Annotated in this window: 48 protein-coding genes and 1 pseudogene (2 of these 49 running past the window's edge); 23 read left to right on the top strand and 26 right to left on the bottom strand. The window is 71.7% G+C overall.

Translation table 11 applies throughout. From position 1 onward, the window contains the following. The 3 genes and pseudogenes from EJC51_RS37095 to lpdA all read left to right on the top strand — a co-directional run. Positions 1–1,194, top strand: partial view of an NACHT domain-containing protein gene (locus EJC51_RS37095; RefSeq protein ID WP_126275058.1) — the 3' end only. It extends 1,581 nt beyond the left edge of the window; 1,194 of the gene's 2,775 nt are visible here — the last part of the coding sequence; the start codon falls outside the window, past its left edge; its stop codon occupies positions 1,192–1,194. A gap of 235 nt (positions 1,195–1,429) precedes the next feature. Continuing rightward, a pseudogene (locus tag EJC51_RS37090) lies at positions 1,430–1,621 on the top strand (CorA family divalent cation transporter); the annotation flags it as partial. 44 nt (positions 1,622–1,665) lie between these two features. Beyond that, positions 1,666–3,078 (top strand): dihydrolipoyl dehydrogenase, encoded by a 1,413-nt coding sequence (lpdA, locus tag EJC51_RS37085; protein ID WP_126275056.1) that lies wholly within the window; start codon positions 1,666–1,668, stop codon positions 3,076–3,078. 42 nt (positions 3,079–3,120) lie between these two features. Here the strand turns inward: lpdA and EJC51_RS37080 are convergent, their stop codons facing one another. Next, positions 3,121–4,143: a hemolysin family protein gene (locus EJC51_RS37080; protein WP_126275055.1), complete on the bottom strand. Its 1,023-nt coding sequence runs from the start codon at positions 4,141–4,143 to the stop codon at positions 3,121–3,123. After that, complete coding sequence (locus EJC51_RS37075) at positions 4,140–5,465, bottom strand: hemolysin family protein (protein WP_126275054.1); 1,326 nt, start codon at positions 5,463–5,465, stop codon at positions 4,140–4,142. Before EJC51_RS37075 ends, EJC51_RS37080 begins: the two co-directional genes overlap by 4 nt. Before the next feature lie 229 nt (positions 5,466–5,694). Here EJC51_RS37075 and EJC51_RS37070 point away from each other — a divergent pair, with 229 nt between their 5' ends. From EJC51_RS37070 to meaB, 5 genes are all read left to right on the top strand, one after another. Next, positions 5,695–6,780, top strand: a complete 1,086-nt coding sequence (locus EJC51_RS37070) for an acyltransferase family protein (RefSeq protein WP_126275053.1) — start codon at positions 5,695–5,697, stop codon at positions 6,778–6,780. A gap of 57 nt (positions 6,781–6,837) precedes the next feature. Then, on the top strand, positions 6,838–7,101 hold the full coding sequence (locus EJC51_RS37065; RefSeq protein ID WP_126275052.1) for a GlsB/YeaQ/YmgE family stress response membrane protein: 264 nt from the start codon (positions 6,838–6,840) through the stop codon (positions 7,099–7,101). A gap of 102 nt (positions 7,102–7,203) precedes the next feature. Further along, positions 7,204–9,006 (top strand): methylmalonyl-CoA mutase family protein, encoded by a 1,803-nt coding sequence (locus tag EJC51_RS37060; protein WP_126275051.1) that lies wholly within the window; start codon positions 7,204–7,206, stop codon positions 9,004–9,006. Beyond that, positions 9,003–11,177: a methylmalonyl-CoA mutase gene (scpA, locus tag EJC51_RS37055; RefSeq protein WP_126275050.1), complete on the top strand. Its 2,175-nt coding sequence runs from the start codon at positions 9,003–9,005 to the stop codon at positions 11,175–11,177. The genes EJC51_RS37060 and scpA overlap by 4 nt, the downstream gene beginning before the upstream one ends. Then, positions 11,174–12,166, top strand: a complete 993-nt coding sequence (meaB, locus tag EJC51_RS37050) for a methylmalonyl Co-A mutase-associated GTPase MeaB (RefSeq protein ID WP_126275049.1) — start codon at positions 11,174–11,176, stop codon at positions 12,164–12,166. Before scpA ends, meaB begins: the two co-directional genes overlap by 4 nt. 12 nt (positions 12,167–12,178) lie before the next feature. Here meaB and EJC51_RS37045 read toward each other — a convergent pair whose 3' ends face one another. Continuing rightward, a complete protein-coding gene (locus EJC51_RS37045) occupies positions 12,179–12,949 on the bottom strand; it encodes an IclR family transcriptional regulator (RefSeq protein WP_126275048.1) in 771 nt (256 codons plus the stop codon). A 54-nt stretch (positions 12,950–13,003) separates the two neighbouring features. Between EJC51_RS37045 and EJC51_RS37040 the strand changes: the two genes are divergently transcribed. From EJC51_RS37040 to EJC51_RS37030, 3 genes are read left to right on the top strand one after another with little or no spacing between them, the layout of a single operon-like run. Then, the gene (locus EJC51_RS37040) at positions 13,004–13,774 is read left to right on the top strand and encodes an SDR family oxidoreductase (RefSeq protein ID WP_126275047.1); all 771 of its coding nucleotides are present in this window, start codon (positions 13,004–13,006) and stop codon (positions 13,772–13,774) included. A 17-nt stretch (positions 13,775–13,791) separates the two neighbouring features. Then, positions 13,792–14,820, top strand: a complete 1,029-nt coding sequence (locus tag EJC51_RS37035; RefSeq protein WP_126275046.1) for an L-idonate 5-dehydrogenase — start codon at positions 13,792–13,794, stop codon at positions 14,818–14,820. Between the two features lie 54 nt (positions 14,821–14,874). Beyond that, on the top strand, positions 14,875–15,990 hold the full coding sequence (locus EJC51_RS37030) for an FAD-dependent oxidoreductase (RefSeq protein WP_126275045.1): 1,116 nt from the start codon (positions 14,875–14,877) through the stop codon (positions 15,988–15,990). Positions 15,991–16,002: 12 nt separating this feature from the next. Here the strand turns inward: EJC51_RS37030 and EJC51_RS37025 are convergent, their stop codons facing one another. The 3 genes from EJC51_RS37025 to EJC51_RS37015 all read right to left on the bottom strand — a co-directional run bounded on the left by EJC51_RS37025 (position 16,003) and on the right by EJC51_RS37015 (position 17,954). Beyond that, positions 16,003–16,698, bottom strand: coding sequence for an alpha/beta fold hydrolase (locus EJC51_RS37025; RefSeq protein ID WP_126275044.1), 696 nt, complete (start codon positions 16,696–16,698; stop codon positions 16,003–16,005). A 33-nt stretch (positions 16,699–16,731) separates the two neighbouring features. After that, the gene (locus EJC51_RS37020; protein WP_126275043.1) at positions 16,732–17,472 is read right to left on the bottom strand and encodes a class I SAM-dependent DNA methyltransferase; all 741 of its coding nucleotides are present in this window, start codon (positions 17,470–17,472) and stop codon (positions 16,732–16,734) included. Between the two features lie 62 nt (positions 17,473–17,534). Further along, complete coding sequence (locus tag EJC51_RS37015) at positions 17,535–17,954, bottom strand: (2Fe-2S) ferredoxin domain-containing protein (RefSeq protein ID WP_126275042.1); 420 nt, start codon at positions 17,952–17,954, stop codon at positions 17,535–17,537. A 191-nt stretch (positions 17,955–18,145) separates the two neighbouring features. On the opposite strand from EJC51_RS37015, the gene EJC51_RS37010 reads away from it, so the two are divergent. Further along, positions 18,146–19,588 (top strand): family 43 glycosylhydrolase, encoded by a 1,443-nt coding sequence (locus tag EJC51_RS37010; protein WP_244363015.1) that lies wholly within the window; start codon positions 18,146–18,148, stop codon positions 19,586–19,588. An 86-nt stretch (positions 19,589–19,674) separates the two neighbouring features. Further along, a complete protein-coding gene (locus EJC51_RS37005) occupies positions 19,675–20,442 on the top strand; it encodes a polysaccharide deacetylase family protein (RefSeq protein ID WP_207924836.1) in 768 nt (255 codons plus the stop codon). 28 nt (positions 20,443–20,470) lie between these two features. Here the strand turns inward: EJC51_RS37005 and EJC51_RS37000 are convergent, their stop codons facing one another. Next, on the bottom strand, positions 20,471–21,484 hold the full coding sequence (locus tag EJC51_RS37000; RefSeq protein WP_126275040.1) for a DUF2278 family protein: 1,014 nt from the start codon (positions 21,482–21,484) through the stop codon (positions 20,471–20,473). Between the two features lie 185 nt (positions 21,485–21,669). On the opposite strand from EJC51_RS37000, the gene EJC51_RS36995 reads away from it, so the two are divergent. Then, on the top strand, positions 21,670–22,110 hold the full coding sequence (locus tag EJC51_RS36995; RefSeq protein WP_126275039.1) for an SRPBCC family protein: 441 nt from the start codon (positions 21,670–21,672) through the stop codon (positions 22,108–22,110). A 62-nt stretch (positions 22,111–22,172) separates the two neighbouring features. Here EJC51_RS36995 and EJC51_RS36990 read toward each other — a convergent pair whose 3' ends face one another. From EJC51_RS36990 to EJC51_RS36970, 5 genes are all read right to left on the bottom strand, one after another. After that, positions 22,173–23,327: an XdhC family protein gene (locus EJC51_RS36990; protein WP_126275038.1), complete on the bottom strand. Its 1,155-nt coding sequence runs from the start codon at positions 23,325–23,327 to the stop codon at positions 22,173–22,175. 39 nt (positions 23,328–23,366) lie between these two features. Then, positions 23,367–24,824: an NCS2 family permease gene (locus EJC51_RS36985; protein ID WP_126275037.1), complete on the bottom strand. Its 1,458-nt coding sequence runs from the start codon at positions 24,822–24,824 to the stop codon at positions 23,367–23,369. Between the two features lie 239 nt (positions 24,825–25,063). Further along, on the bottom strand, positions 25,064–27,448 hold the full coding sequence (locus tag EJC51_RS36980) for a xanthine dehydrogenase family protein molybdopterin-binding subunit (protein ID WP_126275036.1): 2,385 nt from the start codon (positions 27,446–27,448) through the stop codon (positions 25,064–25,066). 2 nt (positions 27,449–27,450) lie between these two features. Continuing rightward, on the bottom strand, positions 27,451–28,020 hold the full coding sequence (locus EJC51_RS36975) for a (2Fe-2S)-binding protein (RefSeq protein ID WP_126275035.1): 570 nt from the start codon (positions 28,018–28,020) through the stop codon (positions 27,451–27,453). Then, positions 28,020–28,910, bottom strand: coding sequence for an FAD binding domain-containing protein (locus EJC51_RS36970; RefSeq protein ID WP_126275034.1), 891 nt, complete (start codon positions 28,908–28,910; stop codon positions 28,020–28,022). Before EJC51_RS36970 ends, EJC51_RS36975 begins: the two co-directional genes overlap by 1 nt. 366 nt (positions 28,911–29,276) lie before the next feature. On the opposite strand from EJC51_RS36970, the gene EJC51_RS36965 reads away from it, so the two are divergent. Both EJC51_RS36965 and EJC51_RS49270 read left to right on the top strand, forming a co-directional pair. Then, the gene (locus EJC51_RS36965) at positions 29,277–30,950 is read left to right on the top strand and encodes a PucR family transcriptional regulator (protein WP_126275033.1); all 1,674 of its coding nucleotides are present in this window, start codon (positions 29,277–29,279) and stop codon (positions 30,948–30,950) included. A 127-nt stretch (positions 30,951–31,077) separates the two neighbouring features. Further along, positions 31,078–31,851, top strand: a complete 774-nt coding sequence (locus tag EJC51_RS49270; RefSeq protein WP_126275032.1) for a hypothetical protein — start codon at positions 31,078–31,080, stop codon at positions 31,849–31,851. 4 nt (positions 31,852–31,855) lie between these two features. Here the strand turns inward: EJC51_RS49270 and EJC51_RS36955 are convergent, their stop codons facing one another. Then, complete coding sequence (locus EJC51_RS36955; protein WP_126275031.1) at positions 31,856–32,149, bottom strand: hypothetical protein; 294 nt, start codon at positions 32,147–32,149, stop codon at positions 31,856–31,858. Positions 32,150–32,274: 125 nt separating this feature from the next. Continuing rightward, positions 32,275–33,186, bottom strand: a complete 912-nt coding sequence (locus EJC51_RS36950) for a GntR family transcriptional regulator (RefSeq protein WP_244363007.1) — start codon at positions 33,184–33,186, stop codon at positions 32,275–32,277. 182 nt (positions 33,187–33,368) lie between these two features. Here EJC51_RS36950 and EJC51_RS36945 point away from each other — a divergent pair, with 182 nt between their 5' ends. Both EJC51_RS36945 and EJC51_RS36940 read left to right on the top strand, forming a co-directional pair. Continuing rightward, complete coding sequence (locus EJC51_RS36945; RefSeq protein WP_126275029.1) at positions 33,369–34,214, top strand: (2Fe-2S)-binding protein; 846 nt, start codon at positions 33,369–33,371, stop codon at positions 34,212–34,214. A 303-nt stretch (positions 34,215–34,517) separates the two neighbouring features. After that, positions 34,518–35,561: a DUF2637 domain-containing protein gene (locus EJC51_RS36940; protein WP_126275028.1), complete on the top strand. Its 1,044-nt coding sequence runs from the start codon at positions 34,518–34,520 to the stop codon at positions 35,559–35,561. Between the two features lie 65 nt (positions 35,562–35,626). Here EJC51_RS36940 and EJC51_RS36935 read toward each other — a convergent pair whose 3' ends face one another. After that, positions 35,627–36,034 (bottom strand): ATP-binding protein, encoded by a 408-nt coding sequence (locus EJC51_RS36935; protein ID WP_244363004.1) that lies wholly within the window; start codon positions 36,032–36,034, stop codon positions 35,627–35,629. Between the two features lie 862 nt (positions 36,035–36,896). Then, the gene (locus EJC51_RS36930; RefSeq protein WP_341870695.1) at positions 36,897–37,505 is read right to left on the bottom strand and encodes a hypothetical protein; all 609 of its coding nucleotides are present in this window, start codon (positions 37,503–37,505) and stop codon (positions 36,897–36,899) included. A 234-nt stretch (positions 37,506–37,739) separates the two neighbouring features. On the opposite strand from EJC51_RS36930, the gene EJC51_RS36925 reads away from it, so the two are divergent. Next, complete coding sequence (locus EJC51_RS36925) at positions 37,740–39,158, top strand: helix-turn-helix domain-containing protein (RefSeq protein ID WP_126275026.1); 1,419 nt, start codon at positions 37,740–37,742, stop codon at positions 39,156–39,158. On the opposite strand, the gene EJC51_RS36920 is transcribed toward EJC51_RS36925, so the two are convergent. From EJC51_RS36920 to EJC51_RS36910, 3 genes are all read right to left on the bottom strand, one after another. Then, positions 39,155–40,897 (bottom strand): pyruvate dehydrogenase, encoded by a 1,743-nt coding sequence (locus tag EJC51_RS36920; protein WP_126275025.1) that lies wholly within the window; start codon positions 40,895–40,897, stop codon positions 39,155–39,157. The two genes, EJC51_RS36925 and EJC51_RS36920, sit on opposite strands and share 4 nt — an antisense overlap. A gap of 27 nt (positions 40,898–40,924) precedes the next feature. Further along, the gene (locus EJC51_RS36915) at positions 40,925–42,343 is read right to left on the bottom strand and encodes a protein phosphatase 2C domain-containing protein (protein WP_126275024.1); all 1,419 of its coding nucleotides are present in this window, start codon (positions 42,341–42,343) and stop codon (positions 40,925–40,927) included. A 150-nt stretch (positions 42,344–42,493) separates the two neighbouring features. Beyond that, positions 42,494–46,171, bottom strand: coding sequence for a S8 family peptidase (locus EJC51_RS36910; protein WP_244363512.1), 3,678 nt, complete (start codon positions 46,169–46,171; stop codon positions 42,494–42,496). A 229-nt stretch (positions 46,172–46,400) separates the two neighbouring features. Between EJC51_RS36910 and EJC51_RS36905 the strand changes: the two genes are divergently transcribed. The 3 genes from EJC51_RS36905 to EJC51_RS36895 all read left to right on the top strand — a co-directional run bounded on the left by EJC51_RS36905 (position 46,401) and on the right by EJC51_RS36895 (position 48,369). Continuing rightward, positions 46,401–47,381 (top strand): helix-turn-helix transcriptional regulator, encoded by a 981-nt coding sequence (locus tag EJC51_RS36905; RefSeq protein ID WP_126275022.1) that lies wholly within the window; start codon positions 46,401–46,403, stop codon positions 47,379–47,381. 55 nt (positions 47,382–47,436) lie between these two features. Beyond that, on the top strand, positions 47,437–47,919 hold the full coding sequence (locus EJC51_RS36900; protein ID WP_126275021.1) for a DUF456 domain-containing protein: 483 nt from the start codon (positions 47,437–47,439) through the stop codon (positions 47,917–47,919). A 66-nt stretch (positions 47,920–47,985) separates the two neighbouring features. Beyond that, a complete protein-coding gene (locus tag EJC51_RS36895) occupies positions 47,986–48,369 on the top strand; it encodes a PPOX class F420-dependent oxidoreductase (RefSeq protein WP_126275020.1) in 384 nt (127 codons plus the stop codon). Here the strand turns inward: EJC51_RS36895 and EJC51_RS36890 are convergent. The 7 genes from EJC51_RS36890 to EJC51_RS36860 all read right to left on the bottom strand — a co-directional run bounded on the left by EJC51_RS36890 (position 48,343) and on the right by EJC51_RS36860 (position 56,560). After that, the gene (locus EJC51_RS36890; protein WP_126275019.1) at positions 48,343–48,825 is read right to left on the bottom strand and encodes a methylated-DNA--[protein]-cysteine S-methyltransferase; all 483 of its coding nucleotides are present in this window, start codon (positions 48,823–48,825) and stop codon (positions 48,343–48,345) included. The two genes, EJC51_RS36895 and EJC51_RS36890, sit on opposite strands and share 27 nt — an antisense overlap. After that, a complete protein-coding gene (locus EJC51_RS36885; RefSeq protein WP_126275018.1) occupies positions 48,822–50,174 on the bottom strand; it encodes a DNA-3-methyladenine glycosylase 2 family protein in 1,353 nt (450 codons plus the stop codon). Before EJC51_RS36885 ends, EJC51_RS36890 begins: the two co-directional genes overlap by 4 nt. Before the next feature lie 175 nt (positions 50,175–50,349). Then, positions 50,350–51,456 carry a ribosome small subunit-dependent GTPase A gene (rsgA, locus tag EJC51_RS36880; protein ID WP_126275017.1) on the bottom strand — a complete coding sequence of 369 codons (1,107 nt, stop codon included), beginning with the start codon at positions 51,454–51,456 and terminating at the stop codon, positions 50,350–50,352. A 211-nt stretch (positions 51,457–51,667) separates the two neighbouring features. Further along, positions 51,668–53,155, bottom strand: a complete 1,488-nt coding sequence (locus tag EJC51_RS36875) for a cellulose-binding domain-containing protein (RefSeq protein ID WP_126275016.1) — start codon at positions 53,153–53,155, stop codon at positions 51,668–51,670. Between the two features lie 263 nt (positions 53,156–53,418). Continuing rightward, on the bottom strand, positions 53,419–54,738 hold the full coding sequence (locus EJC51_RS36870; protein ID WP_079311253.1) for a radical SAM protein: 1,320 nt from the start codon (positions 54,736–54,738) through the stop codon (positions 53,419–53,421). Positions 54,739–54,796: 58 nt separating this feature from the next. Next, positions 54,797–55,459: a pyridoxamine 5'-phosphate oxidase family protein gene (locus EJC51_RS36865; protein ID WP_126275015.1), complete on the bottom strand. Its 663-nt coding sequence runs from the start codon at positions 55,457–55,459 to the stop codon at positions 54,797–54,799. A gap of 93 nt (positions 55,460–55,552) precedes the next feature. Continuing rightward, positions 55,553–56,560, bottom strand: a complete 1,008-nt coding sequence (locus EJC51_RS36860) for a hydroxyacid dehydrogenase (RefSeq protein WP_126275014.1) — start codon at positions 56,558–56,560, stop codon at positions 55,553–55,555. 107 nt (positions 56,561–56,667) lie between these two features. Between EJC51_RS36860 and EJC51_RS36855 the strand changes: the two genes are divergently transcribed. Continuing rightward, positions 56,668–57,052: the 5' portion of an FAD-binding protein gene (locus EJC51_RS36855; RefSeq protein WP_126275013.1), read on the top strand. Its footprint extends 860 nt past the window's final position; the window shows 385 of its 1,245 coding nt (coding positions 1–385); it begins with the start codon at positions 56,668–56,670; the stop codon falls past the right edge of the window.

Genomic DNA, 57,052 nt, shown 5'->3' with positions numbered 1-57,052 from the left:
AGCGTGCACCGGTCGCCGCCGACGCGCCGGGCCGCCGCCAGGGTCAACCTGACCAGCGGGGACGACCAGGATCCTGGGCTGATCTTGGGGTACCGGCTTCGGGAGGCGATGCTCGCCTGGCTCCAGGGCCTCGACACCTTGTCGCCGCACCTCGTGCCGCACCATTGCGGACAGCTCGCACCTTGGGGCGTGAGGCAGGTGGCAGAGGAGGTGCTGATCGTCGGGCACGCCCGTGACGGTGTACTGGATGAAGACGTGGCCCTGCGAAGCGACCTCGAATTCGGGACCAAGCATTGGCTTCGGCACTTTCACGACATCAGCCTGTTCGACGGGCCCGGTGAGCACCTCGCGCGGTGGAAGTGGACCCGCAATCGACTCCGCGAACCCCTCGCCCGCCACCTACGCCAACGCACACTGCCCGTCCCGCCCAAGTCCCCCCTCGCGACCGAGCGCTTGTGGTTCCTCGCGCGGCTCATCATGGAGAACCAGCACGGCAGAAAACCCGCCCGACAGATCCCTCTGGGCGACCTGCGCACCGAAGTGGACCGTCTGGTGGCACAGGCTGCAACAACAGTCCGATCGACGTGGCGGCACGGTGGAAGCAAGTCCTTCGACTCGGATGACGTCCGCTGGCTCGACGCCGAACTGGAGCATGTCCGTGGCGACGTGTTGGAGGACCCTTACCCCGCACCGGATCGAACCGGTGGCAATCCTCGCTACTACTGGCACACCTACTCGCCCGAACTGACCCGGTCCATCACGACCGACGTGCTGCGGGACGCCCTCATCGGGTACCGCGAACTGGTGGAGACCAACTTCCCACAGTTCGGAGCGGCACTCGGTCTGTACGGCGTGCTTCCTGCCCGGGCCAAAGGCGTCGTCATCATGCCGAGCCCAGATGACCCTCAGGCGTGGTCCGCCTCGGTCGCCTTCGCCATCCATCACGACGCGTCCGCCAGCGATCACGACACCCCGGTCGTTGACATGGGGCTTGCCCAAGAGCCGGACGTGCCGAACGACATCTGGCAGCAGATCCGCGCCATCCACTCATCTGTTTTCCGCCTTCCGGCTGTGCAGGAGCAACAGCTCTCGATGGGCCATGAACGGCAGGCGACGAACCTGGCCTACAGCTGGCTGGCCCGCGATTTGAAGGCTGTTGGCTGGCTCGACCAAGTGATCGACTTCTACGATTGAACCGTCACTCGACGTAGCCCCTGCAACTAGCTGAAACGCACCGACTCCCCGCGTCGCCCCCAGCCCCAGGGCGCCCCCCGGCTGGGGAGAATCTGGGGAGTTCGGGCGGGGCTGGGGAGCGCGTGGGGAGAATCGGCTGTGTAAGACAGCGCAACAATGAAAGGCCGCGAAAGAGTCATCCGCGCAGGCCAGAAGGCATGGCAACCCGATCGCCGCAGGTCAGCGCCGCCCGTTAGACAACTTCAAGAAGATCTCCAGCTGGGCCGCGATCCTCTTCGCCCCGACCCTCGTCGGGACGATCTACGGCATGAACTTCGTCCATATGCCCGAGCTGGACTGGAGCTTCGGGTACCCCTTCGCGATCGGGCTGATGGGTGTGGTCTGTGTCAGCCTGTACGTGATCTTCAAACGGCGGGACTGGCTCTGAGACGAGGCCGGACCCCTGGATTTCCGAAGGAAGAGGAACGACCCATGGTCGAGCAGGACGAGCGATTCGATGTTGTCGTACTCGGCGCCGGGCCCGGCGGCTACGTCGCCGCCGTCCGCGCCGCCCAGCTGGGCAAGCGCGTCGCGGTCGTCGAGGAGAAGTACTGGGGCGGCGTCTGCCTGAACGTCGGCTGCATCCCCACCAAGGCCCTGCTGCGCAACGCCGAGCTGGCGCACCTGTTCACCCACGAGGCGAAGACCTTCGGCATCAAGGTGGACGGCCAGGTCTCCTTCGACTACGGCGAGGCCTACCGCCGCAGCCGCAAGGTCGCCGACGGCCGGGTCAAGGGCGTCCACTACCTGATGAAGAAGAACAAGATCACCGAGGTGAACGGCCGCGGCACCTTCGTCGACCCGCACACCCTCCAGGTCACCGACTACGACGGCAACACCCGCACCATCGGCTTCGACCACTGCATCATCGCCACCGGCGCCACCCCCAAGCTGCTGCCCGGCACCAAGCGCAGCGCACGCGTGGTGACCTTCGAGGAGCAGATCCTCGCCGAGGACCTCCCGCAGTCGATCGTCATCGCGGGCGCCGGCGCCATCGGCATCGAGTTCGCCTACGTCCTGCACAACTACGGCGTGAAGGTCACCATCGTCGAGTTCCTCGACCGCATGGCGCCCCTGGAGGACGCGGAGGTCTCCGCCGAACTCGCCCGGCAGTACCGCAAGCTGGGCATCGACGTCCTCACCTCCACCCGTGTCGACGCCATCGACGAGTCCGGCCCCCAGGTCCGCGTCACCGTCACCGCCAAGGACGGCTCGCAGAAGGTCCTGGAGGCCGACAAGGTCCTCCAGGCCATCGGCTTCGCGCCGAACGTCACCGGGTACGGCCTGGAGAACACCGGTGTGAAGGTCACCGACCGCGGCGCCATCGACGTCGACGGCCGCTGCCGCACCTCCGTGCCGCACCTGTACGCCATCGGCGACGTGACCGCCAAGCTGATGCTCGCGCACACCGCCGAGGCCATGGGCATCATCGCCGCCGAGACGATCGCGGACGCCGAGACCATGGAGCTCGACTACGCGATGATCCCGCGGGCCACCTTCTGCCAGCCCCAGGTCGCGAGCTTCGGCTACACCGAGGCGCAGGCCCGCGAGCTGGGCTACGACGTGAAGGTCGCCAAGTTCCCGTTCACCGCGAACGGCAAGTCGCACGGCCTCGGTGACACCACCGGGTTCGTGAAGCTGATCAGCGACGCCAAGTACGGCGAGCTCATCGGCGGCCACCTCATCGGGCCGGACGTCACCGAGCTGCTGCCGGAGCTGACGCTGGCGCAGCAGTGGGATCTGACCGTGCACGAGGTCGCCCGCAACGTGCACGCCCACCCGACGCTCAGCGAGGCCGTCAAGGAGGCCGTGCACGGCCTGGCCGGCCACATGATCAACATGTGACCGGCCGCGCCGGCCGCGTCACACGACGGCCGGTGCCGGACGTCACACGGCGGCCGGCGCCGGCCCCACCAGCTCGGACAGCACGTCCTCCATCGTCACGAAGCCGAGGACGGCACCCGCCTCCCCCGTCACGGCCGCCAGATGGCTGCCGTCGGCGCGCAGGGCGGTCAGGGTGTCGTCCAGCGGGGTGTCGATGCGGACCCGGGTGACCGGGTGTAGCGCGGTGCGCGGGAACGGCCGGTCGCGGTCGGCGACGCCGAGGGTGTCCTTGATGTGCAGATAGCCGAGGAGCGTGCCCTGCGGGCCGGTGACCGGGAAGCGGGAGTAGCCCGCCTCGGCGGCCACCCGCTCAAGGCGTGCCGGGGTGACCGAGGCGTCGACGGTGCGCATCCGCCGGGCCGGGACGAGGATCTCGCCGACCGGGCGGGTGCCCAGCTCCAGGGCGTCGCGCAGCCGTTCGCCGTCGGCGGGCGAGAGCAGCCCCGCCTCGCGCGCGTCGACGACCATCCGGGCCAGCTGGTCGTCGGTGAAGACCGATTCCACCTCGTCCTTCGGCTCGACGCGCAGCAGCTTCAGCAGGGTGTTGGCGAACGCGTTGATGCCGAACACGACGGGCCGCAGCAGCCGGGTGAGCGCCACCAGCGGCGGGCCGAGCACCAGCGCGGTCGCCACGGGGGCGGCGAGCGCGATGTTCTTGGGCACCATCTCGCCGATCAGCATGTGCAGATACGTCGCCACGGCGAGCGCGATGACGAAGGCGATCGGGTGCACCAGGCCGTGCGGGATGTGCGCCGCCTCGAAGCCGGGCTCCAGCAGATGCGCGATGGCCGGTTCGGCGACCGCGCCGAGCACCAGCGAGGAGACGGTGATGCCCAGCTGGGCGGTCGCCATCATCGCCGAGAGGTGCTCCAGGCCCCACAGGGTCATCCGGGCCCGCTTGTCACCCTCCTTGGCCCGCGGCTCGATCTGGCTGCGGCGCACGGAGATCAGGGCGAACTCGCCGCCCACGAAGAACGCGTTGGTCAGCAGCGTCAGGGCGCCGATGACGAGTTGCAGGACGGTCATCGGGACTCCTCCCCCGCCTGGACCGGCACCTGGACGGGCGCCGGAGCGGTGATGCGGACACGGTCGGCGCGGTGGTGCTCCACGTCGAGGACGTCGAGCACCCAGCCGTCGAGCGCGACGACGTCCCCCTTGACGGGGATGCGGGCGAGCCGGGTGGCGACGAGGCCGGCGAGGGTCTCGTACGGACCCTCCGGAGCCGTGAGTCCGGTCTCCTCCAGCTCGTCGATGCGGACGGAGCCGTCCGCCTCCCACGCCCCCGGTCCGACAGGTGCCAGATCGGGCGCCTCGACCGGGTCGTGCTCGTCGCGGACCTCGCCGACGACCTCCTCGACGATGTCCTCCATCGTCGCGAGGCCCGCGGTGCCGCCGTACTCGTCGATGACCACGGCCATCGTGCGCGTCGTGCGCAGCCGCTCCAGCAGCCGGTCCGCGGGGAGGCTGTCCGGCACCAGCAGCGGCTCGGTGGCCAGTTCGGTGACCGGGGTGACGGCGCGCCTCTCGGGCGCCAGGGCCAGCACGTCACGGATGTGGACGGTGCCGATGACCTCGTCCAGGCTGTCGCGGTAGACCGGGAAGCGGGACAGGCCGGTGGCGTACGTCAGGTTCGCCGCGTCGGCCGCCGTCGCGTGCGCCTCCAGGGCCTGGACGTCGACGCGCGGGGTCATCACGTTCTCGGCGGTCAGCTCGCCCAGGTGCAGGGTGCGCACGAACAGTGCGGCGGAGTCCGCCTCCAGGGCGCCCTCGGCCGCCGAGTGCTCGGCCAGCGCGGCCAGTTCCTCGGGGCTGCGGGCGGAGGCCAGCTCCTCGGCGGGCTCCAGGCCGATCCGGCGTACGGCACGGTTCGCGGTGTCGTTGAGATGGCGGATGAACGGGCCGAACGCGGCCGTGAAGCCGCGCTGCGGTCCGGCCACCACCTTCGCGACCGCGAGCGGCCGGGAGATCGCCCAGTTCTTCGGGACGAGCTCGCCGATCACCATCAGCACCACCGTGGACAGCGCCACGCCCAGAACGGTCGCCACCGTCGGGGCGGCCCCGCCGAGGCCCGCGGCCTGCAACGGGCCCCGCAGCAGCGCGGCCAGCGACGGCTCGGCGAGCATGCCGATCACCAGTGAGGTGACGGTGATGCCGAGCTGGGCGCCGGAGAGCTGGACGGTCAGCCGGCGTACGGCCTTCAGGGCGCCCTCGGCGCCGCGCTCGCCGGCCTCGACGGCCCGTTCGAGCTCACCGCGCTCGACGGTGGTCAGGGAGAACTCGGCCGCGACGAACACCGCGCAGGCCAGAGTCAGCAGGAGGGCTGCCAGGAGCAGCAGGACCTCGGTCACCGCGCCACCCCCGTTCCCTCTGACGGGCGGGAGTCGGCACGGCTGGTACTGGGAGGCTCACCCATCGCGGGCTCGTTTCTCCTTCTCGGGTCGGTGGATCGGGGTGTGTCGTCGCACCCCATGGTAAAGGGTGCGCAAAGCACGCTGGTCAAGAGCACAACGCTCGGGACTTTCCGGTTGTTCCGCCGCTCGGTGGTTTACGTCGCCCGGAGTCGGCAAGGCGAGCAGGATGCCGCGCTCTGCCACCACACCCGCAACCTCCGTAAGACGAGCAACTCACCCCGCGGGTTTCACGGCCGCGCCGGCGAAGCAGCCCCCACGGCGGGACGCGTTCTTCGACAACGCCAAGTACCTGGCGATCGTGCTGGTGGCGATGGGGCACGCGTGGGAGCCGCTGCGTTCCGACAGCCGGGCCGTCACCGCGCTCTACACGCTCGTCTACGCCTTCCACATGCCGGCGTTCATCATCATCTCCGGCTACTTCTCCCGGAGTTTCGACGCCAGTCCCGCGAAGATCAGGCGGCTCGTCACGGGTGTCGTGGTGCCGTACGTCGTCTTCGAGACGGCGTACACCCTCTTCACCCGCTGGTCCGACGGCGAACCGGACCGGCCGATCAGTCTGCTGGACCCGCTGTATCTGACCTGGTTCCTGACCGCGCTGTTCGTCTGGCGGCTGACCACGCCGATCTGGCGGTTGGTGCGATGGCCGCTGCCGGTCGCGCTCACCGTCGCGGCGCTGGCCACCCTCACCCCGTCCATCGGCAAGGACCTGGACCTCCAGCGCACGCTCCAGTTCCTGCCGTACTTCGTGCTCGGACTGTGCCTGCGCCCGGAGCACTTCAGTCTGGTCCGGCAGTGGCGGGTGCGGCTGTCGGCGGTGCCGGTCTTCCTGGCGGCGCTCGTGTTCGCCTACTGGTCCGTGCCGCGCATGGACTACGCCTGGTTCTTCCACAAGGACGCGGCCGAGGACTTCGCGGTGCCCGACTGGTACGGGCCGCTGATGACCCTGGCCCTGTTCGGCTGCTCCCTGGTCCTGGTCGGCTGCTTCCTGTCCTGGGTGCCGGGACGCCGGACGTGGTTCACCGCACTCGGCGCGGGCACGCTCTACGGCTATCTGCTGCACGGGTTCTTCATCCAGGCCGCCAACCACTGGCACTGGTCCCACGTCGGCTTCTTCCACGAGCCGATCGGCAAGATCACCGCCTCCCTGATCGCCGGGGCGATCGTCACCGCGCTGTGCACGGCGCCGGTGCGCGGGGTCTTCCGGTGCGTGATGGAACCGAGGATGGACTGGGCCTTCCGCGGCAAGGCCTAGTGGGGCTTCGAACGGGCACTCGTATCTCACCAACGAGTGAGGGGTGGCGGACCGGCCATGGAGATTTCAGGCGTCATCAGCGCGATCGTCATCGGCATCGTGATCGGTGTGCTCGGCCGGCTCGTCGTCCCGGGCCGCCAGCGCATCGGCATTCTGTGGACGATCCTCATCGGCATCGTCGCCGCGTTCATCGGAACCGGCATAGCCTCCGGCCTGGACGTCGCCGACACCAAGGGTGTCGACTGGGTCGAGTGGCTCATCCAGATCGCCCTCGCAGCGCTCGGCGTGGTCGCGGTCAGCAGGGTCAAACTGCGTCGGTGACCGGTCGCGGCAGGCCAGTGCGCCAGGTCACATTCCGAGCGAGAACAAGGTCACAGCCTTGCACTCTGCTGGAACTTCAGTGATCTGCCCTAGCATCCGAGCATGACGGTCCTGCCTGACGACGGGCTCGCGCTGGCCGCCGAGTTCCCTGACGCGACACACGAAGAATGGCAACACCTGGTGGCCGGGGTGCTGCGCAAGTCGGGCAAGGAGGTCTCGGGCGCGGCGGCGGAGGACGCCCTGGCCACCGCGCTCGAGGACGGACTCGGCGCCCGCCCCCTGTACACCGCGCGCGACGCCGCCCCCGACCCCGGCCTGCCCGGCTTCGCCCCGTTCGTCCGCGGCGGCCGGGCACAGGGCAACACCGTCGGCGGGTGGGACGTACGCCAGCGGCACGCGGCGGCGGACGGCCAGGCCGTCCTGACCGACCTGGAGAACGGCGTCACCTCCGTGTGGCTGCCGCTCGGCGAGGGCAGCGGCATCCGGGTGTCCGAACTCGGCCGGGTGCTCGACGGCGTCTACCTCGACCTCGCGCCGGTCGTCCTCGACGCGGGCGCCGAGACCGAGGCCGCCGCCCAGGAGCTGCTGAAGCTGTACGAGGAGCGCGGCATCGCCCCCGACGCGGCGCGCGGCAACCTCGGCGCCGACCCGCTGGGCTTCGAGGCCCGCACCGGGCGGACGTACGACCTCGCGCCCGTGCTGAAGCTCGCCGAGCGCTACCCCGGGGTGCGCGCCCTGACCGTGGACGCGCTTCCCTACCACGAGGCCGGCGGTTCGGCCGCGCAGGAGCTGGGCGCCTCGCTGGCGACCGGTGTCGCCTATCTGCGGGCGCTGACCGAGGCGGGGCTGAGCGCCGAACAGGCCTGCGCCCAGCTGGAGTTCCGGTACGCGGCGACCGCCGACCAGTTCCTGACCATCGCCAAGCTGCGCGCGGCGCGCCGGCTGTGGGCGCGGGTCGCCGAGGTGTGCGGGGTGCCGAAGGCGGGCGCCCAGGTGCAGCACGCGGTGACCTCGCCGGTGATGATGACGCGCCGCGACCCGTGGGTGAACATGCTGCGGGCGACGATCGCGACGCTGGCCGCCGGTGCCGGTGGCGCCGACGCCGTCACGGTGCTCCCCTTCGACCAGGAGCTGGGGCTGCCGGACGCGTTCGCCCGTCGTATCGCCCGCAACACCTCCACGATCCTCATCGAGGAGTCCCACCTCGCCCGGGTGATCGACCCGGCGGGCGGATCCTGGTACGTGGAGCGGCTGACCGACGAACTCGCCCACGCGGCCTGGGAGTTCTTCCGGACGATCGAGCGGGACGGCGGGCAGGCGGCCGTGCTGCGCTCGGGCCGGCTGCGCACCGACCTGGCGACGACCTGGGCGGAGCGCTCCAAGAAGCTCGCCAAGCGGCGCGAACCGGTCACCGGCGTCAGCGAGTTCCCGCACCTGGCCGAGAAGCCGGTCGTCCGCGCGCCCGCTCCCGAGCCGCTGTCCGGCGGACTGCCGCGGGTGCGCCGCGACGAGGCGTACGAGGAACTGCGCGCCCGCTCCGATGCCCATCTGGCCGCCACCGGCAGCCGCCCGCGCGTCTACCTGGCCGCGCTCGGTCCGGCCGCCGCGCACACCGCGCGGCTGACGTTCGCCGCGAACCTGTTCCAGGCGGGCGGCATCGAGGCCGTCACCGAGGGCACGTTCGCGCAGAGCGGCGCCACCGAGGTCTGCCTGTGCTCCAGCGACGCGCTGTACGCGGAGCAGGCCGAGGACACCGCCCGTGAACTGCGCGCGGCGGGGGCCACGCACGTCTCCCTCGCCGGCCGCCCGGCGGAGTACGCGGGCGTGGACTCCTACGTCTTCGCCGGCTGCGACGCCGTCTCCGTACTGACCGACGCTCTCGACCGCTTGGGGGTCTCCCGATGACCGTCCCCGACTTCTCCGGGATCGACCTCGGAACCCCGGCCGCCACCGGCACCGCCGACGACTGGCAGGCGGCCGTCAAGAAGGCCGGTGACGGCGACGACCTGCTCTGGGAGACCCCGGAGGGCATCCCGGTCAAGCCGCTCTACACCGGGCAGGACCTGGAGGGCCTGGACTTCCTGGACACGCGTCCGGGCATGGCGCCGTATCTGCGCGGCCCGTACCCGACGATGTACGTGAACCAGCCCTGGACGATCCGCCAGTACGCGGGTTTCTCCACGGCCGAGGAGTCCAACGCCTTCTACCGCCGCAATCTCGCGGCCGGCCAGAAGGGCCTGTCGGTCGCCTTCGACCTGCCCACGCACCGCGGTTACGACAGCGACCACCCGCGCGTGACCGGTGACGTCGGCATGGCGGGCGTGGCCATCGACTCCATCTACGACATGCGGCAGCTCTTCGACGGCATCCCGCTGGACAAGATGACCGTGTCGATGACGATGAACGGCGCGGTGCTGCCGGTGCTGGCGCTCTACATCGTCGCCGCCGAGGAACAGGGCGTACCGCCCGAGAAGTTGGCCGGGACCATCCAGAACGACATCCTCAAGGAGTTCATGGTCCGCAACACCTACATCTATCCGCCGAAGCCGTCGATGCGGATCATCTCCGACATCTTCGCCTTCACCTCGCAGCGGATGCCGCGGTACAACTCCATCTCGATCTCCGGCTATCACATCCAGGAGGCGGGTGCGACGGCCGACCTGGAGCTGGCGTACACGCTCGCGGACGGGGTCGAGTACATCCGCGCGGGGCGTGAAGCCGGCCTGGACGTCGACGCGTTCGCGCCCCGGCTGTCGTTCTTCTGGGCGATCGGCATGAACTTCTTCATGGAGGTCGCCAAGCTGCGCGCGGCGCGCCTGCTGTGGGCGAAGCTGGTGAAGCAGTTCGACCCGAAGAACGCCAAGTCGCTTTCCCTGCGCACCCATTCGCAGACCTCCGGCTGGTCGCTGACCGCGCAGGACGTCTTCAACAACGTCACGCGTACCTGCGTGGAGGCGATGGCGGCGACGCAGGGCCACACGCAGTCGCTGCACACCAACGCCCTCGACGAGGCGCTCGCGCTGCCCACCGACTTCTCCGCGCGCATCGCCCGCAACACCCAGCTGCTGCTCCAGCAGGAGTCAGGCACCACCCGGGTCATCGACCCGTGGGGCGGCAGCGCGTACGTGGAGAAGCTGACGTACGACCTCGCGCGCAAGGCCTGGCAGCACATCCAGGAGGTCGAGGCGGCGGGCGGCATGGCCAAGGCCATCGACGCCGGCATCCCGAAGCTGCGCATCGAGGAGGCCGCGGCCCGCACCCAGGCCCGCATCGACTCCGGCCGGCAGCCGGTGATCGGCGTCAACAAGTACCGGGTGGAGACCGACGAGGCGATCGAGGTCCTCAAGGTCGACAACTCCTCCGTGCGCGCCCAGCAGATCGAGAAGCTGCGCCGGCTGCGCGCCGAGCGCGACGAGCGGGCCTGCCAGGACGCGCTGGACGCGCTGACCCGCGCGGCGGGCGGTGAGGGCAACCTGCTGGAGCTGGCGGTGAACGCGGCCCGCGCCAAGGCGACCGTCGGCGAGATCTCCGACGCCCTGGAGAAGGTGTACGGCCGGCACGCGAGCCAGATCCGTACGATCTCCGGCGTGTACCGCAACGAAGCAGGGGAGTCCCCGTCCGTGGACCGCACCCGCGCCCTGGTCGACGCCTTCGAGGAGGCGGAGGGCCGGCGTCCGCGCATCCTGGTCGCCAAGATGGGCCAGGACGGCCACGACCGCGGCCAGAAGGTCATCGCGACCGCCTTCGCCGACCTCGGCTTCGACGTCGACGTCGGCCCGCTGTTCCAGACCCCGGCCGAGGTGGCCCGGCAGGCGGTCGAGGCGGACGTGCACATCGTCGGGGTGTCGTCGCTGGCGGCCGGTCACCTCACCCTCGTACCGGCGCTGAAGGAGGCGCTGGCCGAGGAGGGCCGCGACGACATCATGATCGTCGTCGGTGGGGTGATCCCGCCGCAGGACGTGCCCACGCTCCTGGAGATGGGCGCCGCGGCCGTGTTCCCGCCCGGGACGGTGATCCCGGACGCGGCCCACGACCTGGTGGAGCGGCTGGCGTCGGACCTCGGGCACGACCTGTGATCGATGTCGACGCGTATGTGAAGGGCGTGCTCGACGGGAAGCGGGCGATCATCGCGCGCGCCATCACGCTCGTCGAGTCGACCCGCCCCCAACACCGGGTGTTGGCGCAGGAGTTGCTCACCGCGCTGCTCCCGCACAGCGGCCGGTCGCGGCGGATCGGGATCAGCGGGGTGCCCGGCGTCGGCAAGTCCACCTTCATCGACGCCTTCGGCACCCTGCTGACGGGCCTCGGCCACCGGGTGGCGGTCCTCGCCGTGGACCCGTCCTCCACGCGGACCGGCGGTTCGATCCTCGGCGACAAGACCCGCATGGAGCGCCTGGCCGTCGACCCGGCGGCGTTCGTGCGCCCCTCCCCCACCGCCGGCACGCTGGGCGGTGTGGCGAAGGCGACCCGTGAGTCGATCGTGGTGATGGAGGCGGCGGGCTATGACGTGATCCTGGTGGAGACCGTCGGCGTCGGCCAGTCCGAGACCACGGTCGCCAACATGGTCGACACCTTCCTGCTGCTGACCCTGGCCCGCACCGGCGACCAGCTCCAGGGCATCAAGAAGGGCGTCCTGGAGCTGGCCGACGTGATCGCCGTGAACAAGGCGGACGGCCCGCACGAGCGCGACGCCAAGGCGGCCGCCCGCGAACTGGCGGGCGCGCTGCGGCTGATGCACGGCCCGGACCCGGCCTGGACCCCGCCGGTCCTGAGTTGCAGCGCCCGCGAGTCGACCGGTCTGGACACGGTCTGGGAGCGGATCGAGCAGCACCGCACCCTGCTGGACTCCACCGGCCGCCTCACCGCCAAGCGCCGCGACCAGCAGATCGACTGGACCTGGAGCATGGTCCGCGACGAACTCCTGGACCGGCTGCACGCCGATCCGGCGGTCCGCGCCCTCGCCCCCGGTCTCGAACAGCAGGTCAGGGACGGGGAGTTGACGGCGACGCTGGCGGCCGAGCGGATTCTGAAGGTGTTCGGGGCAGCGGGTACCGAGGGCCGCTAGATCTCGATCCGGTCACCGCGCCGGCAGCCGTACCCCCAGCTCCTCGGCCGCCGCCCGCAGTACCGGCACCATCGCGACCATGTCGTCCATGCTGCGGCGGAAGGCGGGCGCCGCGGTGGACAGCGCGGCGAAGACGGTGCCGTCGGGGCGCAGGACGGGCACGGCGACGGCGCGCAGACCCGCGTGGTGCTCCTCGTCGGCCGTGGCGTAGCCGCGTCCGGCGGCGCGGGCGACCTCCTCGCGCAGGACGTCCCGGTCGGTGATGCTCCGGGGGCCGTACGGGGTGAGCTCGACGCGGTCGAGGAGGTCCTCGCGGACGTCCTCGGGGGCGAAGGCCATGAGGACCTTGCCCATGGAGGTGCAGTGCAGCGGGCCGTGCCGGCCGGGGTCACTGCGGACGCCGACCGGCAGCGGGCCGTCGACGTAGTGCACGTAGAGATGGCGGGTGCCGTCGAGGACGGACATCAGGGTGGCCTCCTCGGTCTGCCGCGTCACGCGTTGCATCACGGGGAGGGCGGTGCCGGCGAATCCGTAGACCTGGCCCGCCTGTTGGCCGAGCTGGAACAGACGGAGGCCCGGCTTGTAGCGCTTGCCCGCGGTCTCGAACTCCACCAGGCCTTCCCGGCACAGGGAGTTGACCAGTCGGTGCGCGGTGCTGACGGCGACGCCGCTGGCCCGGGACAGCTCGGAGAGCGTGATGCCGTGCGGGTGCTCGCCGACCAGGACGAGCAGCCGGATCGCCCGGCCCACGACATCGGCCGGCACCTCACTGGTGGCACTCATGCTCGGCAGATTACCATTGAGTGGATAAGTTTTCCACTGAATGGAAAAACAGCCATGAGTCATCCTCTCTTCGACGTCACCGGCAAGGTGGCCCTGGTGACCGGTTCGAGCCGTGGCATCGGCCGGGCGCTGGCCGTCGGGCTGCTGGAGGCGGACTGCACGGTCGTCCTGAACGGCCGCGACGCCCTCGCCCTGGAGGCCGCTCGCGAGGAGCTCGCCGAGTCGTTCGGCGACCGGGTCCTGGCCGAGGCCTTCGACGTCACCGACTCCGCCGCGGTCACCGACGCCGTCGCCCGCGTCGAGGACCGGGCCGGGCCGATCGACATCCTGGTGAACAACACCGGCGCCCAGCGCCGCGCGCCGCTCCTGGACTTCACGGACGAGGACTGGCACGGCCTGCTGGACACCAACCTCACCAGCGCCTTCCTCGTCGGCCGAGAGGTCGCCCGGCGCATGGTGCCGCGCGGCCACGGCAAGATCGTCAACGTCTGCTCGCTCCAGAGCGAGGCGGTCCGCCCCGGCATCGCCCCCTACTCCGCCACCAAGGGCGGCCTGAAGATGCTCACCAAGGGCATGTGCGCCGACCTCGGCCCGCACGGCATCCAGGTCAACGGCATCGGCCCCGGCTACTTCGACACCGAACTGACCTCCGCGCTGGTCGCCGACGAGGAGTTCAGCGCCTGGGTGCGCGGGCGGACCCCGGCGGGCCGCTGGGGCAAGGTCGAGGACCTGGTCGGCGCCCTGCTCTTCCTCTCGTCCCCCGCCTCCGACTTCGTCAACGGACAGCTCGTGTACGTCGACGGCGGCATGCTCTCCGTCCTGTGAACCCCGAGGGAGTCCCCATGCACGCCTGTGTCGTCCACGGAGCCGGTGATCTCCGGGTCGAGGAACGGCCGTACGACGGTCCCGGCGCCGGTGAGGTCGCGGTCGCCGTCGCCCTCGGCGGGATCTGCGGCAGCGACCTGCACTACTACCACCAGGGCCGGGTCGGCGACTTCGCCCTGCGCGAGCCCATGGTGCTGGGCCACGAGGTGGTCGGCCACATCGCCGGCCTCGGCCCCGGCACCGACGGCCCGGCACCCGGCACCCCCGTCGCCGTCCACCCCGCCACGCCCTGCGGCACCTGCCCCGAGTGCGCCGGCGGGCGGCGCAACATCTGCGCCCGCACCCGCTATCTCGGCAGCGCCGCCCACACCCCGCACGTCCAGGGCGGGTTCGCGCAGACCATCACCGTGCCCGCCGAGCAGATCCGGGCGCTGCCGCCGGGCCTCGGCCTGCGGCGTGCCGTCCTCGCCGAGCCGCTGTCGGTGGCGCTGCACGCCGTCAACCGGGCGGGCGAGGTGCGCGGTCGGCGGGTCCTCGTCACCGGCGCGGGACCGATCGGCTGCCTGGTCGTGGCCGCGCTGCGGCGGCGGGGCGCCGCCGAGGTCGTCGTCAGCGACCTCTTCGACGAGCCGCTGCGCATCGCGACGGCGGTCGGCGCCACCTCGACGGCACGGGCCGACCGGCCCGAAGACCCGTCCTGGGCAGCGGACTTCGACCTCGCGATCGAGGCGTCGGGCGCCCCGGCGGGACTGCGCACCTGTGTGGAACGCGTCCACCGCGGCGGCACCGTCGTCCTCCTCGGCCTGCTTCCGCCGGGCGAGATCGGCCTGTTGGGCAACGTCGTGGTCACCCGGGAACTCGAACTGCGCGGCGCCTTCCGCTTCGACACCGAGTTCGACGAGGCGCTCGCCCTGCTGGCCGAGGGGCTGCCCGTGGACCCGGTCGTGACGCACACCTTCCCGCTGGACCAGTCCGTCGCCGCGTTCGCCGCGGCCCAGGACCGCACGGTGGCCTCCAAGGTGCTGCTGGACCTGTCGGGCGACTGACGCGTCCGAACCCCCGCTCCCAGCGGGGCAGTTGTCCCGGGTACGTTCGTTCACATGCGCATACGAGCGAGGGTCATCGGCGGCGGAATCGGCGGCACGGCAACGGCGTTGGCGCTGCACAAGGCGGGCGCCGACGTCGTCGTGCACGAGGCGCACCCCGACTCGGCGGAGGATCTGGGCGCGTTCCTCACGCTGGCGAGCAACGGCATGCGGGCGCTGGCCCAGTTCGACGCCGACGCCGCCGTCCGGGCGGTCGGGTTCCCGCTGCGGGAGATGCGGGTGCTCGACGCGGCGGGCGAGGAGATCGGGCGGGGGCCGCTGGGCGAGGCCGACGACCCGCGCCTGCGGTTCCGGTGCGTGCGCCGCGGCGACCTCAACGCCGCGCTCCAGGCGGAGGCGGTGCGCCGGGGCGTCGACGTCCGGCACGGGGTGCGGCTGACCGCCGTCGAGGAGGGCCCGGACGGCGTCACCGCCCGCTTCTCGGACGGCGGCAGCGCGACGGCCGACCTGCTCGTCGGCGCCGACGGCCTCCACTCCACCGTCCGGGAGACGATCGCCCCGGGCGTGCGCCCACAGTACGCCGGGCAGCGCGTGTTCTACGGCTACACCGGCGCCGCCCGCCCGCCGGGCGCCGCCGAGCAGATCACCATGGTGCGCGGCAGCCGGGCGGCTTTCGGGTACGCGGTGTCACCCGACGGGGAGACGTACTGGTTCGCCCGCGTGGCCGACGTACCCCCGAAGGCGCCCGGCGGGTGGCGGGAGCCGCTGGTGGAGCTGCTGCGCGCGGACGCCGGGCCCGCCGCGGACATCGTCGCGGCCACCCACGACGCCATCTTCGCCACCGACGCCACCGAGGTACCCGTCGGCACCCCTTGGCGCTCCGCGCGCACCCTGCTCGTCGGCGACGCGGCCCACGCGGCCTCCCCGGCGACCGGACAGGGCGCGTCGATGGCGCTGGAGGACGCGGTCGTCCTCGCCAAGTCGCTGCGGGACGCCCCGGATCTCGACGCCGCGCTCACCCGCTACGAGGCGCTGCGCCGCCCGCGCGTGGAACACAACATCACCGTCAGCGGCGCCCTCTCCCGGGGCGGCCGGCCCACCGGCGCGCCCCGCCCCGGCGAGGACGACCTCGTCCACCTGCTGGACTGGGACAGCACGTTGGCGGCCTGAGAGGGCGGCCGGTCAGATCCAGCCGTCCAGGGACTTCAGGAACCCGTCGAAGTCGTCACGGTGGATGGTGTGCCCCGCCCCGATGACCGTACGGACCTCGAAGCCGCTCGCCCGCAGCCGCGTCACGTCCTCGGCGCCCACCAGGAAGCTGGGGTCGGCGAGTTGGACGAGGGAGGGCACGACCGGGCGGTCGGGGACGAAGCCGGTGAGGGGGCGGCCGTCGAGGAAGTACGAGGTGTCCGCGTCCCAGTCGGCCAGCGTGGCCACCTCGACGTCGACGTCCTCGGCGTCCCAGCGCGGGTTGAACTGGGCTATGTGTTCCCGGGTGACGTTCTTGCCGGACGCGAACACCTCGGGGTCCAGCGGCTGTTCTGGGTCGGGGGACGCCCAGGCCGGGTCGGAGTAGACCGCCCGGGAGGGGCGCAGCCGCTCCACCGCCAGGGACAGGGCGAGCCCGCCGAGGGAGTGGCCGATGACCACGTCGGCACCGGTCGGCAGGGTGTCGACGAGGTCGTCCGCGAAGAGCCGCGGGGTGTACTCGCCGCGCGGGGAGCGGCCGTGGCCGCGCAGGTCGACCGCGGTCACCCGGTAACCGCGCTCCGCGAGGGCCGGGCCGACGCGGCGCCAGGTGCGGGAGTCGGACATGATGCCGTGGACGAGCAGGGCCGTCCGGTCGCCGGTGCCCCATTCACGGGTGTGGAGTCGCACGGAATTCCTTTCGCTCCGGTGGGTGTGCCGCAGTCAGTGTGCGGGTTTCTCCCAGACGGAGACATGCCGGCCGCTGTCGTGGCCGAAGGGCTCCCGCGTCCACCCCTCCCATCGCTCCCGCAGCCGGAGCCCGGCGAGCCGCGCCATCAGGTCCAGTTCGGCGGGCCAGGCGTAGCGGAAGGGGATCTCGGTGTACGTGGCGTGCCCGTCGGCGATCCTGACGTGGTGCGAACTCATCGCCTGGGTCGCGGTGTCGTAGGTGTCGAACCCCAGCCGCCGCGCACCGACATGGAACGGTACGGCGTGCTGCCCGGGCGGTAGTTTGCGCAGCTCGGGGACCATGACCTCGACGACGAAGCAGCCGCCGGGCGCCAGGTGGCCGGCGACGTTGCGGAAGCAGGCCACCTGGGCGTCCTGCGTCGTGAGGTTCATGATCGTGTTGAAGACGAGGTAGGCGACCGAGAAGGGGCCGTCGACCTTCGTCGTCGCGAAGTCGCCGATCGTGACGCCGATCGCGTCACCGCCCGGCTTGGCGCGCAGTCGGTCGACCATGGCCCGGGAGAGATCGATGCCGTGGACCGGGACACCGCGGGCCGCCAGCGGCAGCGCGATGCGTCCGGTGCCGATGCCGAGCTCAAGTGCTCTGCCGTCACCGGCGCGTTCGGCCAGGAAGTCGACGACCGGCCCTACGGCGTCCGGTCGGAACATGTCCGCCGACGCCTCGTCGTAGGTCGCCGCGATGGGTTCGGGGAAGTATCCGTCCTCGTCGTCCACGCCGTGACGGTATCCCTGGGACGGGCGGGGTCGCCCCTGGATTTCCGCCGGGGGCCGCGCGTTCAGCGGCGGGAGCGGCGCGGCTCCGGGCGGGGCGGGTTGATGAACTGGAGGGTGAGGGTGGCCGGGGGGTCGGCCAGGCCGGGGCCGCCGGCCGCCACCCAGTCGAGGACGTCGTCCGTGCAGGCGTCGTCGCCGGACCAGCCGATCCAGGTCGCCCGGCCGCCGCGCCGCCGGCCCTCCCCCGAGGGCTGCACGACCAGGACGTTGGCCTGGTCGCAGGGGCCGAGGCAGTCGGTCGTACGGACCGCGAGCCGGCCCCCGGACTGAGCGGCGGCGGCCCGCAACCGGTCCAGCTGCCACTGGTGGTCGACCCCCGGGTGCTTGCGCGCGTCACCGCAGCAGCAGCCGCGGCACAGCACGAGGGTGCACGGCCGGGCACCGGCGGCCCCGAACACGACCCGGCTTGTCGGCACGCTCACGCCATCCCCTCCCGGTGACACATCTCCTTCCAAGATCGTACGTACCTGTACGGCGCACCCAGACCGCGCCCGTCACAACCGTTGACGGGGGCATGCCCCCTATCTATCTTCTGACCGGAATCACGAACTACGTTCGATATTACGGACAGGGACGGTCTCGTATGCCTCGGACTCACCTCAGGAGAACCCCCTTGAGACGCAACGCCGTTCGCCTGCTGCTGGCTCTACTCGTGGCGCTCACCGCGGCCCTGGGCACCGCCCCCGCCCAGGCCGCCGTGCCGGACTCCCCCGCGGTCACCTACACCAACCCGATCGCCGAGAAGCGGGCCGACCCGCACATCTTCAAACACACCGACGGTTACTACTACTTCACCGCGACCGTCCCCGAGTACGACCGCATCGTGCTGCGCCGGGCCACCACCATCCAGGGCCTGTCCACGGCCAACGAGGTGACCATCTGGACCAAGCACAGCAGCGGCGTGATGGGCGCGCACATCTGGGCGCCGGAGATCCACTACATCGACGGCAAGTGGTACGTGTACTTCGCCGCCGGCTCCACCAGTGACGTGTGGGCGATCCGCATGTACGTCCTGGAAGGCACCGGCGCCAACCCCCTGACGGCGGCCTGGACCGAGAAGGGCCAGATCACCACCACGTGGGAGAGCTTCTCGCTGGACGCGACGACGTTCGTCGTCAACGGCGTGCGGTATCTGGCGTGGGCGCAGCGCAACCCGGCGGAGAACAACAACACCAGCCTGTTCCTCGCGAAGATGGCCAACCCCTGGACCATCAGCGGGACTCCGGCCGAGCTGTCGCAGCCGACGCTGTCGTGGGAGACGGTCGGTTACAAGGTCAACGAGGGCCCGGCGGTGATCCAGCACGGCGGCAAGGTCTTCATGACGTACTCCGCCTCGGCGACCGACGCCAACTACTGCCTGGGGATGCTGACCGCGTCGGCGACGGCCGACCTGACCAACCCGACGTCCTGGACGAAGAGTTCGGCACCGGTGTTCCAGAGCAACGCCTCGACCTCGCAGTACGGCCCGGGCCACAACTCCTTCACCACGTCCGAGGACGGCAGGTCGGACATCCTCGTCTACCACGACCGCGGCTACAAGGACATCAGCGGCGACCCGCTGAACGACCCCAACCGCCGCACCCGGGTGCAGAAGGTCTACTGGAGGGCGGACGGCACCCCGGACTTCGGCATCCCCGTCGCCGACGGCGTCACGCCGCAGCGCTTCTCCTCGTACAACTTCGCGGACCGGTTCATCCGCCACTGGGAGTACCGGGCGAAGATCGAGGCGAACGTCTCGCCGCTCGCCGACTCGCAGTTCCGGGTCGTCACCGGCCTCTCGGGCACCGGCACGGTCTCGCTGGAGTCGGCCAACTTCCCCGGCTACTACCTGCGGCACAAGAACTACGAGGTGTGGGTGGAGAAGAACGACGGCACGTCGGCCTTCGCCTCCGACGCGAGCTTCTACCAGCGGTCCGGGCTGGCGGACCCGGCGGGGATCTCGTACGAGGCGTACAACCGCGCGGGCCGGTACGTCCGGCACTACGACTACCTGCTCTACGTGCAGACACCGGCCACGGCGACGGACCGGGCGGATGCCACGTTCTACGCGCAGTAGCCGGTCCGCGGGCATGACCGCATCGACTATAAACCGCGAGTATAATCGCTGTGTATAGTCCCAGCATGCCACTTCTCACCAACCAGATGCACAAAACGGGGAACAGGTTCCGAGCGGCGCTGATGTCGGCGGCGGCAGCGTGTCTCGCGCTGTCGCTGACCGGCTGTGCGAAGGTCGACACGACCGCGCCCAGCGCCGCCCGGGCCGAAGGTGCGTCGGCCACCGCACAGGCCCGCTTCGGGACCGTCGACTGCCGTCACACCAAGTGCATCGCGCTCACCTTCGACGCCGGCCCCAGCGAGCACTCCGCCCGGCTCCTCGACATCCTCAAGGAGAAGCAGGTCCCGGCGACCTTCTTCCTCCTCGGCAAGCGGCACATCGAGAAGTACCCGGAGCTCGTCAAGCGCATGGCGGACGAGGGCCACGAGGTGGCCAGCCACACCTGGGACCACAAGATCCTGACGCGGTTGAAGCCGGACCAGATACGCGAGGAGCTTCAGCGCCCGAACGACGAGATCGAGCGCCTCACCGGCAGGAGACCCACGCTGATGCGCCCGCCGCAGGGCCGCACGGACACCGACGTCCACGACATCTGCAAGGAGCTGGGCCTCTCGGAGGTGCTGTGGACGGTCACCGCCAAGGACTACACGACGACCGACTCGGCCCTCATCCAGAAGCGTGTCCTCGCGCAGGCGTCCCGGGACGGGATCATCCTGCTGCACGACCTCTACGACGGGACGGTCCCGGCCGTGCCCGGGATCATCGACGCCCTCAAGGCACGGGGGTACGTGTTCGTGACGGTGCCGCAGCTGCTGGCGCCGGGGAAGGCGGAGCCGGGGAAGGTGTACCGCTGACGCCGGTCACCAGGTGAGGTGGAGGGGGTCAGAACACCACGGACCAGCCTTCCCGGGCGGCCTGTTCCTTGGTGTACGAGACGCCGTCGACCTTGAGCCCCTTGACGTCGAAGAGGGTGATCTCGCCGCCGTGGTTGCCGAGTTGGGCGCCGCCCTCGCCGAGCGGGACGAGGAGGCAGGCACCGGCGGCGAGCGTCCCGGCGGGCACCGGGGACTTCTGCCCCAGCCGGTCGCCGATGCGCCACCCGGTGAGGTCGACGGGGTCGGGCGAGGCGTTGAGCAGCGTGACCGTCTCGGACTCGGGGGACGGACCGGGCGGGTTGACGAGCGCGGCGACGATCCGCACGGGCAGGGTGCCGGGCTCCGGCCGGTTGCCGTCCACGTCGCCGAGGGCGTGCCCGGTGGCGTCGTCGGTGTGCCAGGACTGGCTCTGGAAGGCGAGGAAGATGCCGACCCAGCGGTCAAGGCCGGGGAAGTGGATCAGGACTCCCCCGTCCTGCCACACCCCGTCGTCAGTGCGGAAGCGGCCGCTGTTGCCCTGGTTCATGTGGATGTCGTGGATGCCGTTGCCCGGCAGGAAGCCGAACACCTTGTCCTTGACGCCGGGTTCGGGCCCGAAGCGCTCACCGAACAGATACACCCGGGCCTCGGGGTCGGCGACGGCCCGCCGTACGTAGTGGTCGAGGATGTCGGCGAGGTCGTTGCCGTCGCCGGGGAGGTCCGGGGGCAGGGTGCGCATCTTCGCCGGGTCGAAGAGGTTGCCGCGCACGAAGTCGAGGTTGGGCCCGCCGGGTCCGGGCGGCAGGGTGTTCCACCCACTGGCCAGCCCCGCGAGCCGGGCGGTGACGGGGTGCCGGAAGTCCTCGTCGACGAGGTAGAGCAGCTCGGAGGGACGCTCCTGGGACAGCACGTTGACGGCGGCGCGGTAGTGGACGCCTTGATCGTCGGTGAGATGGATCTGGTAGTGCGGGGTGTCGGTGGCGCCCTCGCGCCGGGTGTCGACAGCCCGGGTGATCAGTACGCCGTAGGCCTTCAGTGGCATGGCGATCAACTCCCCCTGTTGACGGGCGGAATGCCCGTCCGTGGGGGAAATCGTAGAGCGCGTGCGCGCCACCGGGTGGCGCGTTCCGGTCGGCGTACGCCGGTCGGCCGACCGGCGAGTGCACCAACCCTCTGAGCCGGATATGAATACGCCGCTGAACTGCCACGATTCCTTAAGATCGTTGCGTGGTCACCTTCCTCATCGAACGCACGGCACCGCTCCCGCGAGCCGAGACCTGGCGCCGCCTCACGGAGTGGTCCCGCCATGGGGACGTGGTGCCCCTGACCCGGGTCACCGTGGAGACGCCGGGGCCGACGGGCGTGGGCACGGTGTTCGTGGCGCGTACGGGAGTCGGGCCGCTGGCCTTCGACGACCGTATGGAGGTCACGGTGTGGCGTCCGCCGGCCGAAGAGGCCGCCGGGTTCTGCCGACTGGAGAAGCGGGGGCGGGTCGTCACCGGGTGGGCGGAGATCGAGGTGGCGGTGGGGCCGGGCGGGCGCAGCCGGGTGGTGTGGCGGGAGGAGTTGGGGTTCCGGTTTCTGCCGGGGGTGGTTGATCCGGTGACGCGGCGGGTGGCTCGGTATGTGTTCGGGCGGGCGGTGAATCGGCTGCTCAGGAAGGCCTGACGGCGCGCCCCTGCGGGCCATCGGCCGCGTCCGCATGATCCCCTGACGCGGGCCGTAGGCCCTCAGGCCACCGACCCGATCCGCCCGGCCGGCGGTGACGACGTCACGTCATGGTGGATCGGCGTATGCGCCCCCGTCAGTGAAACCCCGCTCCCCCCACGCCGGTTCGCCACGATCTCCGCCCCGATCGACAACGCCGTCTCCTCCGGCGTCCGCGCCCCGAGGTCCAGGCCGATCGGGGAGCGCAGCCGGGCCAGCTCCAGTTCCGTCACGCCGACTTCGCGCAGGCGTTCGTTGCGGTCCAGGTGGGTTCGGCGGGAGCCCATCGCGCCGACGTAGGCGACCGGCAGGCGCAGGGCCAGTTGGAGCAGGGGTATGTCGAACTTCGCGTCGTGGGTGAGGACGCACAGGACCGTGCGGGCGTCCACCGGCGTCCGCTCCAGGTACTTGTGCGGCCACTCCACCACGATCTCGTCCGCCTCCGGGAAGCGGGTCCTCGTCGCGAACACGGGGCGCGCGTCGCACACCGTGACGTGGTAGCCGAGGAACTTGCCGACCCGTACCAGCGCCGACGCGAAGTCGATCGCGCCGAAGACGATCATCCGGGGCGCCGGGACCGAGGACTCGATCAGGATCGTGAGCGGTGCTCCGCAACGCGAGCCCTGCTCCCCGATCTCCAGGGTGCCGGTGCGGCCGGCGTCCAGGAACGCGCCCGCCTCCGCCGCCACCGTGCGGTCCAGCTCGGGGTGGGCGCCGAAGCCGCCCTCGTACCCGCCCTCCGCACGGACCAGCAGCGCCCGTCCCAGCAGCTCCGCCGGGCCTGACACCACGCGAGCCAGTGCCGCCGCCTCGCCCCGCGCCGCGGCGGCCAGGCCTGCCGTGATCACCTCACGGACCGGGTCTCCCGCCCGTACCGGCGTCACCAGGATGTCGATGATGCCGCCGCAGGTCAGGCCGACCGCGAAGGCGTCGTCGTCGCTGTAGCCGAAGCGCTCCAGGACCGGCTCGCCGTCCTCCAGCGCCTGTTGGCACAGCTCGTACACCGCGCCCTCCACGCAACCGCCGGAGACCGAGCCGATCGCCGTGCCGTCGGCGTCGACCGCGAGGGCCGCGCCGGGCTGGCGAGGGGCGCTGCCGCCGACGGCCACCACGGTGGCCACGGCGAAGTCGCGTCCCTGCTCGACCCACCGGTGCAGCTCTTCGGCGATGTCCAGCATCTCTCGGTCTCCTAACGGAAGGTGGGGAAAAGGGCGGCGCTAGTGGACGCCCATCCAGCTCTCAATGGGATTGAGGGCGAAATAGACGAAGAAGATCACTGTCAGGGCCCACATGAACGCCCCGATCTCCCGCGCCTTGCCCTGGGCGACCTTGATGGCGACGTACGAGATGACGCCCGCGGCCACGCCGGCCGTGATCGAGTAGGTGAACGGCATGATGACGACCGTGAGGAACACCGGGATCGCCGTCGCGCGGTCCGCCCAGTCCACGTGCCGCGCGTTCATCATCATCATCGCGCCGATGACCACCAGGGCCGCCGCCGCCACCTCGCCGGGCACGATCGCCGTCAGCGGGGTGAAGAACAGGCACGCCGCGAAGAACAAGCCCGTGACGACGGAGGAGAGGCCGGTGCGGGCGCCTTCGCCCACCCCCGTCGCCGACTCCACGAACACCGTCTGGCCCGAGGCTCCCGCCACGCCGCCGATCGCGCCGCCGGCGCCGTCGATGAACAGCGCCTTCGACAGGCCCGGCATCCGGCCCTGCTCGTCGGCCAGCTTGGCCTCCGTGCCGACGCCGATGATCGTCGCCATCGCGTCGAAGAAGCCCGCCAGGACCAGGGTGAAGACGATCATGCCGACCGTCATCGCGCCCACCTCGCCCCAGCCGCCGAACTCGACGTCGCCGAAGATCGAGAAGTCCGGCATCGAGACCGCGCTGCCGTGGAGTTCGGGAGCGCCGCTCGCCCACTGCCCGGGGTCGATGACGTCGAGGGCGTTCAGGACGACGGCGAGGACCGTGCCGCCGACGATGCCGATCAGGATGGCGCCGGGGACGCCCCGGGCCTGGAGCATGAAGATCGCGAGCAGGGTCGCGGCGAAGAGCAGGACCGGCCAGCCGGCCAGTTCGCCCGTCGGGCCCAGGGTCACCGGGGTCGCCTTGCCCTGGTGGACGAAGCCGGCCTTGTAGAAGCCGATCAGGGCGACGAACAGGCCGATGCCCATGGTGATCGCGTGCTTGAGGGCCAGCGGGATGGCGTTCATGATCATCTCGCGCAGGCCGGTGACGACCAGCAGCATGATGACGACGCCGTACATCACGCACATGCCCATGGCCTGCGGCCAGGTCATCTGCGGGGCGACCTGCGAGGACAGGACGCCGGAGACGGAGAGGCCGGCGGCGAGGGCGAGCGGCACCTTGCCGAAGAAACCCATCAGCAGCGTGGTGAAGGCCGCCGCGAACGCGGTCGCGGTGATGAGGGCCTTCTGGCCGAGCGTGTCCCCCGCCGCGTCCTTGCCGGACAGGATCAGGGGGTTGAGCAGGAGGATGTACGCCATCGCCATGAAGGTGGTGACGCCGCCGCGCACCTCACGCGCGACCGTCGATCCTCGCCGGGATATGTGAAAGTACCGGTCGAGCCAGGACCGTCCGGCCGGGACGCGGGTGCCTTCTCCCGCGTCGTCGGCAACGGTCTGCGGCTCCAGTGACTGCTGGGTCATGTGGGCCTACTCCCAAGGTTCACAGGGGCCCCCGCCAACCGCCTCTGCGGCTGCGGGATTTGGGAAGGTGCTTCGGCCGCACGACCCGGGGGACGGCCCGAGACGAACGAACAGGGGTACTACGGGTCACGCTGGGGTCATGCTTCAAGTGCCGCGAGCGGTGCGGGACTTGGTGCTCCGGGCGGCGCGGTGGAGGTTGTGACGTTCCCTGCGCCGCCCGGAGAGCTTCAACTGGCCGCCTACGCCGTGCCGGTGAGGTGTTCCGGGCGGACCGGCGTGCGGTTGAGCTCCAGCCCGGTCGCGTTCCGGATCGCCGCGAGGACGGCCGGGGTCGACGACAGGGTGGGGGCCTCGCCGATGCCACGGAGCCCGTACGGGGCGTGGTCGTCGGCGAGTTCGAGCACGTCGACGGGGATGGTCGGCGTGTCGAGGATGGTGGGGATCAGATAGTCCGTGAAGGAGGGGTTCCTGACCTTGGCCGTATTGGGGTCGACGATGATCTCTTCCATCACCGCGACACCGAGGCCCTGGGTGGTGCCGCCCTGGATCTGGCCGACGACCGACAGCGGGTTGAGCGCCTTGCCGACGTCCTGGGCGCAGGCCAGCTCGATGACCTTGACCAGGCCGAGCTCGGTGTCCACCTCGACGACCGCGCGGTGCGCGGCGAAGGAGTACTGGACGTGGCCGAAGCCCTGGCCGGTGCGGAGGTCGAAGGCCTCGGTCGGGCGGTGCCGCCACTCGGCCTCCACCTCGACGGTCTCGCCCTCCAGCACCTCGGCCAGGTCCGCGAGGACCTCGCCGCCGTCGGTGACGACCTTGCCGCCCTCCAGGAGGAGTTCGGCGGTGGCCCACGCCGGGTGGTACGAGCCGAACTTGCGGCGGCCGATCTCCAGGACCTTCTCGCGCACCAGCTCGCAGGAGTTCTTGACGGCGCCGCCGGTGACGTACGTCTGCCGGGAGGCCGAGGTCGAACCCGCCGAGCCCACCTGCGTGTCGGCCGGGTGGATGGTCACCTGTGCGACGCCCAGCTCGGTACGGGCGATCTGCGCGTGGACGGTGACGCCGCCCTGGCCGACCTCCGCCATCGCGGTGTGCACGATGGCCACCGGCTCACCGCCGACGACCTCCATGCGGACCTTGGCGGTGGAGTAGTCGTCGAAGCCCTCGGAGAAGCCGACGTTCTTGATGCCGACCGCGTAGCCGATGCCGCGGACGACGCCCTCGCCGTGCGTGGTGTTGGACAGACCGCCGGGCAGCTGTCGTACGTCCGCGCCCTCGCTGGACTCCCACTGGCGCTCCGGAGGGAGCGGCATCGCCTTGACGCGGCGCAGGAGTTCGGCGACCGGGGCCGGCGAGTCGACGGGCTGGCCGGTCGGCATGATCGTGCCCTGTTCCATCGCGTTGAGCTGACGGAACGCGACCCGATCCATGCCCACCCGGTCGGCGAGCTTGTCCATCTGGGCCTCGTAGGCGAAGCACGCCTGGACCGCGCCGAAGCCGCGCATGGCGCCGCAGGGCGGGTTGTTGGTGTAGAGGGCGATGGCCTCGATGTCGACGTCGTCGACCACGTACGGGCCGATCGAGAGGGAGGAGGCATTGCCGACGACCGCCGGGGAGGCGGAGGCGTAGGCGCCGCCGTCCAGGACGATCCGGCACTTGACGTGCGTCAACTTGCCCTCGGCGGTGGCCCCGTGCTCGTAGTAGAGCTTCGCCGGGTGGCGGTGGACGTGGCCGAAGAAGGACTCGAAGCGGTTGTAGACGATCTTGACCGGCTTGCCCGTGCGCAGTGCCAGCAGGCAGGCGTGGATCTGCATCGAGATGTCCTCGCGGCCGCCGAAGGCACCGCCGACGCCGGACAGCGTCATACGGACCTTGCTCTCGGGCAGGCCGAGGACCGGGGCGATCTGCTTGAGGTCGCTGTGCAGCCACTGGGTGGCGATGTAGAGGTGGACGCCGCCGTCCTCGTCCGGCACCGCGAGACCCGACTCGGGGCCGAGGAAGGCCTGGTCCTGCATGCCGAAGGTGTACTCGCCCTTGACGACGAAGTCGGCCTTCTTGGCGGCCTCTTCGGCGTTGCCGCGGATGATCGGCTGGCGGTGCACGATGTTGGGGTGCGGGACGTGGCCGATGTGGTGGTCGTCGCGGTTCTCGTGGACCAGGATCGCGTCCGGCGCGGTCGCGGAGGCCTCGTCGGTGATGACGGGCAGCTCGCGGTAGTCGACCTTGATCTTGGCGGCGGCGCGGCGCGCGGTCTCCGGGTGGTCGGCGGCGACGATCGCGACCGGCTCGCCGTGGTGGCGTACCTTGCCGTGCGCGAGGACGGGGGTGTCCTGGATCTCCAGGCCGTAGTTCTTCACGTCCGTGGGCAGGTCGTCGTACGTCATGACGGCGTAGACGCCCGGCATGGCGAGGGCCTCGGAGGTGTCGATCGAGACGATCTCGGCGTGCGCGACCGTGGAGCGCAGGATCTGGCCCCAGAGCATGTCCTCGTGCCACATGTCGGACGAGTACGCGAACTCGCCGGTGACCTTCAGGGTGCCGTCCGGGCGGAGCGTGGACTCGCCGATGCCGCCCTTGGTCTTGGAACCCTGGGTGATTTTGGTGGGAGCGCCGGTGGTGGGCATGCTCAGACCCCCTCGGACTGCCGGGCGGCCGCGAGGCGGACCGCGTCCATGATCTTCTCGTAGCCGGTGCAGCGGCACAGGTTGCCCGACAGCGCCTCGCGGATGTCCGCGTCGGTCGGGTTCGGGTTGCGCTCCAGCATCTCGTCGGCCGCGACCAGCAGACCGGGGGTGCAGAAGCCGCACTGCACGGCGCCGGCGTCGATGAACGCCTGCTGGATCGGGGAGAGTTCGGTGCCCTCGCCGGTTTGCGAGTCCTGGCCCTTGGCCGCCCACTGCTTGGCCTCGTCGAGCGAGGTTCCACAAGTGGACCCGCAGGCCCGCTGCTTGGCGAAGTCCGCGAGGCCCTCGACCGTGACCACGTCACGGCCCTCGACCTGACCGGCCGCGACCAGACACGAACACACCGGCACCCCGTCGAGGCGGACGGTGCAGGAGCCGCACTCGCCCTGCTCGCAGGCGTTCTTGGAGCCCGGCAGGCCGAGCCGCTCGCGCAGCACGTACAGAAGGGACTCGCCCTCCCAGACGTCGTCGGCCTCCTGCGGACGGCCGTTGACCGTGAAATTGACGCGCATTACGCGACTCCCTCCGTGCGGGCGGCGGTGCCGCGGTACGACTCCCAGGTCCAGGTCAGCGTGCGGCGGGCCATGATGCCGACCGCGTGGCGGCGGTAGCTCGCCGTGCCCCGGACGTCGTCGATCGGGTTGCAGGCGGCGGCGCACAGGTCCGCGAACTGCTTGGCGACCGACGGGGTGATGATCTTTCCGTTGTCCCAGAAGCCGCCCTCTTCGAGCGCCGCGTTCAGGAACTCCTCCGCGGCCTTCGCCCGGACCGGGGTGGGCGCCGCCGAGCCGATGCCGGTGCGGACCGTGCGGGTCTCGGGGTGCAGGGCCAGGCCGAAGGCGCAGACCGCGATGACCATGGCGTTGCGGGTGCCGACCTTCGAGTACTGCTGCGGGCCGTCGGCCTTCTTGATGTGGACCGCGCGGATCAGCTCGTCGGGCGCGAGCGCGTTGCGCTTCACGCCGGTGTAGAACTCGTCGATGGGGATCAGGCGCGAGCCGCGCACCGACTCGACCTCGACCTCGGCGCCGGCCGCGAGGAGCGCGGGGTGGGCGTCGCCGGCCGGGGAGGCGGTGCCGAGGTTGCCGCCGACGCCGCCGCGGTTGCGGATCTGCGGGGAGGCGACCGTGTGCGAGGCCAGGGCGAGGCCCGGCAGCTCGGCACGGAGGTGCTCCATGATCCGGGTGTACGGGACGGAGGCGCCGAGCCGCACCGAGTCCTGGCCGACCTCCCACTCCGTGAGGTCGGTGACGCGGTTCAGGTCGAGCAGGTACTCGGGCCGCCGGTGGTCGAAGTTGATCTCGACCATCACATCGGTGCCGCCCGCAATGGGGACAGCGGTGGGGTGCTCAGCCTTGGCGGCGAGCGCCTCCTCCCAGCTGGCGGGGCGAAGGAAGTCCATGACCGGCTCTCTTCTTCGTCTTGTGGGTGGTACGGATTGAGCCAGATCGTGTGCGGCGGGCCCGGCTCGTTCATGTGTTGTTCACGCGGAGTGGGGCCAGTACACAGCGCCGTGCTCCGACGGGGTCAGTCACGGAAACTCTGAAGGAGTTGGCTGGTCGGGGCGGTCATCTTGTAGATTCGTATGAACGGAGGCCCTCAGTAACCTCCATGTTTTCCTGTGGAAACGCGCGACACAACGGGCGTGACCTGGGACACAGCCCGAGGGGCGGTGAGCGGAGCTCATCGGGCCACCGGACAGGCGCCTCCCGCACAGGGGCCTCACAGTTCATCGTAGATTTCGAGACAAAGATCGGCGGCGACGAGAATGCGGCTGCGCGCACTGCTGGACACCGACGCGCTGGGCCTGCGGCTGCTCGGCGGCGAGGACGAGCTGGACCGCACCGTGCGCGGTGTGATGACCACGGACCTGCGGGACCCGAGCCGCTATCTGTCGGGCGGTGAGCTGGTGCTCACGGGGCTGGCGTGGCGGAGGGACGCCGCGGACTCCGACGCGTTCGTGCGGATCCTCGTGCAGGCCGGTGTGGCGGCGCTGGCGGCGGGCGAGGCGGAGCTCGGCGATGTGCCGGAGGACCTGGTGCTGGCCTGTGCGCGCAACCGGCTGCCGCTGTTCGCGGTGCACGAGTCGGTGGCGTTCGCGACGATCACCGAGCATGTCGTACGGCAGGTCAGCGGCGAGCGCGCCGGGGACCTGGCGGCCGTGGTCGACCGGCACCGCCGGATGATGACCTCGGGCCCGGCGGGCGGCGGCCCGGACGTGGTCCTGGACCTGCTGGGCTCCGACCTGGACCTGCGGGCCTGGGTGCTGTCGCCGACCGGACGGCTGATCGCGGGCTCCAAGACCACCGGCCCCGTGCTCCCCGCCGACGTGTGCGCGAAGCTCGCCGCGGAGCATCTGGCGGCCGCCCGCACGGGCCGGCGCGGACCGCACCGGCTGACGCTCGGCTCGACGACGTACTCCCTGTTCCCGGTCCGCAGCAGCGGCCGCTCCCCGCAGGCCTCGCGGGACGTGCGCGAGACGGTGCTGTCGGACTGGCTGCTGGCCGTCGAGGCGGACGCCGGGGACTGGCCCGAGGAGCGCCTGGACCTGCTCCAGGGAGTCACCCAGCTGATCGCGGTCGAGCGGGACCGCAGGGACGCGGCCCGCACGGTGCGGCGGCGGCTCGCCCAGGAGGTCCTGGAGCTGGTCCAGACGGGTGCCGCGCCCGCCGAGATCGCCGCACGCCTCAGAGTCGCCGCGCCCGTCCTGCTGCCCGGCCTCGGGGCGGCGCCGCACTGGCAGGTCGTGGTGGCCCGCGTCGAGTGGGACGGCGGGGACATCGAAAGCGGGGCCGTCGCCCAGTCGCTCCTTGAGGAGATCCTCGTCGACCCGCTGTCCACCGGCCCCGAGCCGTCCGACCGGATCGCCGTGGCCCACACCGGGGAGGAGGCCATCGCGCTCGTCCCGCTGCCCGCGGTGTCGACCGAGCACGACGGCTCCGAGACCGGCGTTCTCGCCGACGTGCTGCTGGAGTCCGTACGGGACCCGCTGGCCGCCGGTCTCGACGACGACGGGCGGGTCACGCTGGGCGTCAGCGCGGCCGTGCACTCGGCGGAGGGGCTGCGCGGCGCGTTGGAGGAGGCGCGGCACGCCCGCCGGGTGGCGGCGGCGCGGCCCGGCCGGGTGTGCGCGGCGGGCCACCAGGAGCTGGCCTCGCACGTCCTGCTGCTGCCCTTCGTCCCGGACGACGTCCGCCGGGCGTTCACGGCCCGCCTCCTGGACCCGCTGCGCGACTACGACCGCCGGCACCGCGCGGAGCTGATCCCGACCCTGGAGGCGTTCCTCGACTGCGACGGCTCCTGGACCCGCTGCGCCACCCGGCTCCACCTGCACGTCAACACGCTGCGCTACCGGGTGGGGCGAATCGAGCAGTTGACGAGCCGTGACCTTTCCCGGCTGGAGGACAAGCTGGATTTCTTCCTGGCGCTGCGGATGAGCTGAAACCTCGGGCGTCCGGGTATCCCACGACTTTGTGAAATCCTTCACCCACCCTCTTGGCCGGGCCACGGGATTCGTGCTGAGATGCGGCCACCACTCAACAGCTCAATGGTGTGCCGGGGAGGGCGAGGTGGCGTATACCGCCATGTCTGGTAACGGAACGACCCCTGACGATCCACTCCAGACCGCGGTATGGCGGCTGCGCTCACGCGCCTGCTGGGCCGACGCGGCAGCGCTGCTCCGACCGGAGAGGGCGGACGCGGCGTTGCAGCGGGCCGCGCTGCTGGTCGAGCGGTGTCTCTACACCGAGCAGGGCTGGGAGGAGGCCGAGGACGCGCTGCGCACGGCCGAGGCGCTGGCCCACACCGACGACGAGCGGGGCGCCGCCGCTTGTGAAAGAGGGCAACTTGCGTACGCGGCCACGCTGCACCAGGTCCGCGACCGGGCCGACGAGGCGCGGGCCGCGCTCGGGCGGGCGGCGGCGCTGATCCCTCCGGGGGCGCCGGGACGGGCGCTGCTGGACTTCCGGCGCGGACTGCTCGCCGAGAACCTGGCCCGCTCACCGCAGGCCGCGCGGGCGGCGTACCGGCGGGCGCACGCGGGCGCGGTCGCCCACGCCGATCCGCTGCTGCTCTCCTTCACTTGGCGCCACCTCGCCGGACTGGCCCTGCGGGACGGGGAGTTGGCGGAGGCGCGGCACGGCTTCGCCGAATCCCTGCGGATCCGGGAGGAGTTGGGCTATCTCGTCGGAACGGCTCCCGCGCTGGCCTCGCTGGCGGACGCGGAGGTCGAGCCGGAGGCCTCGCGGTTGCGGGAGGAGGCACGGCGGCTGTTCCGGCTCCTGGGCGGCGTACCGACGTGGCTGTCACGGCAGTTGGCGCCACCGCCTGCGGCGACGGCCTGAGCCGCTAGCTGTTGCGGATGTGGTCCACCAGCTTCTGGACCTCGTTGAGGGCGGTGTCGCGGAGTCCCGGGTCGCGGGCGAAGACCACGACCACGACGATCACCACGAGGAGTGGGACGAGGCCTCCGCCGCGGCCGCCGCGGTGGGGCATCGGGGTGTGCATCGGCGGGCGGTGGTAGCCGTGCCGGACGTGCTGCTCGTGCGCCTGCCGGTGGGAGTTCACGGCTTGTTGATGTGCCTGCTGGGCCTGCTGACTGGCCTGTTGCGCCTGCTGCTGGGCCATGAAGGACGGGTCCATGGGGTCACCTCCGCTGTCGGCACCAGGCGTGCCGTCGGGGGATGCCACGCGGGACGGGACGGGCGGGTTCCCGGCGTCGCGGACCGTTGCGCGGAGCCAACAGTTCCGTGACCGCCGTCACAAGCTCAGGACGCTCCCCCGAAGTGCTCCGCCACCAGTGACCGCACCACGTCGAGGTCCCCGGCGATGAACGCGTCCAGCAGTGCGGTGTGTTCGGCCGCGTCCGCCACCAGTTCCGCGCGGCCGCGGGAGGTGGGCGTGCCGGTCAGGGGCCACTGGGCGCGGCGGTGGAGGTCGTCGGCGATCTGGACCAGCTGCGCGTTGCCGGCGAGGGCGAGGACCGCGCGGTGGAAGGCGCGGTCCGACTCGGCGTACGTCGCCCGGCATCCCGTCGACGCCGCCCGTACCGTGGCCTCGGCGACCGGCCGCAGCTCCGCCCAGCGCTCGGCCGGCACCGTACGGGCCAGCCGCAGCATCACCGGCACCTCCACCAGGGCGCGGATCTCGGCGAGTTCGGCGAGCTCCCGCGCCCCCCGCTCCACGACCCGGAAGCCCCGGTTGGGCACGACCTCGACGGCGCCCTCCAGCGCGAGTTGCTGCATCGCCTCACGGACGGGCGTCGCGGAGACTCCGAAGCGCTCGCCGAGGACGGGCGCCGAATAGACCTCGCCGGGGGCCAGTTCGCCGGTCACGAGCGCGGTGCGCAGCGCGTCCAGGATCTGCCCGCGCACGGAGGCGCGCTGGACGACGGGCCGGGCGCCATGCCCGGCAGGCGATGTCGGCGAGGGCTGTTCGGCGGGCAGGACCCGCGGCGTCGGCATCGGCTGCTCGGCGGGCGGGCGTCCGCCTCGGGCCTTCGGTACGGGGTCGGCGGCGCGGGTGCGCTCGACCTGGGGCTCCGGCAGCCCGCCCTGGGGACGCGGCCGCCTGCCTCGGGCGGCGTCCACATCCGCCGCCCGCACCTGCGGCGGCACCCGCACCGGACCGGCGATCCCGGTGTTCTCCGTCCCGGTGGAGCCCTGTGTGCCCTGATTCACAAGGAGCCTCCTCCGGACGTGTCGGTACTTGGGGTCATTACGGCGGGTTGTTACTCGCCCGTCAAGCACCATAGGCGCAGAAGCCGACGGTTCAAAGCGTGACAACCATGGGTAAGGTGAGGCTTACCTTCAGAACACCTGTGCAACACAGTCGCACAACTGTCTTGGATTGGTGGCCCCGCATGACCGCTCCCGCCTCGGCCCTCACGGACGCCTACCACCGTCTGACCGAGGCCTTTCCGGGCATGACGGTGCGAGAGCTGGGGCCCGGGGAGGCAGCACCGCGGGGCGACGGCTGGGTCGGCGCCGACGCGCTCGCGGCGGGCGGGGCCGGACTGGACGCCTTTCTGATGTGGGACGACGCACAGGTGCGACGCGATCACGGGCGGCCCGGCCGGCCGGACGTCATCGCGAGCTTCGGACTGCACCGGTACGCGTGGCCCGCCTGCCTGCTGATCACGCTGCCCTGGTTCCTGCACCGCCGGGTGCCCCGCTTCCCCGTGGCGCAGGTGTCGTACGACCGCACCCGGGGCCCGATGGACTTCGCCGTGCGGACCGGCGCCTTCGCCTGTCTGCCGGGCGATCCGGCCGCGGCGCTGCCCGGCGCCCGGGTGGTCCCGGACGAGGAGGCGCTGCGCGCCGAGGTGCGGGAGGCCGTCGCCGAGCACATGGAGCCGCTGCTCGCCGGATTCGGGCCGCGGATGCGGCGGCGCGGGCGGGCGCTGTGGGGCATGGTGACCGACGAGGTGGTGGAGGGGCTCTGGTACGTCGCCGGGCTGTTCGGCGAGCACGAGCAGCGGCGGGCCGAGCGCGAGCTGGAGCTGCTGCTGCCGGGCACGACCAAGCCGTACGTCGGCACCGCGGCCTTCCGCGAGTTGACCGGCCCGGCCGGTGAGGCGCTGCCCACCAGGGACCGGGTCAGCTGCTGCATGTACTACACGCTCGCGCCGCAGGACACCTGCGCCACCTGCCCGCGCACCTGCGACACCGATCGGGTCGTCAAGCTGCTGGCGGAAGCCGCCAGTTGACACCCCCCGGGGGACGGCCGCGCCGGCCGGTCCCGTAAGATCACCGGCGAACAGGACTCCCAGCGGGTTACAGGCGATTCACAATTTCCTCACCTGCCGCAGGAACTTTCCGTGGAACCACCCGTACGGGTAGTCTTATTCGAACTCAACTCCCGCCCCTCATGCGGCAGTTCGAGCAGAACGCCGCCCTGGGCAATCCCTTGCACCTCCTTGGCGGCCTCTTGCCCCGAAACCCCCTGAGGGCCGGTGGGATTGGGCCACTATGGCGGGCGTTACGCCCTATCCCAATGCAAGGGACCCCAGATGAGACTGACCGACATATCGCTGAACTGGCTGCTTCCGGGCGCCGTACTGCTCCTGGGCATGGTCGCGGCGATGGCGGTGCTGGCGCGGAGCAAGCGGTCCGGCGGGGAGCACGCGAAGGACGACTCCTGGGAGCGCAGCGAGGAGCGCCGGCGGCGCAAGGAGGCCATATACGGCACCGCCTCCTATGTCCTGCTGTTCTGCTGTGCGGCGGTCGCCGCCGCCCTCTCCTTCCACGGCCTGGTCGGCTTCGGCCAGCAGAACCTGAACCTATCCGGCGGCTGGGAGTACCTGGTCCCGTTCGGCCTGGACGGCGCGGCGATGTTCTGCTCGGTGCTCGCGGTGCGCGAGGCCAGCCACGGTGACGCGGCGCTCGGCTCCCGGATACTCGTGTGGACGTTCGCGGGTGCCGCGGCGTGGTTCAACTGGGTGCACGCGCCCAGGGGCTTCGGCCACGACGGCGCGCCGCAGTTCTTCTCCGGCATGTCCCTGTCGGCCGCCGTCCTGTTCGACCGCGCGCTGAAGCAGACGCGCCGGGCGGCACTGCGCGAGCAGGGTCTGGTGCCCCGTCCGCTGCCGCAGATCCGTGTGGTCCGCTGGCTGCGGGCGCCGCGTGAGACGTACAAGGCCTGGTCGCTGATGCTGCTGGAGAACGTGCGCAGCCTCGACGAGGCGGTGGACGAGGTCCGCGAGGACAAGCGGCAGAAGGAGGAGAACCGGCTGCGCCGCCGCGAGGCGGACCGTCTGGAGCGCGCCCAGCTCAAGGCGATCAGCCGGGGTCACCGCGGGTTCATCGGCCGCGGTGGCGGCCGGCAGGTGGAGGCTCTGGAGCGGGGCGGCGGCGATGACCGGGCCACCGCGGAGCCTGCCATAGCGACGACGCCGGAACCACTGCCCGTGCGCTCTCGTCCGTCCCTTCAGCCGGTCCGTCAAAGTACTGAGCCGATCACCGTCGACCTCACCGCGGAGGACGACACCATGGCCCTGCCGCGGCTCGACTCCCTGGAGCGCAAGCTCAAGGACCTTGAGCAGCAGTTCGGTTAAGTCCCCCAGGGGGACCACGCGAGGGGGGTACGGCCCGGTGGCCGTACCCCCCTCGCGTTCGTCCGTCACGCGGCGCCCGCGTCGAGCTCGAACCACACCGCCTTCCCCACGCCGTGCGCCCGTACGCCCCACGCGTCGGCGAGGGACTGCACGAGGAACAGGCCTCGGCCGTGCGTACCGTCGTCGGCGTTCGGTACGCGCAGTCTGGGTCTGCGGGCCACGAAGTCCCGTACCTCCACCCGCAGTCCACGGGGTCCGACGGTGGCCGTCAGGACCGCGTCGTGGTCGGTGTGGACGAGCGCGTTGGTGACGAGCTCGCTGGTGAGCAGTTCCGCTATCTCCGATCGTCCGGGCCTCCCCCACTGCCGTAACAATTCGCGCAGTTGCCGGCGTACTTCGGGCACCGCCCGCAGATCCGCCCGCCCGAGTCTGCGCCGTAGCGATACGGCCTGCGCCGGTTCGCCGGCGCTCATGGCCCTGTCCTCCACCGTCTCCGCCGAGAAGGCCCCGATCGCCGTGGGACCGCCTCCTCGTGCCTGCCTCTTCATGACCCCCGCCCGCGTGCCGATGTCGGTTCCCCTCCTGCTCGAACACGTTCACGGGGATCCATGCCCCGTCGTTCACGCCGCAGTCATGTCGAATCATCAACGACCAGGTGTTCAGCCATGGTTCTGGGGTGCCGGGCCGGGCGCGCGACCTCGCCCGCACCGCTCCTCGTGCGCCCTTCGAGGCGCTGTGGAGCGCGGCCGGACCGCGGTGGCGGCGGGGCCGGCGCGGGGCGGGCGTGCCGCCGGTTCCCCCGGTTGGCATGTGCCGTGCGTTCCGCGGGGCGGTGCGAAGATCCGCGCGGGCGGCGGGGCCCGGGGAAAGCGCTGGTCGAGGAGGTCGTTCCGGTTGGCGCCGGCGCCTGCCTCGGGACGGGGTGGGCGCCAGGACCGGCCAAGGTCGCGGGCCGGGCACAGCCGCTACGACACGGTGGGCGTCGCCTCCGACGGCGTGCTCCGTGGCAGCGCCCCGTCGCCACGAGCGCGACCGGGGCCGTTCATCGGCGTTCGTGACGACCGGCCGATCCGGCGGTACGGCGGGGCCTCGGACCCCCGCGCAGGCGAGACACCCTGACCGACGCGCCTCGGACGAACTGCCCATCCGCGTCTGCGCGGGAGGCCGTACCCGGCCGGGAAAAGGGGCGGCCGGCGCGGCAGGTCACGCCACGCTGGCCGCCGATCCCCCCTCGGTGAAAGTGGCTGGAATTCACCAGCCCGGTACCGGACTTGCGGCGGGTGCCGCCCTCCCGACCCCCGTGGCGAGAGGGCGGCCCCGCTTCTTCGGGTGGACTCAGTAGAGCTTGTTCACCGCGGTGGTCGTCGTCTTGCGGAACGCCTTCACGGGCGCGTCGGCGAAGTCGCCCAGCTGCCCCCACTGCACGACCGTGACGGTCTTGCCGTCCCGGCCTACGGAGAGCAGGTGGATGTCGGAGGAGCCCCAGGAGCCCTCGATGTGCAGACCGTGGACGCGGGCGCCCTCCTCGACCGGCAGCGTCCCGTAGTCCCGGTGGGTGGCCTCGACCTCCGGGTCGGCCTGCTCCAACTGCGTGGGGCAGGTCTGGATGTCCTTGTTCAGCCGGGTGGCGAGGGCCTTGGCCTTGGTGGTGTCGCCGACGACGATCGTGAGCTGGAGGGCGCCGGTGTCCAGGTCGGTGTGGAAGGCGCGGTACCGGGAGTCGTAGCCGGGCATGGTGTCCTGGAGGCAGGACAGCAGGCCGTCCGGGACGCCGTCGGTGACCTTGCCGGCCGTCCAGGAGGACGAGGGGTGCGGCGGCAGTTCGGACGCCGACAGGAACTTCGGAGACGTCTTCGGGGCGGCGTCCGCGGGTGAGGCGAGCGTCGCGCCGAGGGCGAGTCCGGTGGCGGCGACGGCGAGGAGCGCGCCGGCTCGGTTGCGCATGGGCATGGGTGTGTCCCCCGTGTACGAGTGAGTGCGAGAAGATGTGCGAGTAAGTAGCGTGTCGCCCGGGGTGGTTGGTCGGTCCGGTCCGCTCGGTGCGACACCAAGAGCATCAGCGGTCACAGGCAGCCGGCGCAACCGCTGACGGCCGATGTGTGCGGGTGGAACCATCCCAGGCCATGTGACCTGCAGAGATGCGAGTGCCTGGGACGGCGGAACGGGGGCGGGACAACGGTGTCGGAGCAGCACGACGCAGACGAGGTGGCGGAGTTCGCGGCGCTGCTGGCGCGGCTGAAGGAACGGACGGACCGCAGCTACGGCCAGTTGGCCCGCCGCCTGAACATGAACACCTCGACGCTGCACCGGTACTGCGCCGGTGAGACGGTCCCGGTGGACTTCGCCCGCGTGGAGCGGTTCGCGGCGCTGTGCGGGGCGACGCCGGAGGAACGGCACGAACTCCACCGGCGCTGGCTGCTCGCGGTGGCGGCACGACAGCGGTCCCGCCCGCAGGAGCCCGCGCCGACGCCTGCACCGGACCCGGCGGAGACCGACGTCGAGACGGCCGTCGAGCCGAGCGTCGCGAACCCCGCACCGGCCGTCGAGCCGGGCGTCGAAGCGAACGCCGCACCCGCCGTCGAGCCGACCCTTGACTCGACCGTCGAGGCGGACGAGGTCGCCCCCGTCACCGCACTGCGGCTGCCCGAGCCGCCCGGCCCCCGCCCCTGGTACCGGCGTCGGCGCACCCTGGTCGCCTCGGCCGCGGCCGTCGCGCTGATCGCCACGCTCGGCAGCCTGTCCGCCCTCTCGGACGGCCGCTCCTCCGCCGCCGACTCCGTGAGCCCCACCGACGCGCCCGTCACCAGCTCGGCCACCTCCGCGTCACCGGACCCCACGGCGTCGAAGAAGAAGCCGAGTCCGTCCGCCTCCCCGGACCGGGGAACCTCCTCGCCGTCCGCCTCCGGCACCGGCCGCCCGCACGCCGGCCCGACCGCCAAGGGCGGCGGCAGCCCCACCGGCGGGGCCGGCCCGGGGGCCGCCGTGCCGCTGTCCTGGACGGTCAACTCCCATGTCTGGAACGCGGGCTGCGGCCACCGCTACGTCATCGACAAGCCGTCGACGCAGGTGCCACCGCCACCGGTCGCGCAGGACGCCGCGGTCTGGGCGGCGGCGCAGGGCGCGCTGCACGGCGGCGAGACGATGGTCCAGATCTCCGTGCAGGGGCGCAGTTCCACGGCCGTGGTCCTCGACGCGCTCCGGGTGCGGGTGGTCGGGCGTGCGGCCCCGGCCGGGGGCAACTCGTACGCCATGGACAACGGCTGCGGTGGCGCGCTCACGCCCCGTATGTTCTCCGTCGACCTCGACGCGGACCGGCCGATCGCCCGCTCGGAGGCCGGCAACGACGGCGAGAACGAGATCCCGGCGATCCGGATGCCGTACCGCGTCTCCGCCGAGGACCCGGAGATCCTGCTGGTCACCGCGCGGACCGTCGGCTGCGACTGCACCTGGTACCTCGAACTGGACTGGTCCTCCCAGGGCCGCACCGGCACCGTCCGCATCGACGACCACGGCAGCCCGTTCCGCACGACGGGCGACAAGCAGCTGCCGCAGTATTCGTACGACTACTCGAACCGGAAGTGGGTCTCCGGAGATTAGGGCCTGGGCACGTTCCGCAGGTTGGAGCGGGCCATCTGGAGCATGCGGCCCACCCCGCCGTCGAGGACGATCTTCGAGGCGGAGAGGGCGAAGCCGGTGACCATCTCGGTGCTGATCTTCGGCGGGATGGACAGGGCGTTGGGGTCGGTGACGACGTCGACGAGGGCGGGGCCCTTGTGCTTGAAGGCGTCCTTCAACGCCCCCGCGAGCTCCTTGGGCTTCTCGACGCGGACGCCGTAGGCACCGCAGGCGCGGGCGACGGCGGAGAAGTCGGGGTTCTTGTTCGTGGTGCCGTACGACGGGAGTCCCGCGACCAGCATCTCCAACTCGACCATGGACAGCGAGGAGTTGTTGAAGAGGACGACCTTCACCGGGAGGTCGTACTGGACCAGGGTGAGGAAGTCGCCCATCAGCATGGAGAATCCGCCGTCGCCGGACATCGACACGACCTGGCGCCTGCGGTCGGTGAACTGGGCGCCGATCGCCATCGGCAGCGCGTTGGCCATGGAGCCGTGCGAGAAGGAGCCGATGACCCGGCGGCGGCCGTTCGGGGAGATGTAGCGGGCGGCCCAGACGTTGCACATGCCGGTGTCGACCGTGAACACGGCGTCGTCGTCGGCGAGTTCGTCGAGCACGGAGGCCACGTACTCGGGGTGGATCGGGACGTGCTTCTCGACCTTGCGGGTGTAGGCCTTGACCACGCCTTCCAGGGCGTCGGCGTGCTTCTTGAGCATCTTGTCGAGGAAGCGCCGGTTCTGCTTCTCCTTCACCCGCGGGGTCAGACAGCGCAGGGTCTCCTTCACGTCGCCCCACACCGCGAGGTCGAGTTTCGAACGCCGGCCCAGGTTCTCGGGACGGACGTCGACCTGGGCGATCTTGACGTTGTCGGGCAGGAACGCGTTGTACGGGAAGTCGGTGCCGAGCAGGATCAGCAGGTCGCACTCGTGGGTGGCCTCGTAGGCGGCGCCGTAGCCGAGCAGACCGCTCATGCCGACGTCGAACGGGTTGTCGTACTGGATCCACTCCTTGCCCCGCAGTGCGTGCCCCACCGGGGACTTGACCTTCTGCGCGAACTCCATGACCTCGGCGTGCGCGCCGGCCGTGCCGCTGCCGCAGAACAGAGTGATCTTCTCGGCCTTGTCGATCATGCGGACGAACGCGTCGAGTTCGGCGTCGCCCGGACGGACCGTGGGCCGGGAGGTGACGAGGGCGGTCTCCAGCGGCTTGTCCGGGGCGGGGTCGTCGGCGATGTCGCCGGGGAGGGAGACGACGCTGACGCCGCTGCGGCCGACCGCGTGCTGGATGGCCGTCTGGAGCAGGCGCGGCATCTGCTTCGGGCTGGAGATCAGCTCGCTGTAGTGGCTGCACTCACGGAACAGCTGGTCGGGGTGGGTCTCCTGGAAGTAGCCGAGGCCGATCTCGCTGGAGGGGATGTGCGAGGCGAGGGCGAGGACGGGCGCCATGGAGCGGTGGGCGTCGTACAGGCCGTTGATCAGGTGCAGGTTGCCGGGGCCGCAGGAGCCGGCGCAGGCGGCCAGCTTGCCGGTGACCTGGGCTTCCGCCCCGGCGGCGAAGGCGGCGGTCTCCTCGTGCCGGACGTGCACCCAGTCGATGGCGCGGTTGCGGCGCACGGCGTCGACGACCGGGTTGAGGCTGTCGCCGACGACGCCGTAGAGGCGTTTCACACCGGCGCGCACGAGGATGTCCACGAACTGTTCGGCGACGTTCTGCTTGGCCATGAGTCCATGTATCCACACCGGCCGCGGTTACGCCTCCCACACGGCGGCCGCCGTACGGTCGTCGGCGTAGCCCTTCACCCGGACCTGGGTGTCGGCGAGGAACGCCGCGAGGCCCGGCGCGGTGGGGCCGGACCACCGTCCCGTGAGGTACGCGCCCAGCTCCGGCTCGCCGCGCAGCGGCTCCGCGAGACCGCCGCTGCACATCAGGAGCGTGTCACCCGGGCGGGCTACCGAGGCGCGGAACCGGAACGGTTCGCGGGGTGGCTCGGGGGCGGGTTCGTAGGGGCTCGGCGGGGTGGGGATGCCGAGGTCCATGGTGAGCCGGTCGCCCTCGGGGGTCTCGGCGGGCAGTGAGCCGAAGCCGACGACCGGTTCGCCGGTGGCGTCGGTGACGCGCGGCTCGATGTCCTGCCACTCGCCGTCCCGGAGGCGGAACAGGCCGCCCGCGCCGACGCCGAAGAAGACGCGGGTACGGCAGTCGGTGTCGGCGGGCAGGAGCAGACAGCGCAGGGTGGCGGAGTACTCCTCCGGGTCGATGCCCTGTTCGACGGCGCTGGCGCGGAGTTTGCCGAGACTGCGGTCGGTGAGGCGGTGCAGGCCGGACTTGAGGTCGCCGCGGCGGGCGGCCCTGATGTCCTCGGCGAGCCGGGCGTGACTGCGGCCCACGGCCCTGCCGATCCAGTGGCAGGCCTCGGCGGCGGCCCGGTGGGCGCCGGGGGTGGCCCTCGCGCCGGTGGCCATCGCGACGAGGACCAAGGCGTGGTCGCCGGTGCCGAAGCGGGCGGTGAGGAGGGAGTCGCGGCGGGGTTCGCCGCGGAAGCGGGCGGAGTCGCCGCGGACGGAGGCGGCGCGGAGGGTGCAGGAGCCGTAGTGGGCGCCGTCGAGGACGGTGTCGGCGACGAGGTCGTCGAGTTCGTCGGGGTTCGCCGGTGGGAGGGCGGTGGGTTCGGGTTCGTAGGTGGGCGGGCCTGAGCCGAGGTAGGTGACGGGGGGTGGGGGAAGGGTGGGGAGGTCCAGGCGGGTGGCGGTGCGTACGGGGGTTTCGGTGGGCGGGGGGTCACTGTCGGCCGGGGGCGGTGCTGGGGGGTGGGATTCGCTTGCCCGCGCTGGCGGGGTGCCGCCTGCGCCCACCCGTGCCGCCCCAGCGGCACGACTGCCCGCAGCTTGCGCGGAGTTGCCCGCAGGCCGTGCGGGGAGCTCCGCAGGCCGTGCGGGGACCCCGGCAGGCGGCGCCGGGAGGTCCGCAGGTCGTGCGAGGGCCCCAGCATCCTGCGCAGGGATCTCAGCCCGCTCCGCGTCGCCGTTCACCGTTCCCGCTGCCGACTCGTACCTGTCGTCCAGCGTGTCCGGGGCCGTGGTCGGGCCCGCGTCCTCGGTCTTGTCGTCGTACAGCTGTCCCCACCAGTCGTCCTCGTGGCCGGTGGGCCTTCCCCCCTGATGGCTCATGCCCCTAATTGTCCACCGCGAGGGCCGGATGAAAACGGGGCAACCGGAAAATCAGCAGGTCGTGCGAAACAGGTCGCCGGGCGGTCCCACCCCCCACGGGAGAACCGCCCGGCGACGTCCGGGTGACCCGGGCCCGCGATCCCCTACGTGCTAGCGCACGTCGTAGGCCCGGGTCACGATCTGGGTGACCGAGTTGCCGTTGGCGTCGGTCAGGTCGGTCCTGAGGGTGACCTGCTTTCCTGTCGCGGAGCTGTGGTCGACGACGGCCTGCCAGGCCCCGCCGCGCTGCTCCGTCCGCGCCTCGGTCCAGGTCTCGCCGCCGTCGTAGGAGTAGGCGAGCTTCGCCGCGGTCAACGCGCCCGGGTGGTAGCCCGCGTGGCCCGTCGCCGTGAGCGTGATGCGCTGACCGTCCTTCGCGGGGAGGGTCTTGAGGCCGTCCTCGGGGAGGGCGTAGTGCGGGAAGAGCAGCGGGATGCCCTGGGAGTAGGCGTTCTCGTCGAGGGCCGAGCGGAAGGTCCAGGTCGTGGTCGTCTGCGTGGTGCGGTTCCAGACGCGGGCCGGCTGGCCGAACTTCGCCGTGTTCAGGGTGAGTTCGTACGACGACTCCTGCGCCGGGACCGTGAACACCCCGAACGGGTAAGGGCTGTCGCCGATGGTCTCGCCGTTCCGCTTCAGGACCATGCTGCCCAGGTCGCCGAAACTGCCCTGGACGCCCATGTGTTGGCCGTCGCCGTAGAACGCGGGGGCGACGCCGATGAGGTTGCCCTGGCGTTCCGCGGCCAGTGCCTCGGTGCCGGTGTCGTCGAGGGGGCCGGTCGGCGCGAGGACACCGCCGTACCACTCCTCCTGACGACGCTCGCCCTTCTCGTACGTCCGCACGGGGTCGATCATGAACTCGCCCCACGGGAAGCTGCTGGACAGCTGGTGCCCCCAGCCGGTCGTGCCCGGCGTGCGGTACTCGGTGCGGGTGAAGGGCGCGGGGACGGTCTCGATGTCGCCGAAGTAGCCGGACAGGCCGCTCGGGCGGGTCATCGACGGGAGGTCGATGTGGTCCGTCGCTCCGCCCGACATCGACTTGTACGTCGCCTTCGTCGCCGCCAACTCCCGGTCACGGGCGTGGTAGACGCGGTCGCCGCGGAGCTGTCCCGTCTCCGGGTAGGCGAGGTTGTAGACGTACGGGCTCTTCGCCGTGGCCGTCCAGCGCAGGGTCACGTCGGTTCCGGCCGCGAGCAGCGCCCGCGCCTCCTCCGTCGGGATGCCGAGGATCGGCAGCGTGCCGCCGACGAAGCCGTCCGAGGGGTACCAGCGGCCCGGCGCCTCGCGGTAGCCGAGGAGCGCCACGGCGCCGGCCGCCTTCGCGCGGTTCGCGACCTCGTAGGCGCCGCCGTCGTCCGGGAGCTTGACGAGTGCGATCTTGCCCTTGGCGCCCGAAAAGTCCTCTTCTGTACCGGACTTGGCGTAATAGAGCGCCGCCCGGCCCTTGCCGTCCAGGTTCACGGAGCTCGTCGACGCGGTCACCGGGTGGAGCTTCTGCCCGCCCACGACCGCGAGTTCGGTGAGCTGCGGGGCCGCGGCGCGCCAGAAGCTGTCGAACTCGAAGCTGCCGTCGGTGGCCTTGCCGTCGACGGAGGCGTAGTAGCCGCGCAGGGTGCGGCCGCCTGCCGCGGTGCCGCCGTGCAGCCAGGTGTCGTCCCACGAGCGGGCGAAACCGAGCGTGGCGCCGCGGAGTTCGGTCGGCTGGTCCGTGCGGACGCTGAGGCGGTGGGCCTTGCGGGCGTCGAGGACGACGGTGGTGTCCCCGCGGACCTCCAGCTGCGGACGGGCGAGGTAGGCGAGGGAGTTGTAGAGCGTGCCCTCGGTCTCGGGGGTGGTGATGAAGCTGGAGAGGAAGTAGCCGCCGGGGCGGATCGTGTACGTCTGGTCGACGGCGCCGTCGTTGAAGCGGCGTTCGCCGGTGGCGTCGTCGGTGCCGATGACGTCGACGGAGGAGGCGCCGGTGGCGGGGTCGCCGTGGCGGTCGATCAGCTTGACACGCAGGGTGACCGTCTCGGGCTGGACGTAGAGGGAGAAGGGGGTGGAGACGCGGACGCCGTTGGCGGCCTCCGCGCGGACCCTGCCCGTGATGTCGCCGTACTGGGCGCGCTGGAGCGTGGCCGTGGGGTCGACGCGGAGCGGGACCTCGACCGTTCTCCCGGCCGGCACGGTGACCGACGTCGAGCTCAGGCGGGCCACGGGTGAGCGGACGGTGGAGCCGTCGTTGCCGGTGATCCCCGTCACCGACAGTTTCAACTCCACTGCCTTGTCCGTGGTGTTGGTGTACGGCACGGCGACGGTGGTGCGGTCGCTCTTGTCCTGCGGCCAGTTGTAGGTGCCGGCCTGGACGGCGGGTGTGCCGAGGATCGTCTGGTCGAGGGCGGCCTTGACGTCGAGGCGGCCGCCGCCGGTCTCGCGGACGTCGCCGGGGATGTCCGCGTCGGCGGCGGAGACGAGGGCGGCCTTGATGCGGGCGGCATTCCAGTCCGGGTGACGCTGCTTGAGGATGGCGGCGGCGCCCGCGACGTGCGGGGTCGCCATCGACGTACCGCTCATGGACTGGTAGGCGTACACCCCGCGCCCGCCCGCGTTGGCGGCGGAGATGCCGACGCCCGGGGCGGTGATCTCGGGCTTGAGGGTGTGGGCGCCGTAGACCGGGCCGCGGCTGGAGAAGTTCGCGGTCGCGTCGTCGCGGTCGACGGCGCCGACCGTGAGGACGCTCGGGGCGCAACCCGGCGAGGAGACCGTGTTGTTGCCGGGTCCGGAGTTGCCGGCCGCGATGACGAAGAGGGTGTCCTCGTGGGAGCGCGCGAGTTCCTCGGTGGCCTGGGCCATCGGGTCGGTGCAGTCCCGTTCGTCGGGGTTGCCGAGGCTCATGGAGACCACGTCGGCGCCCTGCTCGACGGCCCACTGCATGCCGGCGATGATCCACGAAGTCTCGCCGTAGCCACCGTCGTTGAGGACCTTGCCGTTGAGCAGCTCGGCGCCGGGCGCGACCCCCTTCTTCCTGCCGCCGCTCGCGGCGCCGGTGCCGCCGACGGTGGAGGTGGTGTGGGTGCCGTGACCCTGGTGGTCGTCGGTGTCGGCCGAGTCGGTGAAGTTCCGCGACGCGCCGATCCGGCCCTTGAGGTCGGGGTGGTCGGCGTCGACGCCGGTGTCCAGGACGGCGACCTTGGTGCCCTTGCCGTCGTAGCCGGCGGCCCAGGCCTCCGGGGCGTGGACCTGCTTGGTCGACCGGTCGAGGGTGGCCGACACCTTGGCGTCCAGCCACAGCTTCTTGAGGGACCCCTGGTTGACGTCGTCCCAGAAGGCGCCGGCCTTCTCCTTGTCCGCGTCCAGCGCCACGCCGTCGATCGAGCCGAGCACCCGGTCGCGTGCGGCGCCGCGCGGGGTCGTCGGGACGCTGCGGGCGGTGACGGCGCGGTCGTACGTCGCGATCAGCGGCAGCGTGTCGGCGTGGGCGTCGTCGTAGCCCTGCCGGACCAGGCCGGTGACGTTGAACAGCTCCTCGTCCACGCGTCCGGCGGCCAGCGCCTCGATCGCGCCCTCGGGATAGACGTAGAGGTCGTCGCCGTCCTGGCGGGTCTGGGTGAAGGGGGTCCTGCCGTCCTCGCCGGGCAGGGCGACGGCCCCGTCCTTCGTGACGAGGACCCGGTCGCCGGTGACGAGGGTGACGACGGCGCCGGAGCCGGGGGTGGCCCGGCTGCCGGTCAGCGGTCTCGGTCCGTCGTGGTCGGCCGCGTGCGTGGGCGCGGCGGTCGTGACGGCCAGGACGACGGCGGTCGCCGCCCCCATGGCCGTACGGCGTATCGCTCTCGCCAAGATCGCTCTCCTGCCGTGTCGCCGCATGCCCGGGTACGCGAAACGCGCAGGCCGAAGAGGCCCGAGGCGGGCCTTGCGGACGGTGGTTGATGCTGCGGTGGCGCCACGATGGCAGAGGGGCGGGTGGTGCGGCGATGATGTGCCGAGGCGGGTTTGCGCCGTGGCCGGTTCCCGCCACGGCGCTGCCGGGGAGGGGTCGTTGATGCTGGGTGTGCTGGGGCTGGACGAGACGCACGAGTCGGCGTACCGGGCACTGGTGTCCGTGGGCGCGGCCGACGTGCCCGATCTCGCGCGGCGGCTGACGCTCGCCGAGCACGACACGGAGCGTGCCCTGCGCCGCCTCGAACGCCATGGACTCGCGGCCCAGTCCTCCGCCCGCCCCGGCCGCTGGGTGGCCGCTCCCCCGGGTGTGGCGCTGGGCGCGCTGCTCACCCAGCAGCGGCACGAGCTGGACAAGGCGGAGCTGGCGGCGGCGCTGCTCGCCGAGGAGTACCGGGCTGCGGCGGCCGAACCCGCCGTGCACGACCTGGTCGAGGTGGTGATCGGGGCGGCCGCGGTGGCGCAGCGGTTCCTACAGTTGCAGCTGGGGGCCACCGAGGAGGTGTGCGCCCTGGTCACGGGCAATCCGGCGGTGGTCTCCGGCGGGGAGAACGACGCCGAGGAGCAGGCGGCCGGGCGCGGGGTGCGCTACCGGGTGGTGGTCGAGCGGTCGGTCCTCGATCTGCCGGACGGCATCGGCGAGCTGTCCGCCGCGCTGGGCCGGGACGAGGAGATACGGGTGGTGGACCGGGTGCCGACGAAGCTGGTCGTCGCCGACCGTGTCCAGGCGCTCGTACCGCTGACCTCGCACACGGCGGAGCCGGCCGCGCTGGTCGTGCACGCGAGCGGGCTGCTGGAGCTGCTGTCGGGGCTGTTCGAGTCGGTGTGGCGTCAGGCGCTGCCGCTGCGTCTGGGCGTCTCCGGGCTGACGGAGGAGGCGGCCGACGCCCCCGACGCGACGGATCTGGAGGTGCTGTCGCTGCTGCTCGCCGGGATGACCGACGCGAGCGTGGCCAAACAGCTCGACCTGGGGCTGCGGACCGTGCAGCGCCGGGTGCGGCGGCTGATGGAGCTGGCGGGCGTGACGACCCGGTTGCAGCTGGGGTGGCATGCCCACGAGCGGGGGTGGGTGGCCCGGGAGTGACCTGGGCGAACCTTTCTGACCTGCGGTTTCTCCGGCCGTCGGGCACCCTGGACGCATGGGAGTGTGGGACCTCCTGCTGGTCGGCCTGGTCCTCCTGCTCGGCCTGTGCGGAGTGCTCGTGCCCGGGCTGCCGGGATCGTGGCTCGTGTGGGCCGCGGTCTCGTGGTGGGCGCTGAAGGATCCGCGGCCCGTCGCGTGGTGGGTGCTGGTGGGGGCCACCGTCGTGCTGTTCCTGTCCCAGGTGGTGCGCTGGGCGCTGCCACCGCGCCGCCTGCGCACGAGCGGCGCGACGCCCCGGATGGGCGTGTACGCCGGTGTCGGCGCGTTCCTGGGCTTCTTCCTGATCCCCGTGCTGGGCGCGATCCCCGGCTTCATGGGCGGCGTCTACCTGCATGAACGCCTGCGCCTCGGCCGGCACGGGGAGGCGGTCGCGGCGCTGCGCACGGTGATGCGCTCGGGCGGCTCCAGCGTGCTGACGGAACTGTTCACGTGCCTGCTGATCGCGGGCGCTTGGCTGGGGGCGGTGATCTGGGGCTGACGTAGGTCCACGGGTCTAGGCCCAGGAACCGATGTGCCGGTGGGACGGGCGTGTTTGGGTGGCCGCATGACCGAATTCAGCGAGGCCGAACGCGCGTATCTGAGGTCGCAGCGGCTGGGGCGGCTCGCCACCGTCGATCCGCAGGGGCAGCCGCAGGCGAACCCGGTCGGTTTCTTCCCGCAGGACGACGGGACGATCCTGGTCGGCGGCTACCAGATGGGTCGCAGCAAGAAGTGGCGCAACCTGCGGAAGAACCCGAAGGTCGCGCTCGTCGTCGACGACATCGTCAGCCTGCGGCCCTGGAAGGTGCGGGGCATCGACATCCGCGGTGAGGCCGAGCTGCTGGTGGGCCCGCACGACCTGGGCGCGCACTTCAGCGAGGAGGTCATCCGCATCCATCCGCGGCGGATCCACAGCTGGGGCCTAGAGGACACCCTCCAGGGTGAGTAGCGCGGTCTTGCGCTCCAGCCCGCCCGCGTACCCGGTCATCGACCCGTCCGCGCCGATCACCCGATGGCAGGGCCGGACGATCAGCAGCGGGTTGGCGCCGATCGCGCCGCCCACCGCCCGCACGGCGGCCCTCGATGCCCCGACACGGGCGGCGATCTCGCCGTACGTGACCGTCGCCCCGTACGGAACGTCGTCGAGCGCGGCCCAGACCCGCTCCCGGAAGGCGGTGCCCTCGGCCCGCAACTCCAGCCGGAACTCCTTGAGTTCCCCGGCGAAGTAGGCGTCGAGCTGCTCCTGGGCGGCACGGAAGGGGCCGGGGTCACGCCGCCAACTCGCCTGCACGATCTGCCCGTTCTTCTGCCCGGGAACGGACAGGGAGGTGAGCGCGCCGCCCGGCTCGGCGGTGAGCAGCAGCGGCCCGACCGGGCTTTCGACGGTCGTCCAGTAGAGGGTCATCGGTGCTCCAACTCCCCTGCGGTGCGCAGGTGTTGCAGGGCGTACGAGCGCCAGGGGCGCCAGCTGTCGGGGAGGTCGAGGTCGGGCGGGGCGACGTCCGGGTCGCCGAGGGCGCGGGTGCGGATGACGGCGACCGTGCGGGCGTCCATGCCGGGCAGGGCGAGCAGGGCGGCCTGCGCGTCGTCGCGGTCGGCGCCCGGGTCGAGCCGCAGGTCACCGTCGGCGAGGGCGGCGGCGAGGGTCGCGACGGGGCCGTCGGCCTGGGCGAGGGCGGCGGCCTCGGGGAACAGGTGCGTGAGGCTGCCGCAGGGCGCGTCGAGGGCCTTGCCGTACCGCCGTACGAGCCGCTCGGCCTCCTCGGTCCCGACGAGGGCCCGCACCGCGAGCTCCTCGGGATCGGCCGCCCCGGGTGACCGCAGCCCGGGCCGGGCGGCGACCAGCGGAGCGAGCCTCGGATCGGCGCCGAGCCGCTCGTCGACGGCGTACGGATCGGCGTCGAGGTCGAGAAGCCGCCGCAGCCGGCCGACGGCGGTCGTCAGGTCGCGCAGGTCGGTGAGGTGCAGCCGGGCGTCGAGCCAGCCCCGGGGCCGTTCGTCGACGGCGACGATCCCGGTGCCGTACGGCAGCCGCAGTGTCCGCCGGTAGACCCGCCTCCCGGGAGCCCCGCCGACCTCCTCGACGCCTGGTACGGCCTCGGCGGCCAGGACGTCGAAGACGGCGGAGGACTGGTAGGCGCCCCGGTAGGCGAGCCGCAGCGGCACCCCGGCCGACGGGGTGGCCGTACGACGCGCGCCGGGGGCGGCGGCGCGCAGCTCGCTCGGCGTCGAGGCGTACACGGTGCGGATCGTGTCGTTGAACTGCCTGACGCTGGCGAATCCGGCGGCAAAGGCCACCTGCGCGACCGGCAGCTCGGTGGTCTGGAGCAGGACGCGTGCCGTGTGGGAGCGCTGGGCCCGGGCGAGGGCGACCGGCCCGGCGCCGAGTTCGGCGGTGAGCTGCCGCTGGACCTGCCGGGCGCTGTATCCCAGCCTCCCGGCGAGTCCGGCGACGCCCTCACGGTCGACGACCCCGTCCCCGATCAGCCGCATCGCCCGCCCCACCACATCGGCGCGCGCATTCCACTCCGCCGACCCCGGCACGGCGTCCGGCCGACACCGCCGACAGGCCCGGAACCCCGAGCCCTGAGCGGCGGCGGCGGTCGCGAAGAACCGCACGTTCCGCCGCTTCGGCGTGACGGCGGGACAGCTGGGCCGGCAGTAGATCCCGGTGGTGGAGACGGCGAAGAAGAACTCGCCGTCGAACCGCCCGTCCCGGCTGCGCACGGCTTCGTACCTGGTGTCTTCGTCCATCACAGGTTCCAGTGTGGCTGAGGGACGAAAACGCGGCTGGCGGATTTCAGACACCGCACTGATGAGCAACCCAGGGGCGCGGGGCTGTATCAATGTGCGGCTCCGCCGCGTGGGCGCGACCAGCCACAACCGGCCCGCAGCCGCCCCACAACCCCAAGCGGCACCCCCGTAGGCGCTAAGCCCACCGCCCCCGCTTCACCTCCATCGCCGCCTTCCCCTCGGCCCCCCTCTTCTTCCACTCCCGCCGAAGCTCCGCACGGACCCGCGCATCGGTCTTGGCGACGATCCGCTGGTTCTCCCGGATCAGCTTCCGATAGCTCTCCAGCCGCCGCTCGGGCAGCTCACCGGAGTCGATCGCGGCGAGCACCGCGCACCCCGGCTCGCTCTCGTGCGCGCAGTCATGGAACCGGCAGTCCCCCGCGAGCTCCTCGATCTCGGCGAACACCTGCCCGACGCCGCTCTCGGCGTCGAAGAGCCCGACCCCTCGCAGCCCGGGTGTGTCGATGAGGACTCCGCCGCCGGGCAGGGCGAGCAGATTGCGGGTCGTGGTGGTGTGCCGTCCCTTCCCGTCGACGTCACGGGCGGCCTGGACCTCCATGACGTCCGAGCCGATCAGGGCGTTGGCGAGGGTCGACTTCCCGGCGCCGGACTGCCCGAGCAGCACGGACGTGCCGCCGGAGATCACCGCGGTGAGGACATCGAGCCCGTCCCCGTCCACGGCGCTGACGGTCAGCACCGGCACGCCCGGCGCCGTGGTCTCCACGTCCTGGACGAGATGCGCGAGCGTCACGGCGTCCGGGACGAGGTCGGCCTTGGTGAGCACGACGACGGGCTGGGCGCCGCTCTCCCAGGCGAGGGCGAGGAAGCGCTCGATGCGGCCGAGGTCGAGTTCGACGGCCAGCGACACGGCGACGATCGCGTGGTCGACGTTGGCGGCGAGGATCTGCCCCTCGGAACGCTTGGAGGAGGTGGAGCGCACGAAGGCGGTACGGCGCGGCAGATACGTCCGTACGTAGCGCGGGGTGCCGCCGGGTTCGACGGCGACCCAGTCGCCGGTGCACACGACCCGCAGCGGGTCGTGCGGGGTGACGAACGCGGTGTCGGCGCGCAGCATCCCGTCGGCGGTGACGACGTCGCACTGCCCGCGGTCGACGCGGACGACCCGCCCGGCGAGCAGTCCTTCGGCGTCGTAGGGGGCGAACTCGTCCGCCCATGCGTCGTCCCAGCCGTAGGGAGCGAGCGCGGAGAAAACAGCAGAGGAAGTGGAGCTGGAGGAAGTCAAGGGTGACCCTTCGAAGGGGCCCCGGCAAGGAAGGTGAGTGAGGTCAGCCGGTGGCCACGGAGGTGGACGTGATGATCTGGATGCGGGCAGCGCTCATCGCAGTGACAGCCATCGGTCGACACCTCCTCGAAAGAACTCGCTCGGCCAGCCCGTCCGGCTGGGAACATCCACACCGTATCGGGGGCACCCTCGGTCCCGTCAACCGAATTAATCAGGCCTTCGTGCAGGCCTGCCCGTTCAACGTCACGTCGTACCCGGGCGAGTTGGTCCCCTGCCAGGAGGCGATGAAGCCGAAGGCGAGGTCGGCGCCCGCCGCGACGGTCCTGTTGTAGTCGGCGGCGGTGGCGGTGACGCGGGAGCCGCTCTGGGAGAAGTTCGCGTCCCACATCTCGCCGACCTTCTGGCCGTCCTTGAAGGACCAGGCGACCCGCCAGTCGTCGAGGGCGTCCGCGGGGGTGACGGTCACGGTGGCCTGGAAGCCGTCGGGCCACTGGTTGACGAGCGTGTACTTGTAGGTGCAGGCGGCGCGCGGGGTCGTCGGGCCCGGCGCCGGTTTGTCGTCGTCCTGCGGGGCGGAGGAGGTGGTGCCCTGGGGTTCGGGGTCGGGGTTCTTCCGGGTGGGCGAGCCCTGGGTGTCACTCGCGGTGGGGGTCGGGGAGCCCGACGGGCTGCCGCTCGCGGACGGCAGGGTGGTGCCGGGGTCGGCCGCGACGGGCTGGCGGTCGGCGGAGTCGCCGGGGCTCGCGGCGCCGTCGTCCATGCCGCCCTTGCCGAACGGCATCATCGAGACGCCGAGCGCCAGCAGCGACACCAGTACGGCGGTGACGAGGAGGCCGTTGCGCACGACCCGCGCCTTCTGCGCCCCGGGGTTCGGCGGCCCGGCGTCGGCCGGTTCCGGGCGTCCGGCGCCCAGCCGCACCTCGGCGGCCCGGCGGCGGCGCTCCAGGTAGGCGAGGCCGCCCCAGCCGATGACCCCGCCCGCGAGCGCCGCGGGCAGCCCGCCGCCGTGCAGCCGCAGACAGGCGGCGGCCTCGGCGCACTGCACGCAGGTGGCGAGGTGCCGGGAGAGATCCTCGGGGGTGTCGGCGCCGGCGGACCGGGTGACCGCGTCGAGGAGCCGGGCGTAGCTGCGGCACTGCGCGGCCATCGGGGTGTCGAGGTGGTTGCGGTGGCTGCGGTCCCTGAACAGGCCGCGCACCTGGGCGAGTTCCTCGGACACGGTGGCCGGGTCGAGGCCGAGCCGGCGGGCCACCACGGACAGCGGCAGCGCCTCGACCTCGGCCAGCCAGAGCAGGTCGGCGTCGTGTTCCTGCATGTCGCGCAACCCGCGCAGGGCGAGCGGGCGTTGGAGCGGCGGGCCGGTGTAGCGGTCGGCCTTCTCGGAGTTGAGCCAGAGCCGCAGGTCGGGGTCGAGCTTGTGTCCCTGTCCGCCGGTCTCCCAGGCGGCCGCCGTGGTCCGTACCGCGGTCAGCAGCAGCGGGATCATCGGCAGCCGGGGCGCCCGCCGGCCGGCACCCCGGCCCGGACCCGCCTCGGCCGCCCGGGCCTCGCGCATGCCGAGCGCGAAGGCCTCCGTGGACAGTTGGTTGGCCGCGGTGGACCCGGACGTGCACAGGTCGGCATAGGAGAGGACCGCGTCCCAGCACTCCGAGAACAGGGCGGCCTCGGCGGCGTCATGAGGGGTCGGCAGGTCGGGCATCGGTCTCCTGCATCCAGAGCGAGGTCAACTCACCTTATTGGCAACGGAGTTGTGGGGAACCTCGCGACAGTGCACGAGCTTTTCACGGGTCCCACACAACTGACAAGCGGGCTATTCAAATCCGGTTACCGGGAGTTGACGCACGCCCACGTCATGTTGCCCTTGTTGTGCCTGTTGCGCCTGTTCCTTCTGGTGTCGCTTCTGGATACATACGCAAAGAAGGCCCGGACGTCTCGATCCGGGCCTTCTCCGTCTGGAGCCGATTACGCCTCGACGGGCTCCTGTGCCGGCAGGCTGTCCATGAAGGAGCTCACGGAGAAGACCGCGCGGCCGGCGCCGGGTTCACCGTAGCCGGGGGGCGAGGAGAGGCCGAACTCCTCCATCGTCTGGCGATAGGCCTGGAGCAGCCGGATGTGGTACTCCAGCGGCGCGCCCTGCGGGTTGGCCTTGCCGAGCGGGGTCGTCGGCTCCGGGCACCAGGTGGTGAAGCGGGGCGTGATGCCCTGCGACATGAAGAAGCGCAGGCCCTCCGTGGTCGAGGCGATCGCCTCGTCGACCGTCTTGAAGCCGAAGGGCTCGGCCATCTCCACACCGGCCACGAAGTTGGGGATCACGTTGCGCGCGCCGAAGATCTCCGCCGAGTCGAGGATGCGCTTGTGCCACTCGTCGCGGCCGACGTAGCGCTCCTTGCCGGGGCAGTACATCTTGAACAGATACTCGTCCCACACCTCGTAGTTGGGGTGGTAGATCTGCACGCCGTAGTCCTTGAACCGCTGCACGTCGTCCTTGGGCAGCGCCTGGGCGACGACCTTGCCGATCCAGCGGCCCGGGAAGCGCTCCTCGATGGCCTTGGCGTAGTGGCCGTAGAAGTCGGCCTCGTCGCGCCCGGAGACGGTCTTGGTGATCGCGCCGCCGGTGAGCGTGTACGCGGTCGACGCCTTCTGGGTGTCGTACCGGTCGATGATCTCCAGGGCTTCGAGGACCTCCTCGACGTCCTTCACACCCGTGTACGGCCGGCCCGCCGCCTTGTGCTGGCGCCAGTTGTGGTTGATGTCGCAGTACTGGCACTCCTCCTTGGCGCCGAAGTACTGGCACACCCGGAAGACCGTCAGATAGATGAGGTAGCCCCACTGGATGGTCGGGGCGACCTCCATCACGGACTTCCCGTTGGCGAGCTTGTGCTTGTAGTACTCCGGCATCGGCGGCACACCGACGTCGGCGATGCGCTTGCCGTCGAGGTAGAGGCCGAGCATGCCGCTGTCGTCGGCGGCGACGCGGTACGGCGAGGCCGGGTTCACGCGCACGGAGACGACGGTGCGGCGCAGGTCGTACGGCCCGCCGGTGAGGATGATCTCCTCCGGCGGGCGGCGCAGCGCGGCCTCGCCGAGCTCGGGGAGGGTGCCGTGGTCGAAGGAGAAGATGAAGTACGACTTCGGCTTGACCTCACCGCCCTCGTTGTCACTGAGGGCGGACGGGTCGAAGGCCACCCCGCCCCGGAGCAGATCCTCCTTGAAGACGGCCTCCCGCGGTACGTGGGGGAACCTCTCCATCAGATCTTCGACCAGCGCGGTACGGCTGCCCATCCGTCATCTCCTCCCGGCTAAGGCGTTCGACTCCTCACGGTATGCCCCCGCCCGCCCGTCACGCGTACCGGGTCCCCTCGCGCCGAGCGATATGTTCCGGTACGGGCGTTTCGGCGGCCAGTGCGGGGTCCGCGACCGGCGCTCCCCACACGGAGGTGAGCGGAAGCACACCGGCCCACCGGCCCAGCTCCGCGTCGGGGCCGTCACCGTCCTCGGGCGGCCCGGTGCGGATCTTGACCGAGGCCTCTTCGAGGGAGAGGGCGAGGAGCGTGGTGGCGGCGAGTTCCTTGCGGTTCGGCCGCCGGGCGTACGACCACTGCCCCGGCGTCGCGTGTTCGGTGAGCCGGCGGAGGCCTTCGAGCTTCTCCTCGGGGTCGGTGACCTTGCGGGCCTCGCCGTGGATCATCGCGCTGCGGTAGTTCACCCCGTGCTCGAAGACGGACCGGGCGAGAACGAGACCGTCGACGTGCGTGACGGTGACACAGACCGGCGTCCCGCCCCCGAGACTGCGGCTCGCCACGGAGCCGTGGAGGTAGAGGTACCGCTCGTCCCGCCCGTAGACGGTCGGCACGACCAGCGGCCGCCCCTCGACGAGCACGCCCAGATGGCAGACGAACCCGGCGTCGAGGATCGCGTTCAGGTCGGCCCGGTCGAGGCTGCCCTGTGCGCGCAGGCGGCGGTGCCGGGTGAGGTCGGTGTCGGGGAGCGGATCGAGGGTCATGACAGCGAAATCTACTGATATCGCTGCACGCGCACCAGATCTTTACGGATATCGACAGTCACACCGGACTGGATCGACGAAAAACGCAGCCGGTCACGCCTCGTGCTCCAGCGCCGCCGGCACCACCGGACAGGTGAGCCCCTCCCCCGCCCCCAGGCGCGCCGCCTCCTCCGCGACCGTCGCGCCCAGGCGGGCCAGTTCGTTGCCCTGGGAGCCCGCGAGGTGCGGGGTGACGAACGCGTTGGGGAGGTCGTAGAGCGGGGAGTCGGCCGGGAGGGGCTCGGGGTCGGTGACGTCGAGGACGGCGTTCAGGCGGCCGGTGCGCAGTTCGGCGATCAGGGCGTCGTGGTCGACGAGCCCGCCGCGCGCGGTGTTGATCAGGGTCGCTCCGTCGGGCATCAGGGCCAGCTCGCGGCGGCCGACGAGGTGGCGGGTCTCCGGGGTCTCGGGCGCGTGGATCGTGACGATGTCCGAGGTGCGCAGGAGGTCGTCCAACTCCAGCAGGGGTACGCCGAGTTCGGCCGCGCGGGTGGCGTCGACGTACGGGTCGGCGAGGGCGGGACGCAGGTCGAAGGGGCGCAGGAGCTCCAGCACCCGGCGGCCGATGCGGGAGGCGCCGATGACACCGACGCGGCGGCCCAGGTTGCCGATGCCGGGGACGACGACCCAGCCGGGGTGGACGCGGGTGTCGCGCAGCCGCTCGCGGGCGGTGAGCAGGTCCTTCCCGGCGAGGAGGATCATGGCGAGGGTGTACTCGGCGACCGGCAGCGCGTTGGCGACGGCGGCGGAGGAGACGACGATGCCGCGCCGCCAGACCTCCGGTGTCGCGAAGCCCTTCACCGAGCCGGCGGAGTGCAGGACGGCCCGGAGTTTCGGGGCGGCGTCGAGGACGGCCGCGTCCAGGCGGGGGCAGCCCCAGCCGGTGACGAGGATCTCGGTGCGGGCGAGCACCTCCCGGACGCGCGGGTCGGCGAAGTCCTCGGCCACCAGGCCCTCGTCGATGTGCACCGACGCCCGCAGTCGCGCCAGCACCTCCGGCGGGAAGACGAGCGGAACGTTGGCGGCGGTCATGGCGAACAGGGCCTGGGGGCGCTCGGGCAACGAAGGGGCCTTCCCGCTGGGCGTCGTGGACAGCAAACGATTTCCAACGTAGGCGGCGGCGAATGAGAGGGTCAACGCACACGCACTCACGTGGAGGGACGACAGGCATGACGGACACGGTCACCAACTGGGCGGGCAACATCACGTACACCGCGAAGGAGCTGCACCGGCCCTACTCGCTCGACAGGCTCGCGGCGCTCGTGGCCGCAAGCACGAAGGTGCGGGTGCTGGGCAGCGGGCACTCCTTCAACGAGATCGCCGAGCCGGGCGCCGAGGGGACGCTGCTGTCCGTCGCCGGGTTCCCGCCGGTGATCGACGTGGACTCGGCGGCGCGGACCGTGCGGGTCGGCGGTGGCGTGCGGTACGCGGAACTGGCCCGCATGGTCGACGCGCACGGGCTGGCGCTGCCCAACATGGCGTCGCTGCCGCACATCTCGGTCGCCGGGTCGGTCGCGACCGGGACGCACGGCTCGGGCGTGGGCAACGGCCCGC

The organism is Streptomyces aquilus, assembly GCF_003955715.1.
GTDB lineage: Bacteria > Actinomycetota > Actinomycetes > Streptomycetales > Streptomycetaceae > Streptomyces > Streptomyces aquilus.
This window is presented reverse-complemented; position numbering and strand designations above follow the sequence as displayed.

Bases quoted from the DNA above. Each gene is read 5' to 3' on its own strand.
- lpdA (WP_126275056.1), top strand. From the start codon at position 1,666: ATGGTCGAGCAGGACGAGCGATTCGATGTTGTCGTACTCGGCGCCGGG.
- EJC51_RS37080 (WP_126275055.1), bottom strand. From the start codon at position 4,143: ATGACCGTCCTGCAACTCGTCATCGGCGCCCTGACGCTGCTGACCAAC.
- EJC51_RS37070 (WP_126275053.1), top strand. From the start codon at position 5,695: ATGCCGCGCTCTGCCACCACACCCGCAACCTCCGTAAGACGAGCAACT.
- EJC51_RS37065 (WP_126275052.1), top strand. From the start codon at position 6,838: ATGGAGATTTCAGGCGTCATCAGCGCGATCGTCATCGGCATCGTGATC.
- EJC51_RS37060 (WP_126275051.1), top strand. From the start codon at position 7,204: ATGACGGTCCTGCCTGACGACGGGCTCGCGCTGGCCGCCGAGTTCCCT.
- scpA (WP_126275050.1), top strand. From the start codon at position 9,003: ATGACCGTCCCCGACTTCTCCGGGATCGACCTCGGAACCCCGGCCGCC.
- EJC51_RS37045 (WP_126275048.1), bottom strand. From the start codon at position 12,949: ATGAGTGCCACCAGTGAGGTGCCGGCCGATGTCGTGGGCCGGGCGATC.
- EJC51_RS37040 (WP_126275047.1), top strand. From the start codon at position 13,004: ATGAGTCATCCTCTCTTCGACGTCACCGGCAAGGTGGCCCTGGTGACC.
- EJC51_RS37035 (WP_126275046.1), top strand. From the start codon at position 13,792: ATGCACGCCTGTGTCGTCCACGGAGCCGGTGATCTCCGGGTCGAGGAA.
- EJC51_RS37030 (WP_126275045.1), top strand. From the start codon at position 14,875: ATGCGCATACGAGCGAGGGTCATCGGCGGCGGAATCGGCGGCACGGCA.
- EJC51_RS37005 (WP_207924836.1), top strand. From the start codon at position 19,675: ATGCACAAAACGGGGAACAGGTTCCGAGCGGCGCTGATGTCGGCGGCG.
- EJC51_RS37000 (WP_126275040.1), bottom strand. From the start codon at position 21,484: ATGCCACTGAAGGCCTACGGCGTACTGATCACCCGGGCTGTCGACACC.
- EJC51_RS36990 (WP_126275038.1), bottom strand. From the start codon at position 23,327: ATGCTGGACATCGCCGAAGAGCTGCACCGGTGGGTCGAGCAGGGACGC.
- EJC51_RS36985 (WP_126275037.1), bottom strand. From the start codon at position 24,824: ATGACCCAGCAGTCACTGGAGCCGCAGACCGTTGCCGACGACGCGGGA.
- EJC51_RS36980 (WP_126275036.1), bottom strand. From the start codon at position 27,448: ATGCCCACCACCGGCGCTCCCACCAAAATCACCCAGGGTTCCAAGACC.
- EJC51_RS36975 (WP_126275035.1), bottom strand. From the start codon at position 28,020: ATGCGCGTCAATTTCACGGTCAACGGCCGTCCGCAGGAGGCCGACGAC.
- EJC51_RS36970 (WP_126275034.1), bottom strand. From the start codon at position 28,910: ATGGACTTCCTTCGCCCCGCCAGCTGGGAGGAGGCGCTCGCCGCCAAG.
- EJC51_RS36965 (WP_126275033.1), top strand. From the start codon at position 29,277: ATGCGGCTGCGCGCACTGCTGGACACCGACGCGCTGGGCCTGCGGCTG.
- EJC51_RS36955 (WP_126275031.1), bottom strand. From the start codon at position 32,149: ATGGACCCGTCCTTCATGGCCCAGCAGCAGGCGCAACAGGCCAGTCAG.
- EJC51_RS36945 (WP_126275029.1), top strand. From the start codon at position 33,369: ATGACCGCTCCCGCCTCGGCCCTCACGGACGCCTACCACCGTCTGACC.
- EJC51_RS36940 (WP_126275028.1), top strand. From the start codon at position 34,518: ATGAGACTGACCGACATATCGCTGAACTGGCTGCTTCCGGGCGCCGTA.
- EJC51_RS36935 (WP_244363004.1), bottom strand. From the start codon at position 36,034: ATGAGCGCCGGCGAACCGGCGCAGGCCGTATCGCTACGGCGCAGACTC.
- EJC51_RS36930 (WP_341870695.1), bottom strand. From the start codon at position 37,505: ATGCGCAACCGAGCCGGCGCGCTCCTCGCCGTCGCCGCCACCGGACTC.
- EJC51_RS36920 (WP_126275025.1), bottom strand. From the start codon at position 40,897: ATGGCCAAGCAGAACGTCGCCGAACAGTTCGTGGACATCCTCGTGCGC.
- EJC51_RS36915 (WP_126275024.1), bottom strand. From the start codon at position 42,343: ATGAGCCATCAGGGGGGAAGGCCCACCGGCCACGAGGACGACTGGTGG.
- EJC51_RS36910 (WP_244363512.1), bottom strand. From the start codon at position 46,171: ATGGGGGCGGCGACCGCCGTCGTCCTGGCCGTCACGACCGCCGCGCCC.
- EJC51_RS36905 (WP_126275022.1), top strand. From the start codon at position 46,401: ATGCTGGGTGTGCTGGGGCTGGACGAGACGCACGAGTCGGCGTACCGG.
- EJC51_RS36900 (WP_126275021.1), top strand. From the start codon at position 47,437: ATGGGAGTGTGGGACCTCCTGCTGGTCGGCCTGGTCCTCCTGCTCGGC.
- EJC51_RS36895 (WP_126275020.1), top strand. From the start codon at position 47,986: ATGACCGAATTCAGCGAGGCCGAACGCGCGTATCTGAGGTCGCAGCGG.
- EJC51_RS36890 (WP_126275019.1), bottom strand. From the start codon at position 48,825: ATGACCCTCTACTGGACGACCGTCGAAAGCCCGGTCGGGCCGCTGCTG.
- EJC51_RS36885 (WP_126275018.1), bottom strand. From the start codon at position 50,174: ATGGACGAAGACACCAGGTACGAAGCCGTGCGCAGCCGGGACGGGCGG.
- EJC51_RS36875 (WP_126275016.1), bottom strand. From the start codon at position 53,155: ATGCCCGACCTGCCGACCCCTCATGACGCCGCCGAGGCCGCCCTGTTC.
- EJC51_RS36870 (WP_079311253.1), bottom strand. From the start codon at position 54,738: ATGGGCAGCCGTACCGCGCTGGTCGAAGATCTGATGGAGAGGTTCCCC.
- EJC51_RS36865 (WP_126275015.1), bottom strand. From the start codon at position 55,459: ATGACCCTCGATCCGCTCCCCGACACCGACCTCACCCGGCACCGCCGC.